The sequence below is a fragment of the Rhizobium sp. N621 genome (genome assembly GCF_001664325.1).
Lineage (GTDB): Bacteria > Pseudomonadota > Alphaproteobacteria > Rhizobiales > Rhizobiaceae > Rhizobium > Rhizobium esperanzae.
In genome coordinates this window covers 4,359,493-4,417,163 of record NZ_CP013495.1, presented here as the reverse complement: position 1 = coordinate 4,417,163, position 57,671 = coordinate 4,359,493, and the positions used below count along the sequence as shown (strand labels likewise).

At 61.5% G+C, this 57,671-nt stretch carries 47 protein-coding genes and 3 pseudogenes (2 of these 50 only partly in view); 24 read left to right on the top strand and 26 right to left on the bottom strand.

All coding sequences use genetic code 11. The annotated features are described in order from the left end of the window. Positions 1-512 carry the 5' portion of an LPS assembly lipoprotein LptE gene (gene lptE / locus AMK00_RS21145; RefSeq protein ID WP_064811603.1) on the bottom strand. Its footprint begins 10 nt before the window's first position, so the window shows 512 of its 522 coding nt (coding positions 1-512); its start codon is at positions 510-512; its stop codon lies off the left edge, out of view. Then, positions 502-3,132: a leucine--tRNA ligase gene (leuS, locus tag AMK00_RS21140; protein WP_064811602.1), complete on the bottom strand. Its 2,631-nt coding sequence runs from the start codon at positions 3,130-3,132 to the stop codon at positions 502-504. The genes lptE and leuS overlap by 11 nt, the downstream gene beginning before the upstream one ends. Before the next feature lie 201 nt (positions 3,133-3,333). On the opposite strand from leuS, the gene AMK00_RS21135 reads away from it, so the two are divergent. Continuing rightward, entirely contained in the window at positions 3,334-3,993 is a 660-nt protein-coding gene (locus AMK00_RS21135; RefSeq protein ID WP_064811601.1) for a YggS family pyridoxal phosphate-dependent enzyme, read from the top strand. An 81-nt stretch (positions 3,994-4,074) separates the two neighbouring features. Further along, positions 4,075-5,974 (top strand): annotated as a pseudogene (locus AMK00_RS21130) (propionyl-CoA synthetase). Between the two features lie 127 nt (positions 5,975-6,101). Here the strand turns inward: AMK00_RS21130 and AMK00_RS21125 are convergent. Beyond that, on the bottom strand, positions 6,102-6,803 hold the full coding sequence (locus AMK00_RS21125) for a DUF1013 domain-containing protein (protein WP_010019544.1): 702 nt from the start codon (positions 6,801-6,803) through the stop codon (positions 6,102-6,104). Between the two features lie 230 nt (positions 6,804-7,033). Here AMK00_RS21125 and acs point away from each other — a divergent pair, with 230 nt between their 5' ends. Continuing rightward, positions 7,034-8,989, top strand: coding sequence for an acetate--CoA ligase (gene acs, locus AMK00_RS21120; RefSeq protein ID WP_064811600.1), 1,956 nt, complete (start codon positions 7,034-7,036; stop codon positions 8,987-8,989). 109 nt (positions 8,990-9,098) lie between these two features. Here the strand turns inward: acs and AMK00_RS21115 are convergent, their stop codons facing one another. Then, positions 9,099-9,323 (bottom strand): DUF1674 domain-containing protein, encoded by a 225-nt coding sequence (locus AMK00_RS21115; protein ID WP_064806418.1) that lies wholly within the window; start codon positions 9,321-9,323, stop codon positions 9,099-9,101. A 110-nt stretch (positions 9,324-9,433) separates the two neighbouring features. Here AMK00_RS21115 and htpX point away from each other — a divergent pair, with 110 nt between their 5' ends. The 4 genes from htpX to purH all read left to right on the top strand — a co-directional run bounded on the left by htpX (position 9,434) and on the right by purH (position 15,462). Next, complete coding sequence (gene htpX / locus AMK00_RS21110) at positions 9,434-10,390, top strand: zinc metalloprotease HtpX (protein WP_064805781.1); 957 nt, start codon at positions 9,434-9,436, stop codon at positions 10,388-10,390. Next, complete coding sequence (locus tag AMK00_RS21105) at positions 10,381-11,769, top strand: RsmB/NOP family class I SAM-dependent RNA methyltransferase (protein WP_064811599.1); 1,389 nt, start codon at positions 10,381-10,383, stop codon at positions 11,767-11,769. The genes htpX and AMK00_RS21105 overlap by 10 nt, the downstream gene beginning before the upstream one ends. Before the next feature lie 200 nt (positions 11,770-11,969). Next, positions 11,970-13,643, top strand: a complete 1,674-nt coding sequence (locus AMK00_RS21100) for a heparinase II/III family protein (protein ID WP_064811598.1) — start codon at positions 11,970-11,972, stop codon at positions 13,641-13,643. A 202-nt stretch (positions 13,644-13,845) separates the two neighbouring features. Next, on the top strand, positions 13,846-15,462 hold the full coding sequence (purH, locus tag AMK00_RS21095) for a bifunctional phosphoribosylaminoimidazolecarboxamide formyltransferase/IMP cyclohydrolase (protein WP_064811597.1): 1,617 nt from the start codon (positions 13,846-13,848) through the stop codon (positions 15,460-15,462). A 17-nt stretch (positions 15,463-15,479) separates the two neighbouring features. On the opposite strand, the gene AMK00_RS21090 is transcribed toward purH, so the two are convergent. The 3 genes from AMK00_RS21090 to AMK00_RS21080 form a co-directional block, all read right to left on the bottom strand. Continuing rightward, a complete protein-coding gene (locus AMK00_RS21090) occupies positions 15,480-16,868 on the bottom strand; it encodes an MFS transporter (protein ID WP_064811596.1) in 1,389 nt (462 codons plus the stop codon). 23 nt (positions 16,869-16,891) lie between these two features. After that, the gene (locus tag AMK00_RS21085; RefSeq protein ID WP_064811595.1) at positions 16,892-21,667 is read right to left on the bottom strand and encodes an NAD-glutamate dehydrogenase; all 4,776 of its coding nucleotides are present in this window, start codon (positions 21,665-21,667) and stop codon (positions 16,892-16,894) included. A 77-nt stretch (positions 21,668-21,744) separates the two neighbouring features. Beyond that, the gene (locus AMK00_RS21080; RefSeq protein WP_064811594.1) at positions 21,745-21,930 is read right to left on the bottom strand and encodes a hypothetical protein; all 186 of its coding nucleotides are present in this window, start codon (positions 21,928-21,930) and stop codon (positions 21,745-21,747) included. Positions 21,931-21,945: 15 nt separating this feature from the next. Here AMK00_RS21080 and pdxY point away from each other — a divergent pair, with 15 nt between their 5' ends. The 3 genes from pdxY to AMK00_RS21065 all read left to right on the top strand — a co-directional run bounded on the left by pdxY (position 21,946) and on the right by AMK00_RS21065 (position 25,244). Then, positions 21,946-22,821 (top strand): pyridoxal kinase PdxY, encoded by an 876-nt coding sequence (gene pdxY, locus AMK00_RS21075; protein ID WP_064805769.1) that lies wholly within the window; start codon positions 21,946-21,948, stop codon positions 22,819-22,821. 71 nt (positions 22,822-22,892) lie between these two features. Next, on the top strand, positions 22,893-23,534 hold the full coding sequence (locus AMK00_RS21070; protein WP_064805767.1) for a carbonic anhydrase: 642 nt from the start codon (positions 22,893-22,895) through the stop codon (positions 23,532-23,534). A gap of 90 nt (positions 23,535-23,624) precedes the next feature. After that, on the top strand, positions 23,625-25,244 hold the full coding sequence (locus AMK00_RS21065; protein ID WP_064811593.1) for a GGDEF domain-containing protein: 1,620 nt from the start codon (positions 23,625-23,627) through the stop codon (positions 25,242-25,244). An 81-nt stretch (positions 25,245-25,325) separates the two neighbouring features. Here AMK00_RS21065 and AMK00_RS21060 read toward each other — a convergent pair whose 3' ends face one another. The 3 genes and pseudogenes from AMK00_RS21060 to AMK00_RS32655 all read right to left on the bottom strand — a co-directional run bounded on the left by AMK00_RS21060 (position 25,326) and on the right by AMK00_RS32655 (position 27,698). Continuing rightward, positions 25,326-26,150, bottom strand: coding sequence for a lytic murein transglycosylase (locus AMK00_RS21060; RefSeq protein ID WP_064811592.1), 825 nt, complete (start codon positions 26,148-26,150; stop codon positions 25,326-25,328). Positions 26,151-26,320: 170 nt separating this feature from the next. Then, positions 26,321-27,355, bottom strand: coding sequence for an aspartate-semialdehyde dehydrogenase (locus AMK00_RS21055; protein WP_020922622.1), 1,035 nt, complete (start codon positions 27,353-27,355; stop codon positions 26,321-26,323). A 111-nt stretch (positions 27,356-27,466) separates the two neighbouring features. Then, positions 27,467-27,698 (bottom strand): annotated as a pseudogene (locus tag AMK00_RS32655) (hypothetical protein). 68 nt (positions 27,699-27,766) lie between these two features. On the opposite strand from AMK00_RS32655, the gene AMK00_RS21045 reads away from it, so the two are divergent. The 5 genes from AMK00_RS21045 (at position 27,767) to AMK00_RS21025 (ending at position 34,184) form a co-directional block, all read left to right on the top strand. Continuing rightward, positions 27,767-29,521 (top strand): alkaline phosphatase, encoded by a 1,755-nt coding sequence (locus AMK00_RS21045; RefSeq protein ID WP_064811591.1) that lies wholly within the window; start codon positions 27,767-27,769, stop codon positions 29,519-29,521. Positions 29,522-29,620: 99 nt separating this feature from the next. After that, positions 29,621-30,082 (top strand): hypothetical protein, encoded by a 462-nt coding sequence (locus AMK00_RS21040; RefSeq protein WP_064811590.1) that lies wholly within the window; start codon positions 29,621-29,623, stop codon positions 30,080-30,082. Positions 30,083-30,088: 6 nt separating this feature from the next. Beyond that, positions 30,089-30,781 (top strand): ABC transporter ATP-binding protein, encoded by a 693-nt coding sequence (locus AMK00_RS21035; RefSeq protein ID WP_064811589.1) that lies wholly within the window; start codon positions 30,089-30,091, stop codon positions 30,779-30,781. Continuing rightward, entirely contained in the window at positions 30,778-32,049 is a 1,272-nt protein-coding gene (locus AMK00_RS21030) for an ABC transporter permease (RefSeq protein ID WP_064811588.1), read from the top strand. Before AMK00_RS21035 ends, AMK00_RS21030 begins: the two co-directional genes overlap by 4 nt. 248 nt (positions 32,050-32,297) lie before the next feature. Continuing rightward, complete coding sequence (locus AMK00_RS21025) at positions 32,298-34,184, top strand: MFS transporter (protein ID WP_064805755.1); 1,887 nt, start codon at positions 32,298-32,300, stop codon at positions 34,182-34,184. A gap of 43 nt (positions 34,185-34,227) precedes the next feature. Here the strand turns inward: AMK00_RS21025 and lpxE are convergent, their stop codons facing one another. Next, positions 34,228-34,980, bottom strand: a complete 753-nt coding sequence (lpxE, locus tag AMK00_RS21020) for a lipid A 1-phosphatase LpxE (protein WP_189637618.1) — start codon at positions 34,978-34,980, stop codon at positions 34,228-34,230. Between the two features lie 178 nt (positions 34,981-35,158). After that, a complete protein-coding gene (leuB, locus tag AMK00_RS21015) occupies positions 35,159-36,271 on the bottom strand; it encodes a 3-isopropylmalate dehydrogenase (RefSeq protein WP_064805753.1) in 1,113 nt (370 codons plus the stop codon). Between the two features lie 168 nt (positions 36,272-36,439). On the opposite strand from leuB, the gene AMK00_RS21010 reads away from it, so the two are divergent. Next, positions 36,440-37,372: a pyridoxal-phosphate dependent enzyme gene (locus tag AMK00_RS21010; RefSeq protein WP_064811587.1), complete on the top strand. Its 933-nt coding sequence runs from the start codon at positions 36,440-36,442 to the stop codon at positions 37,370-37,372. A gap of 100 nt (positions 37,373-37,472) precedes the next feature. Here the strand turns inward: AMK00_RS21010 and leuD are convergent, their stop codons facing one another. From leuD to AMK00_RS20995, 3 genes are all read right to left on the bottom strand, one after another. Next, positions 37,473-38,081: a 3-isopropylmalate dehydratase small subunit gene (gene leuD / locus AMK00_RS21005; protein ID WP_064708129.1), complete on the bottom strand. Its 609-nt coding sequence runs from the start codon at positions 38,079-38,081 to the stop codon at positions 37,473-37,475. 237 nt (positions 38,082-38,318) lie between these two features. Continuing rightward, positions 38,319-38,738: a VOC family protein gene (locus AMK00_RS21000; RefSeq protein WP_064805749.1), complete on the bottom strand. Its 420-nt coding sequence runs from the start codon at positions 38,736-38,738 to the stop codon at positions 38,319-38,321. A 106-nt stretch (positions 38,739-38,844) separates the two neighbouring features. After that, on the bottom strand, positions 38,845-39,078 hold the full coding sequence (locus tag AMK00_RS20995; protein WP_064708240.1) for a hypothetical protein: 234 nt from the start codon (positions 39,076-39,078) through the stop codon (positions 38,845-38,847). Between the two features lie 113 nt (positions 39,079-39,191). On the opposite strand from AMK00_RS20995, the gene AMK00_RS20990 reads away from it, so the two are divergent. Together AMK00_RS20990 and AMK00_RS20985 are read left to right on the top strand one after the other, a co-directional pair. Then, positions 39,192-40,097 (top strand): HpcH/HpaI aldolase/citrate lyase family protein, encoded by a 906-nt coding sequence (locus tag AMK00_RS20990; RefSeq protein WP_064811586.1) that lies wholly within the window; start codon positions 39,192-39,194, stop codon positions 40,095-40,097. After that, positions 40,097-40,303, top strand: coding sequence for a DUF1737 domain-containing protein (locus AMK00_RS20985; protein ID WP_009996762.1), 207 nt, complete (start codon positions 40,097-40,099; stop codon positions 40,301-40,303). Before AMK00_RS20990 ends, AMK00_RS20985 begins: the two co-directional genes overlap by 1 nt. 23 nt (positions 40,304-40,326) lie before the next feature. On the opposite strand, the gene AMK00_RS20980 is transcribed toward AMK00_RS20985, so the two are convergent. Continuing rightward, positions 40,327-40,764 (bottom strand): metallopeptidase family protein, encoded by a 438-nt coding sequence (locus AMK00_RS20980; protein ID WP_064811585.1) that lies wholly within the window; start codon positions 40,762-40,764, stop codon positions 40,327-40,329. 162 nt (positions 40,765-40,926) lie between these two features. Here AMK00_RS20980 and AMK00_RS33085 point away from each other — a divergent pair, with 162 nt between their 5' ends. The 5 genes and pseudogenes from AMK00_RS33085 (at position 40,927) to bfr (ending at position 47,729) form a co-directional block, all read left to right on the top strand. Further along, on the top strand, positions 40,927-41,880 hold the full coding sequence (locus tag AMK00_RS33085) for an ImuA family protein (RefSeq protein ID WP_064805743.1): 954 nt from the start codon (positions 40,927-40,929) through the stop codon (positions 41,878-41,880). Positions 41,881-41,920: 40 nt separating this feature from the next. Then, positions 41,921-43,339 carry a Y-family DNA polymerase gene (locus AMK00_RS20970; protein ID WP_064811584.1) on the top strand — a complete coding sequence of 473 codons (1,419 nt, stop codon included), beginning with the start codon at positions 41,921-41,923 and terminating at the stop codon, positions 43,337-43,339. Continuing rightward, positions 43,336-46,788 carry an error-prone DNA polymerase gene (locus tag AMK00_RS20965; RefSeq protein WP_064811583.1) on the top strand — a complete coding sequence of 1,151 codons (3,453 nt, stop codon included), beginning with the start codon at positions 43,336-43,338 and terminating at the stop codon, positions 46,786-46,788. The genes AMK00_RS20970 and AMK00_RS20965 overlap by 4 nt, the downstream gene beginning before the upstream one ends. A gap of 90 nt (positions 46,789-46,878) precedes the next feature. Further along, positions 46,879-47,278, top strand: a pseudogene (locus AMK00_RS31000) ((2Fe-2S)-binding protein). Further along, positions 47,244-47,729, top strand: a complete 486-nt coding sequence (gene bfr, locus AMK00_RS20955; RefSeq protein WP_064805736.1) for a bacterioferritin — start codon at positions 47,244-47,246, stop codon at positions 47,727-47,729. Before AMK00_RS31000 ends, bfr begins: the two are co-directional and overlap by 35 nt. An 81-nt stretch (positions 47,730-47,810) precedes the next feature. Here bfr and AMK00_RS20950 read toward each other — a convergent pair whose 3' ends face one another. The 6 genes from AMK00_RS20950 to rsfS all read right to left on the bottom strand — a co-directional run bounded on the left by AMK00_RS20950 (position 47,811) and on the right by rsfS (position 53,577). Next, positions 47,811-48,344: an RNA pyrophosphohydrolase gene (locus AMK00_RS20950; protein ID WP_064805734.1), complete on the bottom strand. Its 534-nt coding sequence runs from the start codon at positions 48,342-48,344 to the stop codon at positions 47,811-47,813. 25 nt (positions 48,345-48,369) lie between these two features. Next, entirely contained in the window at positions 48,370-49,566 is a 1,197-nt protein-coding gene (locus AMK00_RS20945) for a divergent polysaccharide deacetylase family protein (protein ID WP_064811581.1), read from the bottom strand. A gap of 76 nt (positions 49,567-49,642) precedes the next feature. Continuing rightward, positions 49,643-50,965, bottom strand: a complete 1,323-nt coding sequence (locus tag AMK00_RS20940) for a S41 family peptidase (RefSeq protein WP_003543943.1) — start codon at positions 50,963-50,965, stop codon at positions 49,643-49,645. Next, positions 50,955-52,355: a murein hydrolase activator EnvC family protein gene (locus AMK00_RS20935; protein ID WP_064811580.1), complete on the bottom strand. Its 1,401-nt coding sequence runs from the start codon at positions 52,353-52,355 to the stop codon at positions 50,955-50,957. Before AMK00_RS20935 ends, AMK00_RS20940 begins: the two co-directional genes overlap by 11 nt. A 179-nt stretch (positions 52,356-52,534) precedes the next feature. Further along, positions 52,535-53,017: a 23S rRNA (pseudouridine(1915)-N(3))-methyltransferase RlmH gene (gene rlmH, locus AMK00_RS20930; RefSeq protein ID WP_064805729.1), complete on the bottom strand. Its 483-nt coding sequence runs from the start codon at positions 53,015-53,017 to the stop codon at positions 52,535-52,537. Between the two features lie 116 nt (positions 53,018-53,133). Next, complete coding sequence (gene rsfS, locus AMK00_RS20925; protein WP_042119120.1) at positions 53,134-53,577, bottom strand: ribosome silencing factor; 444 nt, start codon at positions 53,575-53,577, stop codon at positions 53,134-53,136. A gap of 209 nt (positions 53,578-53,786) precedes the next feature. Between rsfS and AMK00_RS20920 the strand changes: the two genes are divergently transcribed. Then, positions 53,787-54,164 (top strand): winged helix-turn-helix domain-containing protein, encoded by a 378-nt coding sequence (locus AMK00_RS20920; RefSeq protein ID WP_064811579.1) that lies wholly within the window; start codon positions 53,787-53,789, stop codon positions 54,162-54,164. Here AMK00_RS20920 and modC read toward each other — a convergent pair whose 3' ends face one another. The 4 genes from modC to AMK00_RS20900 all read right to left on the bottom strand — a co-directional run. Continuing rightward, on the bottom strand, positions 54,165-55,232 hold the full coding sequence (modC, locus tag AMK00_RS20915; RefSeq protein WP_064811578.1) for a molybdenum ABC transporter ATP-binding protein: 1,068 nt from the start codon (positions 55,230-55,232) through the stop codon (positions 54,165-54,167). Next, positions 55,229-55,930: a molybdate ABC transporter permease subunit gene (modB, locus tag AMK00_RS20910; RefSeq protein ID WP_064811577.1), complete on the bottom strand. Its 702-nt coding sequence runs from the start codon at positions 55,928-55,930 to the stop codon at positions 55,229-55,231. The genes modC and modB overlap by 4 nt, the downstream gene beginning before the upstream one ends. A gap of 310 nt (positions 55,931-56,240) precedes the next feature. Further along, on the bottom strand, positions 56,241-57,032 hold the full coding sequence (gene modA, locus AMK00_RS20905) for a molybdate ABC transporter substrate-binding protein (protein WP_064811576.1): 792 nt from the start codon (positions 57,030-57,032) through the stop codon (positions 56,241-56,243). A 435-nt stretch (positions 57,033-57,467) separates the two neighbouring features. Then, positions 57,468-57,671 carry the end of a nicotinate-nucleotide adenylyltransferase gene (locus AMK00_RS20900; RefSeq protein ID WP_237350484.1) on the bottom strand. It continues 396 nt past the right edge of the window, so the window shows 204 of its 600 coding nt (coding positions 397-600); its start codon lies off the right edge, out of view — the gene reads right to left on this strand; its stop codon occupies positions 57,468-57,470.

The following is a 57,671-nucleotide window of genomic DNA, read 5'->3' as shown; positions in this document are numbered from 1 at the left end:
AGGGCAGCGGCGAGATCCGCTCCTACGAATTCCGCCGCCTGGTCGGCCGCGCGGTTTTCGGCATCGCGGATCGCCCTTTGCTTGGCGAATTCCTGCTCGGAGAAATCCACCAGAGCCGTCGTCTGGCGACTGCCGGCCTTGATCACGTGACCGTCGGCTACGGCGCTCAGCGTATAGGTGACGGTGACGGTGACGCGACCGGCACGCGATGTATCGCCGGATTGCCGCAGCAGCGTATCGGCGACGCTCGAGGCTGCGCGCATTTGGACGTGATATTGTGGATTTGCCGCTTCGCCGGCGCCTCGCGATGCCAGGAAGATCAGGTGATTGCGCACCTGCTGCTCGACGCGACTGGCTGCATCGGAAAAGCCGACCGAGGACAGCTTTTCGACGACACCCGAGTTCTCCGAATAAAGCGGCCGAACCTGGCAGGCCGAAAGAAAGGCCGAGGCAGCAAGGATCATGGCGATGCCGGCATTGCGAGCCAGCCTGCGGGAGATATCAGACGACAATGTTCACAATCCTTTGGGGAACGACGATGATCTTCTTCGGTGCCTGCCCGTTCAGCACGTTCTTCACCGCATCCAGTTCCAGCACGGCGTTGGTGACGGCATTCTGATCTGCATCGCGAGAAATTGTCAATTCACCGCGCTTCTTGCCGTTGATCTGCACGGGCAGAATGACGTCATTTTCCATGACCAGCGCTTCCACGTAACGCGGCCAGTCCGTGCGGGCGAGCAGCCCGGCATTGCCGAGCGTCGCCCAGCATTCCTCGGCAAGATGCGGCGTCATCGGCGCGACGAGCTGGATCAGGATCTCGGCAGCGTCACGCACGGCGGCACGATAGGCGATATCGCCTTCACCCGCAGCAACCCTCGTCAGCGGCGCAGCAAGTGCATTGACGAGCTCATAGATGCGGGCGACGGCCTTGTTGAACCAGAGCTTGTCGTAGTCGTTCTGAACGGCCTTCAGCGTCTTGTGCGCCGCCTGCGAGACTGCCAGAGCCTCCCCTTCGCTTGCCGGTGCGGGTGTGACGGTCGACAGGCCGCCGGCCGCTTCGGAAATCAGCCGCCACAGGCGCTGGGTGAAGCGATGGGCGCCTTCGACGCCGGCTTCCGACCAGATGACGTCGCGTTCCGGCGGCGAATCGGACAGAACGAAGAAGCGGGCGGTATCGGCGCCATAGGAGGCGATGATATCGTCGGGATCGACGACGTTCTTCTTCGATTTCGACATCTTCTCGATCGAGCCGATGGCGACCTCCTCGCCTGTCGTCAGCAGCTGGGCGCGGCGTTTACCGTCGATCTCTTCGATGCGGATATCGGCGGGCGCCACCCATTCCCGGCTGGCGCCGGAGCCGCGGCTGTAGGTCTCATGGACCACCATGCCCTGGGTGAAAAGACCCTTGAAAGGCTCGGTGGCGGCCACATGGCCGGTCTCGCGCATGGCGCGGGTGAAGAAACGGGAATAGAGCAGATGCAGGATCGCATGCTCGATGCCGCCGATATATTGGTCGACCGGCAGCCAGCGATTAGCCGCCTCAGGATCGGTCGGTTTGGCTTCCCATGGAGCGGTAAAGCGGGTGAAATACCAGCTCGAATCGACGAAGGTGTCCATCGTATCCGTCTCGCGGCGAGCGTCCTTGCCGCAGTTCGGGCAGGCGACGTGACGCCAGGTCGGATGGCGGTCGAGCGGATTGCCGGGCTGGTCGAAGGTTACGTCCTCGGGCAGCTTGACCGGCAGATCATTCTTCGGCACCGGCACAACGCCGCAGGCGTCGCAATGGATGACCGGGATCGGGCAGCCCCAATAGCGCTGGCGCGAAATGCCCCAGTCGCGCAGGCGGAAATTGATCATCCGCTCGCCCTGAGGCGCATTGCCGAGGGAAGCCGCCGACAGCCGGTCGGCGACGATATTGAAGGCTTCCTCGGTTGTCTTGCCGTCGAGGAAACGCGAATTGATCATCACGCCATCGCCGTCATAGGCGGTGTCGCCGACGGAAAAACTTGCGGCGTCACCATCCCTCGGCATGACGACCGGCACAACCGGCAGTCCATATTTCCGGGCAAAATCGAGGTCGCGCTGGTCCCCCGACGGGCAGCCGAAGATCGCGCCCGTGCCGTAATCCATCAGCACGAAATTGGCGATGTAGACCGGCAGTTCCCAGGAGGGATCGAGCGGATGCCTGACGCGGATGCCGGTATCCATGCCCTTCTTTTCGGCAGTCTCGAGCGCGGCAAGCGAGGTGCCGGCGCGGCGGCACTCCTCGCAGAAGGCTTCGATCTCAACATTCTTCGCGGCGGCATCCTTGGCCAGCGGATGATCGGCGGCGATCGCCAGGAAGGAGGCGCCGAACAAGGTGTCCGGCCGTGTCGTATAGACCGTGATTTCGGTCTCGCCGGCGGGCGCCGTTTCCGGCACGATCTCCCAGCGGACCGTCAGGCCTTCTGAACGGCCGATCCAGTTCTTCTGCATCAGGCGCACTTTTTCCGGCCACTGGTCGAGCGTATCCAGCGCGTCCAGCAGGTCCTGGCTGAAATCGGTGATCTTGAAGAACCATTGCGTCAGCTCGCGCTGTTCGACCAGTGCACCGGAACGCCAGCCGCGGCCGTCGATCACCTGTTCGTTGGCAAGAACGGTATTGTCGACCGGGTCCCAGTTCACCTTCGACTGCTTGCGGTAGACCAGGCCCTTTTCCAGGAAGTCCAGGAACAGGTGCTGCTGGTGCTGGTAATAGTCGACGTCGCAAGTGGCGAATTCGCGGCTCCAGTCCAGCGACAGCCCCATGGCCTTCAGCTGCGCCTTCATCGAAGCGATGTTCTGGTAGGTCCAGGATGCCGGGTGCACGCCGCGCTCCATAGCGGCGTTTTCCGCCGGCATGCCGAAGGCGTCCCAGCCCATCGGATGCAGCACATTATAGCCGCGGGCACGCTTGTAACGGGCAACCACGTCGCCCATGGCGTAATTGCGGACATGGCCCATATGAATGCGCCCCGAGGGATAGGGGAACATTTCGAGGACATAATATTTTTCGCGCGGATCCGAATTGTCGGTCTCGAAAACCTTGTCTTCGTTCCATTTCTGCTGCCAGCGGGGCTCGGCGTCGCGCGGATTATAACGTTCGGTGGCCATGGTATTCAAAATTCCGGAAAATCAGGGGAGTTGGCCGAGACCTTCACCATGAAACCACCGTAGCGTCAAGTTTTGCAGGCGTTGCAAGCGTCCGATCTTCATGCCGCCGAAGCGATTTCACCAGCGCGGGTCTTGGCAAGCACGGAATGGCTGGCTAGTTCATTGCCAATTCTTTTCACGCTGATATGTCGAGGCAGAACGATGGACCTTCAAGAGCGGTTGAATGACGTGCGGTCGCGGGTCGCGGCTGGGGAGCGCCAGGCAGGCCGTCCGGCTGGTTCCGTTCAGCTCGTCGCCGTATCGAAGACGTTCGAGGCGGATGCGATCCGCCCGGCCATCGAGGCGGGGCAGCGGGTGTTCGGTGAGAACCGGGTACAGGAAAGCCAGGGAAAATGGCCTGATCTGAAGGCCGAGTACCCTGATATCGAACTGCACCTGATCGGACCGCTGCAATCGAACAAGGCGGCGGATGCGGTGGCGCTTTTCGATGTCATCGAGACGGTGGACCGCGAAAAGATCGCCCGTGCTCTTGCCGAAGAGATGAAGCGGCAAGGCAGGACGCCGCGGCTCTACGTCCAGGTCAACACCGGGCTGGAACCGCAGAAGGCCGGCATCGCTCCCGAAGATACGCCTGGTTTCGTGGCCCTCTGCCGCGATGAGCTCAGCCTGGCCATCGACGGGCTGATGTGCATTCCGCCGGCCGGCGAAAACCCGGGGCCGCATTTCGCCTTGCTGGCAAAGCTTGCACTGAAATGCGGCGTCGAGAAACTTTCCATGGGCATGTCGGGCGATTACGAGACGGCGATCGCCTTCGGCGCCACCAGCGTACGGGTGGGATCGGCGATTTTCGGCGCGCGCTAATATCTGCTTTCGTCGGGCTTTCCGTCCTCCCCGGCCCAGCCTAAATTGATATCGAGGCTTGCATGTCCTGGGGAGGAGCAGATGCAAAACGGCTATCGTCAGGTCTATGCGGCCTGGAAACAGGATCCCGAAGGCTTCTGGCGCGAAGCCGCCGCCGATATCGACTGGTTCAAGCCTCCGGAGCGGATCTTTTCACCCGGTGAAGGCGTCTATGGCCGCTGGTTTTCAGAGGCTGAGACCAATACTTGCTACAATTGCCTGGACCGGCATGCCGCGGCTGGACGCGGCGGCGAGATGGCGATCCTCTTCGACAGCGCCATGACCGGCGAGAAACGCCGCTTCACCTATGACGAGGCGCTTGGCGAGGTGAAGGCGATCGCCGCGGCGCTGCTCGAGCTTGGCATCGGCAAAGGCGACCGCGTGATCCTTTATATGCCGATGGTGCCGGAGGCGGTGTTTTCCATGCTCGCCTGCGCTCGCATCGGTGCCGTCCATTCCGTCGTTTTCGGCGGCTTTGCCGCCAGCGAGCTTGCGGCGCGCATCGACGACAGCGGCGCCAAGCTGGTGATCACCGCGAGCTGCGGCCTCGAGCCCGGCCGCACCGTCGCCTATAAGCCGCTGGTCGATCAGGCGATCGAGCTTGCTCGGATGAAGCCGGAGCGCTGCCTGGTGCTGCAGCGGCCGCAGCTTCAGGCAGAACTCGCCGGTGGCCGCGACCAGGATTTCGAGGCGGCGGTGGCGCGCCATCGCGGCGCCGAGGTGGCCTGTGTTCCCGTCAAGTCGACCGATCCGCTCTACATCCTTTACACCTCCGGCACGACAGGCCAGCCGAAGGGCGTGGTGCGCGACAACGGCGGCCATATGGTCGCCCTCAACTGGTCGATGCGCAATATCTACGGGCTGAAGCCGGGCGAGGTCTTTTGGACAGCGTCCGATATCGGCTGGGTCGTCGGTCACTCCTACATCGTTTATGCACCGCTGATCGCAGGCGTGACCACGCTGATCTACGAGGGAAAGCCGGTCGGCACCCCGGATGCCGGCGTCTTCTGGCGGATCGTCTCGGAATATAAGGTGCGTGTGCTTTTTACGGCACCGACCGCATTCCGCGTCATCCGGCGGGAGGATGGCGAGGGCGAACTGCTGCGCCAATATACGATGCCGGATTTCCGGGCACTGTTTCTAGCCGGTGAGAGAGCGGACCAAATGGGCGGAGCGCATGCTCGGCGTGCCGGTCATCGATCACTGGTGGCAGACGGAGACCGGCTGGCCGATCGCCGCCAATCCGCTCGGTCTTGGTGCCCTCCCCGTCAAGCATGGCTCACCGACATTGCCGATGCCCGGTTATGACATCGCGGTGCTCGACGATGCCGGTCACCCGGTCGAGGCGGGAACGCTTGGCAACATTGTCATCAAGCTGCCCTTGCCGCCGGGTTGCCTGCCGACCCTCTGGAACGCCGACGATCGTTTCCGGTCGGTTTATCTCGATGAATTTCCCGGTTACTACAAGACCGCCGATGCCGGCTATGTCGACGAGGACGGTTATCTCTTCATCATGTCGCGCACTGATGACATCATCAACTGCGCCGGTCATCGGCTTTCGACGGGAGCGATGGAGGAGGTCTGCGCACGCCATCCCGATGTCGCAGAGTGCGCGGTCATCGGCGTGACCGATGTACTGATGGGTCAGGCGCCCTGTGGTTTCCTGGTTCTGAAACGCGATGTTTCCCGTGAAACGGCGGCGATCGAATCAGAGGTCGTGGCGATGATCCGCCAGTCGATCGGCCCGGTCGCGGCCTTCAAAACGGCCATCACCGTTAATCGCCTGCCGAAAACGCGCTCCGGCAAAATCCTGCGCGGAACCATGCAGAAAATCGCTGACGGCATACCCTGGAAAATGCCGGCAACCATCGATGATCCGGCGATCCTGGAAGAGATCGAAGAGGCACTGCGCAAACGGGGTTTTGGCTCCCTGCCGATGTGAAATCAGCGGAAAGGCTGCCGGAAACCCGCATATTAGTCGGCCTTGAGCAAGATGCTCTACAGGTGGTCAACGCCAATGAAAAACCCCGCCGGTTTCGGCAGGGTTTTTGCATGAGACGGCTGATATCTCAGTACTGGTCGTCCTCGTCTTCGTCCTTCGGGGCCGAGCGCAGCGAGCTCAGCTTGCGGAAGACGGCGTCGGCGTCGATTTCCTTTTCCTCTTCGCGCTCGTAACTCGGGGTCAGGCGCTCGGTTTCCTGCGCCGATTGCAGCGTTGCGCCCAGCTCGGCGGCGGTCGGCAGCGGACGACCCTTGGAAGCCTTTTCCACTTCCATGTCGAGGTCGATCTGGCTGCAGAGGCCGAGCGTGACCGGATCCATCGGCGCCAGGTTGGCGGAGTTCCAGTGGGTGCGCTCGCGAATCTGCTCGATCGTCGATTTCGTCGTGCCGACGAGGCGGGAAATCTGCGCGTCCTTCAACTCCGGATGATTGCGCACGAGCCAGAGAATGGCGTTCGGGCGGTCCTGACGCTTGGAGACCGGCGTATAACGCGGGCCGCGGCGCTTGGATTCCGGCACGCGCACCTTCGGTTCGGAAAGCTTCAGCTTGTGGTTCGGGTTGGCTTCGGCACGGGCGATCTCGTCGCGGGAGAGCTGTCCCGTGGAGATCGGGTCGAGGCCCTTGATGCCCTGCGCCGCTTCGCCGTCGGCAATCGCTTTGACTTCGAGCGGGTGCAGTTTGCAGAACTGCGCGATCTGATCGAAAGACAGCGCCGTGTTGTCGACAAGCCAGATGGCAGTCGCCTTCGGCATGAGCAATGTTTGAGCCATGGATATAGTCCTTCTATCGTCCGCGCCGGTCGCGGTCCGTGGATTGTCACCACAATGTCCGGGAAATATGCCGCTATATAACCGGACTGTCGCAGAATTGCAATTCTTCCGAAATGAAATGACCTTTGTCTAATTGCCGTAGCGATGCGAACTGCTATGAATTGCCGTGATTTGAAGTTCGGGCCCTGTATAGCTCGCGGTCCGTCGCATGTCCCATGAGGAGGAGTTCCATGTCGGAGAAGATCTATCCGGTCACGAAGCCGGTGAAGGCGCGCGCCCTGATCGATAAGGATAAGTACCTGAAATGGTACGAGGAGAGCATTGAAAATCCGGACAAGTTCTGGGGCAAGCACGGCAAGCGGATCGACTGGTTCAAACCTTATACCAAGGTCAAGAACACCTCCTTTACCGGCAAGGTCTCGATCAAATGGTTCGAAGACGGCCAGACGAACGTCTCCTACAATTGCATCGACCGCCATCTGAAGACGAATGGCGACCAGGTGGCGATCATCTGGGAAGGCGACAACCCCTATATCGATAAGAAGATCACCTATAACGAGCTCTACGACCATGTTTGCCGAACGGCGAACGTGTTGAAGAAGCATGGTGTCAAGAAGGGCGATCGCGTCACCATCTACATGCCGATGATCCCTGAAGCGGCCTATGCGATGCTCGCCTGTGCCCGCATCGGCGCGGTGCATTCGGTCGTCTTCGGCGGCTTCTCGCCGGAGGCGCTGGCAGGGCGCATCGTCGACTGCGAATCCACCTTCGTCATCACCTGCGACGAGGGCGTGCGCGGCGGCAAGCCGGTGCCGCTGAAGGACAATACCGATACGGCGATTCATATCGCCGCCCGCCAGCATGTCACTGTCAGCAAGGTGCTGGTCGTGCGCCGCACCGGTGGCAAGACCGGCTGGGCGCCCGGCCGCGACCTCTGGTATCATCAGGAAATCGCCAGCGTGAAACCGGAATGCCCGCCGGTGAAGATGAAGGCGGAAGATCCGCTGTTCATTCTCTATACGTCAGGCTCCACCGGCAAGCCGAAGGGCGTGCTGCACACGACCGGCGGTTACCTCGTCTATGCGGCGATGACGCATGAATATGTCTTCGACTATCATCACGGTGACGTCTACTGGTGCACGGCCGATGTCGGCTGGGTTACCGGCCATTCCTATATCGTCTATGGGCCGCTGGCGAACTGCGCGACGACGCTGATGTTCGAGGGCGTGCCGAATTTCCCGGATCAGGGCCGTTTCTGGGAAGTGATCGACAAGCATAAGGTCAACATCTTCTATACGGCGCCGACGGCAATCCGCTCGCTGATGGGCGCCGGCGACGAATTCGTCACGCGCTCCTCCCGCTCGTCGCTGCGCCTGCTCGGCACGGTCGGCGAGCCGATCAATCCGGAAGCCTGGGAATGGTATTACAATGTCGTCGGCGACAAGCGCTGCCCGGTCATCGATACCTGGTGGCAGACGGAAACCGGCGGCCATATGATCACGCCGCTGCCGGGCGCGACCGATCTGAAGCCGGGTTCGGCGACGGTGCCGTTCTTCGGCGTCAAGCCGCAGCTGGTCGACAATGAGGGCAAGGTGCTGGAAGGCCCCGCCGACGGCAATCTCTGCATCACTGACAGCTGGCCGGGCCAGATGCGCACCGTCTATGGCGATCACGACCGCTTCATCCAGACTTATTTCTCCACCTACAAGGGCAAGTATTTCACCGGCGACGGCTGCCGGCGCGACGAAGACGGCTATTACTGGATCACCGGCCGTGTCGACGACGTACTCAACGTCTCCGGCCACCGGCTCGGAACGGCGGAGGTGGAGTCCGCCCTCGTCTCGCATAATCTGGTGTCGGAGGCCGCGGTCGTCGGCTATCCGCACTCGATCAAGGGTCAGGGCATCTATTGCTACGTGACGCTGATGGCCGGCCACGAAGGCACCGACACGCTTCGCCAGGAACTGGTGAAACATGTGCGTACCGAAATCGGACCGATCGCCGCGCCCGATAAGATCCAGTTCGCGCCCGGCCTGCCGAAAACCCGCTCCGGCAAGATCATGCGCCGCATCCTGCGCAAGATCGCCGAAGACGATTTCGGCGCTCTCGGCGATACCTCGACGCTCGCCGATCCCGCCGTCGTCGACGATCTGATCGCCAACCGGCAGAACAAGGTGACCGCCTGATATAAAGAGCCGCTCCGGCCATCCGAGTCCCGGGGCGGCTCACTTTGTTTTGGCTGGCTGAATTTGGATGGCCCGCACGAGGCCCGGATTCGGGCCGAACAATCCTTGCCTAAAAATCGATTGCCCGGCCGTTGATCTCGTAATCACCGAAGCGGGCGGGCTCGGCTCCGCCGCGGCCGCCGATCTCAGGCGGAAGCTCCAGCGGCTTCTGGTTCTTCCGTCGTTCCTCAGCCTCGGCAAGCGCACGTTGGGCCGCCGGGGACAGCACTTTGCGCGGCGGCTCCGATCCCTCCACCGTCGGCGTTTGGCTATTGTCGTTATCGGCTTCCTGCATGGCCTTCTCCTGCCGGAAATATTGAAAATGGCGGGTGAATAACCAAATCATAATGCGCGGTCGCCGGGAATGAAAGCTTGCGACGCCGAAATCGGAGTTGGAGATTCGCAATGAACCTCGTTCGCACTGCCATGTTGCTTGCCTTCATGACGGCGCTTTTCATGTTCGTCGGCTTTCTGATCGGCGGTCGGGGCGGCATGATGATCGCCTTTCTCATTGCCGCCGGCATGAATTTCTTCTCCTATTGGAACTCCGATCGCATGGTGCTTTCGGCCTATCGCGCGCATGAGATCGACGAACGCAATGCGCCGGAATTCTTTGCGATCGTGCGCGATCTCGCCCGTAATGCCGGGCTGCCGATGCCGAAGGTCTATCTCTACGACAGCCCGCAGCCGAATGCCTTCGCCACCGGCCGCAATCCCGAAAATGCCGCCGTCGCCGCCTCGACCGGCCTGCTCCAAGCCCTTTCTCCGGAGGAGGTCGCCGGCGTGATGGCGCATGAGCTCGCCCATATTCAGAACCGCGACACGTTGACCATGACGATCACGGCAACGCTTGCCGGCGCGATCTCGATGCTCGGCAACTTCGCCTTCTTCTTCGGCGGCAATCGCGACAACAACAATAATCCCCTCGGTTTCATCGGCGTTCTCGTCGCGATGATCGTCGCACCGCTCGCCGCCATGCTGGTGCAGATGGCGATCAGCCGTACGCGTGAATATTCGGCCGACCGGCGCGGCGCCGAAATCTGCGGCAATCCGCTCTGGCTCGCCTCCGCACTTGGAAAGATCGCCCGTGGCGCGGCCCATGTGCCGAATGAGGATGCCGAGCGCAATCCGGCGACGGCGCATATGTTCATCATCAACCCGCTTTCCGGCGAGCGCATGGACAATCTGTTTTCCACCCATCCGAACACGGAAAACCGCATTGCCGCGCTGCAGGAGATGGCGCAAAGCGGCATGAATGTCTCGACGGGACCGGTGCGTGCTGCTAATCCGTCGCGCAAATCGCGCTCTGTTCCGAATACGGGTCGCGGTGGTTCGCAACCGCCAAAAGGTCCGTGGTCTTGAATTCAGACGGCACGAAAAAGCCATTCCGGAAACAGAAACCTTCCGCCGGTCGATCGGCGCCAGCCAAGCCCGGCCTGCAGGCCCGGGCGGCGGCCGCAAAAATTCTGGCTGCCGTCGTCGACCGCAAGCTGCCGCTCGACGGCGCTCTCGATCATGAACATGGCAATCCGGCCTATAAGGCGCTTGGCGAAAGCGATCGCGCCCTTGTCCGCGCCATTCTGAACACGACGCTGCGCCATCTGCCGCGCATCGACGCCGCCATTGCCTTGCTGCTGGAATCGCCGCTGCCGGAGGGTGCGCGGGCCTTGCACCATGTTCTGGCAATCGCGGCTGCGCAGATCCTCTATCTCGACGTGCCGGATCATTCGGCCGTCGATCTTGCCGTCGAGCAGGCCAACCTCGATCCACGCAATCGCCGCTTCGCCAAGCTGGTCAACGCGGTCCTGCGCCGGCTCGGCCGCGAAAAGGACGAGGTGCTGGAGCAGATCGGCAAGGTTCCGCCGATGCCGGGCTGGTTCCTCACACGGCTGGAGAAGGCCTATGGCCGCGACGCCGCGCTGGCGATCTCGCGATCACAGCTCGAACCTGCGGCGATCGATTTGACCGTCAAATCCGACGCCGAAGCCTGGGCGAAGAAGCTGAACGGCGTTACCCTGCCGACGGGCGGAGTCCGGCTTGCCGCCTTTGACGGCGGAATTCCTTCACTGGAGGGCTTCGACGACGGTGCCTGGTGGGTGCAGGATGCGGCGGCAAGCATTCCGGCCAGGCTTTTCGGTGATCTCTCGGGCAAACGTGCAGCCGATCTCTGTGCGGCACCCGGCGGCAAGACAGCGCAGCTCATCCTCGCCGGCGGCGCGGTGACCGCCCTCGATCAGTCGGAAAGCCGGCTAAGACGGCTGCGGTCGAATCTCGACCGGCTTGGCCTGAAGGCGGAAACGGTCGCGGCAGACCTGACGACGTTCAAGCCGGCAGAAGGTTTCGATGCGATCCTGCTCGACGCCCCCTGCTCTTCCACCGGCACGACGCGCCGGCACCCCGACGTGCTGTGGACCAAGGGGCCGGATGATATCGCGAGGCTGGCGGCGCTGCAGGAGCGGCTGCTGCTTCATGCGCTGACTTTGCTGAAGCCCGGCGGCACGCTGGTGTTTTCGAACTGCTCGCTCGATCCCGCCGAAGGCGAGGAGGTCGTCGCCCGCGTTCTTTCCGATACGGACGCAATCGAGCGCGTGCCGATCAGCGCCGGCGACTGGCCCGGTCTTGAAGCGGCGATCACGCCGCTCGGCGAATTCCGTACGCTTCCGACCATGCTGAAGATGCCCGAAGGCATCGCCTCCGGCCTCGATGGCTTCTACGCGGCGGTGCTGCGGCGAGCGGTCTGATTGAGCTCAAACGCGTCGCCAAATCCGCACCCCTGCGAGGGCAGCACGTCCGTCATCCTTTGCGAAACTCCGGAATGTCCTCGAATGACATGCACTAAGTTTCGTATATTCGAATTTTGTCACGAATTAATTCATTGTGGGCGATGAAATCGGCTGCTTTTCACCTATTCTTAACTACGAGGGTCAATAGACAATAGAATATGCAGTCCGGTCGGCGTTTTGCGAGCATGTATGTTCGGGAAGCTTGGCGGCGCGCCTTGCGCCGCGTCGCATTGCTGCGCCTGAAGCTCATTCGCCATTCGATCAAACCGCCCGAGCGTCTGATCGTCGCTCCGACCGATCTTCGCGGCATCGATTCGCATGTGGCCGACGAAATTCTCAATGGACGTTTCCTTCTGGCCGGGCGCATGCTGGAAACGAACGGCAAATCGCCCTTCATCTTCACCCTGCCCTCGCGGCCTTTTGCGACGCGCCTGCACAGCTTCGGTTGGCTGCGGCACATGCGGGCGCACAAGACGGAACGCAGCGCGGCTGCTGCCCGCGCCATCGTCGACAGCTGGCTTTCCATCCATGCCGGCCGTATGGAAGGAATTGCCTGGGAGATCGACGTCACCGCTCAGCGCGTCATCGCCTGGCTGTCGCATTCGCCTGTTGTGCTGCAGAATGCCGACCGCGGCTTCTATCGCCGTTTCATGAAGTCGCTGGCTTTCCAGGTCAGGTTCCTGCATCGCATGGCACCCTATACGCTCGGCGGCCTGGAGCTGTTCCGGCTGCGCATCGCGCTCGCCATGGCCTCCGTCGCCATGCCGGCCCGCGCCTCCACGCTTCGAAGAGCGGCGCAGGCGCTCGACCGTCAGTTCGATAGCCAGATTCTGCCGGATGGCGGCCATATCTCGCGCAACCCGCGCATCGGCCTGGAACTGCTGCTCGACCTGCTGCCGCTGCGGCAGACTTACGTCAATCTCGGTCATGATCTGCCGCAGAAGCTGATCTCCGGCATCGACCGCATGTATCCGGCTTTGCGGTTCTTCCGGCATCAGGACGGGGACCTGGCGCTTTTCAACGGCGCAACCTCCACACTCGCCAATGAGCTGATGTCGGTGCTCAGATATGACGAGACCGCCGGCCAGCCATTCAAGGCTTTGCCGCAGTCGCGCTATCAGCGGCTTTCCGGGGGCAAGACGGTTATCATCGCCGATACCGGCACGCCGCCTTCGGGCGGCGCAGTGCGGACCGCGCATGCCGGCAGCCTTTCCTTCGAAATGTCGTCCGGCCGCCATCGCTTCATCGTCAATTCCGGCTCGCCGAAATTCGCCGGACACCGCTATGTGCAGATGGCGCGCACGACCGCGGCGCATTCGACCGTCATCCTCAACGACACCTCATCCAGCCGTTTTTCACACTCGCCTTTCCTCGATCACGCGATCACCGAACCGGTGAAAACCGTCACAGTCGAACGTTTGGAAACGGAGGATGGGCGCGACAGCATCAAGCTCAGCCATGACGGTTATCTCAGGACGTTCGGCGTGCTCCACGAGCGTGAGCTGACGCTCAATGCCGCAGGTTCGATGGTGACAGGTCACGACCGGCTCATCCGGCGTGAAGGATATGAAAGTGACGAGGCTCTGAAGGCCGTCGCGCGTTTTCATATTCATCCGTCCATCGTTCTGCAGCAGAGCGATGGAGAATCCGTGCTGCTGACGGCGCCGGACGGCGAAAGCTGGCTGTTTTCCGCGCCCGGCAACGAAGTGCTGATTTCCGAAGACATCTTCTTTGCCGACAGCTCCGGCATTTGCGGCTCTGACCAGATCGAGATCGATTTCGATCTGGCCGAGAAGACGGAGATCCGCTGGTTCCTCTCCCGTAAGGCTTAGACGGGAATGCCGGCTCGCCAAATTCGAATCCGGGACTAAATCGAAAGGCAGAGCATCAGCGCTGTTTGCGTGGCGTCAAAGCTGTGCTAACGCGGCGACAGCAAGAAAACGTCCCTAAGGCAGGATGTCGTCCGAAAGCCGCTCACACTTTTCGGCCTCATGCTCTAGCGGACATCTCCCGAAGCCCGAACGGAGAAGGTTCATGGCCGTCATTTCCAAAAAGATCCCCGCCCCGGACAAGGTCGAAATCAAGACCGCGCTCCTCTCCGTGTTCGACAAGACCGGCATCGTCGAGCTCGCCCGGGCATTGTCCGAAAGAGGCGTGCGTCTGCTGTCGACCGGGGGCACCTATAAGGCGATCGCCGCTGCCGGTCTCGCCGTCACCGATGTCTCCGAGATCACCGGCTTTCCCGAGATCATGGATGGGCGCGTCAAGACGCTGCATCCGACGGTGCATGGCGGCCTGCTGGCGATTCGCGACGATAGCGAGCATCAGGAGGCGATGAAAAAGCACGGCATCGAGGGCATCGATCTTGCCGTCATCAACCTCTACCCATTCGAAGAGGTGCGCGCGGCCGACGGCGATTATCCGACAACCGTCGAAAATATCGACATCGGCGGTCCGGCGATGATCCGTGCATCGGCCAAGAACCATGCCTATGTGACCATCCTGACCGATCCCGAGGATTATGCCGAGTTCAAGGAGCAGCTTTCGGCGGATGACGGCAAGACCGCCTATGCCTTCCGCCAGCGCATGGCGGCCAAGGCCTATGCCCGTACCGCGGCCTATGATGCCATGATTTCCAACTGGTTTGCCGAAGCGCTGGCGATCGACACGCCGCGCCACCGCGTCATCGGCGGCGTGCTGAAGGAAGAGATGCGCTACGGCGAAAATCCGCACCAGAAGGCCGCCTTCTACGCCACGGGCGAGAAGCGCCCGGGTGTTTCGACGGCCGTGCTGCTGCAGGGCAAGCAGCTCTCCTATAACAATATCAACGACACCGATGCCGCCTACGAACTCGTCGCCGAATTCCTGCCGGAAAAGGCGCCCGCCTGCGCGATCATCAAACATGCCAATCCCTGCGGCGTCGCCACCGGCTCGAGCCTCCTGGAAGCCTATCAGCGGGCGCTCGCCTGTGATTCGGTTTCCGCGTTCGGCGGCATTATCGCCCTCAACCGGATATTAGACGCCGAAACGGCCGAGGAGATCGTCAAGCTCTTCACCGAGGTGATCATTGCGCCCGACGTTACGGAGGAGGCCAAGGCGATCGTCGCTCGCAAGCCGAACCTGCGGCTGCTGTCGGCCGGTGGCCTGCCCGATCCGCGCGCCCCGGGACTGACGGCAAAGACCGTTTCCGGCGGTTTGCTCGTTCAGAACCGCGACAACGGCATGGTCGAGGATCTGGAGCTCAAGGTCGTCACCAAGCGCGTGCCGACGGCGCAGGAGCTTGATGATATGAAGTTTGCCTTCAAGGTCGGCAAACATGTCAAATCGAACGCCGTGGTCTATGCCAAGGACGGCCAGACGGCCGGAATCGGCGCCGGCCAGATGAGCCGGGTGGATTCCGCCCGCATCGCGGCGCTGAAGGCCGAAGAGGCCGCCAAGGCACTCGGTCTCCCGGCGCCGATGACGCAGGGCTCGGCGGTTGCTTCCGAAGCCTTCCTGCCATTTGCCGATGGCCTTCTGTCGATGATCGCCGCAGGGGCGACAGCGGTTATCCAGCCGGGCGGTTCGATGCGAGACCAGGAGGTCATCGACGCCGCCAACGAACACGGCGTCGCGATGGTCTTCACCGGCATGCGCCACTTCCGGCACTGACGGGTGCCGGAGAATTGTCAGGCGCGATCGGCCGGATAGGGCGTGCGGATCAGCAGCACCAGCCCGCTGGCGAGGAAGAGGATCAGCGTCGCCATTCCGAGCCGCGGTGAGCCGCTCAGATAGGTCACCAGCGAGAAAAGCAGCGTCGCCATGAAACTCGTGGCACGCCCCGAAAGCGCGTAGATGCCGAAATAGCGGCCGGCTTCCTCGAGGCTGACGCTACGCGCGAGATAGGAGCGCGACGAGGCCTGCACCGGCCCGAAGGCGAGCCCGATCAGCAGGCCATAGAGGATATAGGCCTTTTCCGCGGCGGTGCCGAAGAGGCCGCCGGAATCGGCGGTCGGCAGCGGCATCAGGCCAAACAGGGTGTAACCCGGCCCGGTCGAGATGATGCCGATGGTGGCCAGAAGCAGCATGGTGAGGCTGATGACGACGGTTACCTTGGAACCGACGCCCTTGTCGATCCGGCCGGCGATCAGGCAGCCGAAGATCGCGACGACGTTCAGGATGATGCCGTAGAGGCCGATCTCGATCGTCGCCCAGTCGAACATGCCGGCGGCGAAAACGCCGCCGAGGATCAGCAGGCCGTTGACGCCGTCCTGATAGATCATTCGGGCGATGAGGAATTTCAGGATGCCGCGGCGTTCCTTGAGTTCGCCGAGCGTGTTTCTCAGGTCCCGCAGGCCGGCGCGGATTGCGGTGCCGAAGGGCAGGCCTCTGCCGACATCGGGTGTGAAGAAGAACATCGGCAGGATGAAAATCAGGTACCAGACGGCCGAGATCGGCCCGGTGATGCGTGCGTCCTGACCGGTCTTGGGATCGAGGCCGAAAAGCGGATCGAGGCCGAGAACCGTCTTGCCGCTTTCCGGGCTTGCCGCCAGAAGCGTGACGACGGCAATCAGCACGATCATGCCGCCGAGGTAACCGAGCCCCCAGGCGGTGTTGGAGAGCTTGCCCACCTCATGCTTGCCGACCAGCCGCGGCATCATCGAATCGTTGAAGACGATCGAAAACTCGGCTGAAACCGAGGCGAGGATCATGAAGATCACCGGATAGAGGATCGGCGAACCCGGGGCTGCAAACCACAGGCAGAAGAGGCTGACGATCTTGATGATCGCGAAGAAGCCGATCCAGGGTTTGCGCGCGCCGGACTGGTCGGCGATCGAGCCGAGAACGGGCGAGAGCAGGGCAATGATTACGGACGAGATCGTCGCCATGTTGCTCCATGTCGTCTGCGCCGACACCGGGTCATCGGTTAGGCGGGAGACGAAATAGGGCCCGAAGATAAAGGTGGTGACCACCGTGAAGAAAGGCTGGGCCGCCCAATCGAAGAACATCCACCCCCAGATGCCCTTCTCCGTGGCTTTCGGCGGCTGCGTTCCTGTCCAGTCTATGCGATTCAACATCCGCTCCTTTTTCGCGGACTGTCTCACCTCGCCCGGTCGCGCGCAAGATCGGTCAGGATGCCTGCGGCAACAGTGATGCGCGCAAGATTGGGATCGCCGCTGTCGCTGAGGCTCGAAAGCTCCTCGACGATGCGGTTGATGCGGACGCGATCCTGCGCATGCCACGCCTGGACGGGCAGCTTCTCCTTGCCGTGATCGGAAAGCGCCGAGATGACGATGTCGCGCCGGGCGCTGGCGATCTGGTCGATGCTGCGGGCAAGCGCCAGATTTTCGTAGTGATCGGAGGTGAGAATCCGGCCGCCGGCCGCCAGTAACCGGGCGATCCGAAAGGTTTTCGATACCGCAAAATAATTTTCGGCGGCGCGCACCAGCGGCTCGCCGGTGCGCTCGGCAATCTGCATGATCTCCGGCACCAGCGCGAAGCTCTGGAGGTTGGCGATTTCGGCCGCCAGTTTTTCGGGCACGCCGGCCTCGGCATATTCCGCCTGGCGTGCGGCAGCATCGCCGGCGGCCTGTTCGGCGAAAGCAGGCCTCAACTTCTTCAGGGCAGCCTGAAGCCGGCTAATCACCTCTGCCATATCGGCTTTGGTCATGGCGGTTTTCAACAGCAGGCGCGTGAGAACGACAAAACTGTGGCTGATTTCCTCGTAAATGCGGTTCTGCACTTCGCCGGATATCTTGCCGTCGAGCGCATCGGTCTCGGCCCAGAGCCTGGGGAGGTCGAAACCGTCGCGCGCGACGATCGCGGCGCGCACGACCTCCGGCGCCGAAGCCGCCGTCGCGTCCATCATCGCGACGGTAAAGCTCGGCCCGCCGCGGTTGATCGCTTCATTGGCAAGCACGGTCGCGATGATTTCGCGCCGCAGCCGATGGCCTGATATATCGCCGGCGTTCGACTTCTGCATTTTGACGGGGAAGTAATTCGACAGCGTCGTAGCAAAATAAGGGTCGTCGGGCAGGTCGCTCGCGGTGAGCGCATCGAAGAGCACGATCTTGGCGTAGGACAGCAACACGCCGATTTCCGGCCGCGTCAGCGGCTTGCCGGCCGTGTAACGTTCGGCCAGCGTCTGGTCATCCGGCAAGGTCTCGACCTTGCGGTTCAGCTGGCCGGCGGCTTCGAGCACGCTCATGAAGCGGGCGAGTTCCAGGCCGTTTGCCGTGCCCTTGCGTTCGATGAGCGAGATCGCCAGCGACTGGAGATAATTGTTGCGTAGGACCAGGGCCGCCACTTCGGCGGTCATCGACGACAAAAGCTGGTCGCGTTTTGCCCGCGTCAGCCGCCCGTCGTGCATGGCGGCCGCCAGCGCGATCTTGATGTTGACCTCGACGTCCGAGGTGTTGACGCCGGCCGAATTGTCGATGGCGTCGGAGTTGCAGCGCCCGCCCTTGAGGCCATAGGCGATGCGGCCCTTCTGGGTGACGCCGAGGTTGGCGCCTTCGCCGATCACTTTGGCGCCCACCTCCGCCGCGGTGATGCGGATCGGGTCATTGGCGCGGTCGCCGACTTCGGTATCGGTTTCGGACGCCGCCTTCACATAGGTGCCGATGCCGCCGAACCAGAGCAGGTCGACCGGGCTCTTCAGGATCGCCGTCATGATCTCGAACGGCGTGGCCACGGCTTTGTCGATGCCGATCGCGCCCACCGCTTCCGGCGTCAGCGTCACCGATTTCGCCGCGCGCGAAATGATCATCGCGCCTTTCGAAAGGACGTTCTTATCAAAGTCCTGCCAGCTCGAGCGCGGCAGATTGAAGAGGCGCTGCCGCTCGGCCAGCGTCTTTTCCATATCGGGATCGGGATCGATGATGATGTCGCGGTGATCGAAGGCGGCGACGAGCCGGATCTTCGGGGAGAGCAGCATGCCGTTGCCGAAGACGTCGCCCGACATGTCGCCGACGCCCGCGACGGTAAAGGGCGTCGTCTGGATGTCGATGTCCATTTCGCGGAAATGGCGTTTCACGGTTTCCCAGGCGCCACGGGCGGTGATGCCCATCTTCTTGTGATCATAGCCGGCCGAGCCGCCGGAGGCGAAGGCGTCGTCCAGCCAGAAGCCGGCCTCCTGCGCCAGAGCATTGGCGGTGTCGGAGAAGGTCGCTGTGCCCTTGTCGGCGGCGACGACGAAATAGGGGTCGTCACCATCGAGCCTGATCGTATCCGTCGGCGGCACGATCTCGGCGCCGGAGATGTTGTCGGTAATCGAAAGCAGCGTGCGGATATAGGTTTTGTAAGCCTCGCGGCCGGCATTGAAGATCTCGTCGCGGCTGCCGCCCACCGGCAGCCTTTTCGGATAAAAACCGCCCTTGGCGCCGACCGGCACGATGACGGCGTTTTTCACCTGTTGCGCCTTGACCAGGCCGAGCACCTCGGTGCGATAATCCTCGGCGCGGTCCGACCAGCGCAGGCCGCCGCGCGCCACCTTGCCGAAGCGCAGGTGCACACCTTCGACCTCGACGCCGTAGACGAACATCTCGCGGAAGGGTTTCGGTTGCGGCAGGCCGTCGACCAGGTGCGGATCGAGCTTGAAGGCCAGCATGGCTTTCGGCGACCCGTCCGGGTTCCTCTGGAAATAGTTGGTGCGCAGCGTCGCGTCGACGATGTTGACGTAGCGGCGCAGGATGCGGTCGTCGTCCAGGCTCGGCACGTTGGCAAGATCGGCCTCGATCGCCTGGTGCAGGTCGGCGATCTTCTTGACGCGGGCTTTGTCGGAAAGCTTTGGATCGAGCGTGTCGTGGAACAGCCGGAAGATCGCCGCGGCCACGCCAGGATATTTGTCGAGCGTCGTTGCGATGTAATCCTGCGAATAGGCGATGCCGGCCTGGCGGAGATAACGGGCATAGGCGCGCAACACATTGGCTTCGCGCGCCGAGAGCCCGGCCGAAAGGATCAGCCGGTTGAAGCTGTCATTGTCTATCGTGCCGGCGAAGGCGGCGACGAAGGCTTCCTCGAGGGCGGCACCATACCGGTGCAGATTGATTTCGCCGCCGGTGCGGGTCTCGAGCTCCATGTCGTGCAGCACGACGAGTTGGGTTGCGCCATCAGCGACCTGCACCCCGATGTCGAAGGTGCGTTCGCTGACGACATTGAAGCCGAGGTTCTCGAGAAGCGGCACACGGCGCGACAAGGCCAGCTGACCGCCGGCATGGAAGATTTTCAGCGAGAGGATACCACCCTGTTCTTCCTGGCGATGATAAAACTGGATGCGGAGCGGCTCGCCGGCGGCGCAGGCGCCGATATCGGCAAGGTCGGCCACGGTTTCTTCAGGGGTGAAAGAATCCTGGAAGGCCTGATCGACCGATAGTCTCGGCGACTTTGGCCCGGCGAGCGCCTCGAAACGGTCGTCCCAGCGGGCGGTGATTTCGCGGATCGTCTGCTCGAGCCTTGCCTGCGGAATGCGCGGCGTCTTGCCGCCGGAACGGCCGATGATGAAGTGCACGCGCGCGACGCCGCCTTCGGGAAAAGCCGGGTAATAGGCGGAGACACGGCCGTCATAGACCGTCTTCAGATAGGTGCCGATCCGCTCGCGCACGATCGAGTCATATTCCTCACGCGGAACATAGACGATCACCGAGACGAAGCGGTCGAAATGGTCGATGCGCGGCAGGACGCGCACGCGCGGCCGGTCGGCGAGATCGTTGATCTGCTCGGCAAAGCTTGCAAGCAGCGTCGTGTCGATCTGGAAAAGGTCGTCGCGCGGGTAGGATTCCAGCGTATTGTCGAGCATGCGGCCGGAATGGCTCATCGGGTCGAAGCCGAAATGCTCCTTCACCTTTTCGATCTTCGACCGCAGCAGCGGGATTTCGGAGGCGAGCGAGGTATAGGCCGTCGAGGTGAAAAGACCGACGATGCGGAGTTCCCCGGTCACGTTGCCCTCGGCGTCGAAACGTTTGACGCCGACATAATCCATATAGGCGCGGCGATGGACGATCGATTTTACATTCGCCTTGGTGACGATCAGGAAGTCGGGGCCGTCGAGGAAGGCAAGGATCTCCGGCGTGGTGGTCACGGCGTCCTTACCGGTGCGCAGCACGAGAACGTCTGGGTTGGAGAGGATGCCGAGGCCGGCGCCCTTGTCGCGCTCGACCTTGGCGTCGGCGCCCTTGCCCGAATAAATATATTCACGCATGCCGAGGAAGGTGAAATTCTCGTCGCGCAGCCAGGTCAGGAAGGCCACCGCCTCGGCATGTTCGGCCTTCCTGCGGCCGGCGCCATTGGCCGAAAGCTCGGCGATCACCCCATCGAGCTTGGCAAGCATCGGCTTCCAATCGGAAACCGACAGGCGGACCTGTTCGAGCACGGTCTGGACGCGTTTGACGAGATCGGCTGCCTGGGTGGAGTTCAACGGGGCAATATGGAGCTGGATATGGCTGACGCGCGCGGCGGGATCGCTCGGGTGGTCGGCGGAATAGAGTGCGGGGGCTTTGCCCTTTTCCATGACGAGGATGGGATGCACCGCCATGAACAGATCGCGGTAGGTGCTCGTCACTTCGCCCATGACCGATTCATAAAGGAAAGGCATGTTCCGGTCAGTCACCGACAGCACCGAAACGGCAGTGCCGCCAGGCGTCACCTCGGCAATTGTGTCGATGCTGACGCGGGGCGCCTTGCCGTTCCAGGCGGCAAGTTCCTTTGCCGAATGCACGGCAGAACGTGCCAGCATGTCGGGCGTATAGAGTTCCAGATCGTCATTGCTCGCCCGGCCGAAGAGAATTTCCGGATCGAGATGCGCCTCGCTCATCGCCTTGGCGATCTTGCGCGCCGTTTCGATCTGCTTCTCCCGTTTCGGATTGTTTCTGGCAGCCATGAATCGCCTCCCCGCAATGGACTGATTTTTCGCAAGCTAGCAGAAGATTTCTCGAAGAAATCTCTAAAAGAGAGGACTCAGGCATTGTTTTGATGCTTTTTTGCCGGCGGAAATGGGAAATTGGCAGAGATTTTTTCGCTTTCGAGGCCAAAACGCATTGGCAAGGCCTCTCTTCCGGCTTTGCTTTCGCGGCACATTTCCATGCTCACGTGAAGAATGGTTGACAGCCCGGCGTCAAAAAGATCATCAAACGCCATCATCATTCGGACCTCGATTTCATGTCGGAAAATGCAGCGGGCGCAGTCATCGTTATTTCCAGCCATGTCGTGCGTGGCTCTGTTGGCAACCGGGCGGCGGTGTTTGCGCTGGAGACGCTCGGCCATCCGGTCTGGGCGCTGCCGACCATCGTCCTGCCGTGGCACCCCGGCCATGGCCGTTCGACGCGGCTGACATTTGCGGAAGCCGATTTCGACGCGGCGATCGACGACCTGATCCGTGCGCCCTGGATCGGTGAAGTCAGGGCGGTGCTTTCGGGCTATTTCGGCAATGCTGCCCAGGCACGCTCGGTCGGTCGGCTGATCGCTGCGCTCCGGCAAAACAATCCCGAACTGCTTTATGTCTGCGATCCGGTAATGGGCGATCTCGGCGGCCTCTACGTGCCGGAAGCGACGGCCGAGGCCATTCGTGATCATCTCATTCCGCTGGCCTCGCTCGCAACGCCGAATCGGTACGAGCTCGCCTGGCTGTCGGGAGCAGCGCTCGACGACAACAGTGCGATCATGGAGGCGGCGCTGGCGCTCGGGCCGTCGCGCATGCTCGTCACCTCGGCGGTGCCGATGATGGCGGGTGGCACCGGCAACCTCTACCTTTCCGGCCGTCACGCGCTTCTTGCCGAGCACCGGGTCGTCGACAATCCGCCGAATGGTCTCGGCGACCTGCTGGCCGCCGTTTTTCTGTCGCGCCTGCTGTCCGGCCTCGAGGATGAAAAGGCGTTGCAGCTTGCCACCGCCAGCGTGTTCGAAGTGCTTGCGCGTGCGGTCAAGCGCGGCAGCAACGAGTTGATGCTGGCCAGCGATGCGTCCAGCCTGTCGTCGCCGATGGCCATGGTGCAGATGCGCCGGCTCGTACATCCGGCGCAGCGGCGGAAAAAATGACGCATTTGTCAATGTGCGCATTTTGCGGTGCAGCAGTTGATCTTGTCTTCCGCCCGCGCTAATCCAGAGGCATGCAGCGTTTTCCAAACACCCTTCTGAACGGTTATCGCAACTTTATGAACGGGCGTTATGCCGACGCCCGCGACAGGTATCGGCAACTTGCCGAAAACGGCCAGAATCCGAGCACGCTGGTCATTGCCTGTTCGGACTCGCGTGCGGCTCCCGAGCTGATCTTCGATGCCGGCCCGGGCGAGCTTTTCGTCATCCGCAACGTTGCCAATATGGTGCCGCCCTACGAGCCGGACGGTCATTTCCATTCGACATCGGCCGCTCTTGAATTTGCCGTGCAGGCGCTGAAGGTTTCGGACATCGTGGTGATGGGCCATGGCCGCTGCGGCGGCATTCGGGCGGCACTCGATCCGAATGCCGAGCCGTTATCGCCCGGCGATTTCATCGGCCGGTGGATGTCGCTGGTCAAACCCGCAGCCGAGCAGATCCAGAGCAATGACGTGATGACGGAGGCCGAGCGGCAGACGGCGTTGGAGCGTGTCTCCATTCGCAATTCGCTCAACAATCTCAGAACCTTCCCGGAAATAAAGGCGCTCGAGGACGCAGGAAAAATGCACCTTCATGGCGCCTGGTTCGATATCTCGACCGGCGAGCTCTGGGTCATGGACGCCGAAACACGCGATTTCATCCGTCCCGAAATCTAGGAGCGTACCGGTTTATCACTTTTTTAAGGATTGCTGTTAAGCTTCTAATCGGCTGCACATGACCGGCATTTGACCACGTGGCGATTGGCGATGAAGTTTGAAACCATCAAAAAGGTTATCCTGGCCGCCATCCTGCTGCCCTTCGTCTTCATGCTCATTGAAGGCGTCTTCGTCCTTCGAACTTCGATCCTGCAATACAGAGATCTCGAGAAAGACCGGCAGTTCGCCGACGTACTTGCGCGTGGCGGTTCGATCGCGGCCACGGAAATCCTGAGCGAAATCGATGCCACTCGCCGCCATCTCGCGCATCCCAGCAGGGGGACTGCTGTCGACATGCAGCAAAGCCGACTGACGCTGGATCGAGAACGCCGCGCTTTCTATGCCAGCTTGCCGCCTCGCGATACGCTCGATCAAGGGCTTGCAGGTGAATTGTCGGCCCTCAGCCTTGCCTATAGCCGTATCGTCGCCGCGCGAAGCGCCGTCGACCAGGGCCGTTATTCCGGCAGCAATCCCGGTTCCATCTACTGGTATGCGGCTCTCAAGCAGCTTGCGGTCGTCGACGCACTTTCACCGCTGATCAGCGACCCGGTGCTGCTTGAAAAATCCAACCAGCTGATGGGCATCCTGCTGACCTACTACGGCGAAAGATTGATTACCGGAATCGGCACTCGTTACCTCAATCAAGATGTTTCTGCCAGATTTCCGATCGAATTGTTCATTCAAGGCAAGACCATGCTCGGTGCCGGCATGGATCACATGGTCTTCCATTCGACCGCGCCGATCGTGCGCGACATCGTTGCCTATCTCGGTCGCGGCGACCAACTGAAGGCGAATGCGATCACCGACGCCATTCTCGCCGGGTCGCGGCCGTCGCGCGCAATGGGCGACGCCTGGGCGGCCGCACAGCGCGAACGCATGGCTTTCCTTCAGCAAAAGATGGTCGAGGCTGCGAGTGATATTCACGAGACCGGCGAGCAGTTTTCCACGCTCTCGCACATACACCTGATACAGATTCTGGCGCTGTGCGCAGGCCTGTTGATTCTCGCAACGCTGGTGATGATGCTGGCGGCAAGAGGACTTCGGCTGATCGACAAGCTCGCTCGGGACCGGGAGACGCTGGTGGGTGAGTTGCGCAACGCTGCTCAAACCGATCTTCTGACGGGGCTCTACAACAGGCGCGGCTTCGAGGTCGCCGCCTCCGCGCTTCTTACGCAGGCCGAGCACGGCTCGCACTGGATTTCCGTCGTCCTCTTCGATCTCGATCATTTCAAGAAGATCAACGATATCCACGGCCACGATGCCGGCGATGCCGTGCTGCGGCACGTCGCCGGCGTCGCGCGCCAGAATTTTCGTTCCTTCGATCTCTTGGTGCGGCATGGGGGCGAGGAGTTTCTGGCGCTTTTGCCGGATTCGACGCCCGACGAGGCCGCCATCGTCGCCGAGCGCGTGCGCCAGGCGATCGAGGCGGCGGAAATCCCTCTTGCGAGCGGCGATCTCCTCAAGGTCACGGCGAGCTTCGGATGCGCCGGCCGGGCAAACGACGCCGCCAACCGGAACTTCGAGGATCTGGTCAAACGCGCCGATCTGGCGCTCTACGCCGCCAAGGCTTCCGGCCGCAATTGCGTGGTGTCGGGGCCGGTGGTGCCGGCTCCGCCGCAGGAGGAACGACGCAAGACGGCATCGGGCGGCGGTTTTGATTCCCGCATATGAAAAACGCCGCCTTCGCAGCGGCGTTCCCAGAGCTTTTCCGGATTAGACCGGAAAGCTCCAGGTATCATTGTCAATGAAGGCTTATGTGCCGCCGTCGATCTGCTGGCCGATATAGGCGATCGCCTGCTGATAGACGCTGGCGGCGTTCCAGCCCTGGATCGCGGTGAAATTTGGCTCTCCCGGCTGATAGCCGGCGCCGGCACGCCAGCCGTGGCCCTTGAGGAAATTTGCGGTCGAGGCCAGCGCATCGGCGCGGGAGCCGACCATGTCGACCCGGCCGTCGCCATCGCCGTCGGCGCCGAAGCGCACGACGTTGCGCGGCAGAAACTGCGTCTGGCCGATTTCACCATGGGCGGCACCCTTGGCCTGCGGGCTCAGATAACCCTCGGAGACCAGCTGGAGCGCAGCATAGAGCTGATCGGTGAAATAGTCCGAACGACGGCAGTCATAGGCAAGGGTCGACACAGCCGAGAGCGTATGCTGATTGCCCATATAGCTGCCGAAACCGGTCTCCATACCCCAGATTGCGATCAGCGGACCCGCGGGAACGCCGAAGCGGCGTTCGATCGAGGCAAAAAGGGCCTGGTTGGCCGCTTTCATCGACCGGCCGCGGGAAATGACGGCGGCACCGCCGCGCTTCTGCATGAAGGCGTCGAAGGAGAGCTTGAAGCTTTTCTGGCCGCGGTCGGCGGCGATCGTCGGCTTGTTGTAGTTGACGTTGGCGAAGGCGCGGCTGAGCACCGATTGGCTGACGCCGTTGGCCGCTGCCGTCTGCTTGAAATCGGCGACCCAGGCGTCGAAGCCGGCGCTGGTATTGCCACATTGCGGTCCTTGCGCGAACGCCGGTACCGCTTGGAGGACGCCCATTGCCGCAGCGGCCGCCAGAAACAACTTTGTCATGCGCATTGAGAAACCCCGCTCTCGATCTGCATAGTTTTTAAGCGGGCAAGAGAATGCCAGCCACTCGCGATTTTGTCACGATCATCGTTCAGCGAGCGCTTATACAGTCGTATTTGCCCCGGAAAAAGCCCCGCTCAACGGGCAGGGCTTTAACATCTTACGGTTTACAAATGGTATCAGGCTGCCTGCTTGCGCGGCTTGACCAGGCCGCGATTGACGAGCAGCTCGGCGATTTGGATGGCGTTCAGCGCCGCGCCCTTGCGCAGATTGTCGGAAACAACCCACATATTGAGGCCGTTTTCTACGGTGGCGTCCTCGCGAATGCGCGAGATGTAGGTCGCATCTTCGCCGGCGGATTCATAAGGCGTGATGTAGCCGCCGTTCTCGCGCTTGTCGATGACGAGGCAGCCCGGGGCATCGCGCAAGATATCGCGAGCCTGATCGGCGGTGATCTCGTTTTCGAATTCGATGTTGACCGATTCCGAATGACCGATGAAGACGGGCACACGGACCGCCGTGCAGGTCACCTTGATCTTCGGATCGAGCATCTTCTTCGTCTCGGCCAGCACCTTCCATTCTTCCTTGGTGTAGCCGTCTTCCATGAAGCTATCGATGTGCGGGATGACGTTGAAGGCGATGCGCTTGGTGAACTTCTTGTTCTCGATCGGATCGGCGACAAAGACGGCGCGGGTCTGGTTGAAGAGTTCGTCCATGCCGTCCTTGCCGGCGCCGGAGACCGACTGGTAGGTCGAGACGACGACGCGCTTGATCTTGGCGAAGTCGTGCAGCGGCTTCAGCGCCACCACCAGCTGTGCGGTCGAGCAATTCGGATTGGCAATGATGTTGCGCTTGGTGAACTGCGTGACGGCGTCCGGGTTCACTTCCGGCACGATCAGCGGCACGTCGGCGTCATAGCGCCAGGCCGAGGAATTGTCGATGACGACGCAGCCTTGCTGGCCGATCTTGGGCGAGAACTTCTTGGAGACCTCGCCGCCGGCCGACATCAGGCAGATATCGGTATCGGAGAAATCGTAATTCTCCAGATTGGAAACCTTCAGCGTCCGGTCGCCGTAGGACACTTCGGTGCCCTGCGAACGTGCCGAGGCGAGCGCCACGACCTCATCGGCGGGGAAGCCGCGTTCGGAGAGGATGTTGAGCATCTCCCGGCCAACATTTCCGGTCGCTCCCGCAACTGCTACTTTAAAACCCATTTCTCAAGCTCTCTTTCTCTTCTCTCCTCTTGTCCGGTGAGGGGAAAGGCGCGACGGATCGCGTCTTCCTGTCCCCAGCCGAGCCGGGGAGAGAGCGGCAGGCCAGAGACGTCAGACGGTTTTCGTCGTCGTTTTGGCCTTGGTTTTGGAAGAAACCGGAACGGCAATATCCACCCCGGCAACCCGTGCCCGGTCATCGCGTGCGGCAATGGCGTGTTCGTCGCGAACCATGGAGATTCCTTTTCCGCTGTTGCTCTTAGAAGGTTTTCCACAGGAGTCAAGGTTTTTGCGTGAGCAGACAGCAGGTCAAAAGGGGCGGCCGCAAGCCCGGACGTTTTGTCATGCCGCTGTCATGCCTGGGAGATATCCCAGCCCGGTTGTTAATGTCTGCAACGAAAACGGGGGTTTTCCATGCGTATGCTTCTCGCCGCCTTTGCGGCCACCACCATCCTCGCGGGCGCCGCTCAGGCGACGACAGTCTATCCGCTTGATCGCGCGACGATCCTTGCCGGCTCCCCATTCGATTTCAAGGTCGAGCTCAACAAGCAGGTCAAGCCGGAAGATGTGAAGGTCACGGTCAACGGTCAGGATTACAAGACTGTCCTCGGGGGCGAAGCGCAGTTCATCGAGCTGGAAAAAGGCAAGGAAGACAAGGCCCTCGGTTCCGCTCTTCTGCTCCGCGGCTTGAAGATCTCGGAACCCGGCGCCTACAAGATCGAGGTCTCCGCCGGCGATGAGACGAAGTCGGTCACCTGGGACGTTTACGAAACCGCCGCTCAGCCGAAGGCTAAGAACATTATCTTCCTGCTCGGCGACGGCCTTTCCGTCGCGCATCGCACCGCCGCCCGCATCATGTCCAAGGGCATGACCGAGGGCAAAGCGAACGGCCGCCTGAATATGGACGATCTCGATCATATGGCTTTTATCGGCACGTCAGCGACGAATGCCGTTGCCACGGACTCGGCCAACACCATGTCGGCCTTCATGACTGGGCACAAGACGGCCGTCAACGCGCTCGGCGTCTATGCGGACCGGACACCGGCCGCACTCGACGACCCGCGCGTCGAAACCTTTGGCGAGGCCGTTCGCCGCACGACGAAGAAGTCGATCGGCATTGTCGCGACGTCCGAGATCGAGGATGCGACGCCAGCTGCGGTCGTTTCCCATACCCGCAGCCGCAACGAAAAGGCCGACATCGTCGGCATGCTGCTCGAGGTGAAGCCGGAAGTCATCCTTGGCGGCGGCTCGGCCTATTTCCTCGGCAAGGAAGTCGCCGGCTCCAAGCGCAAGGACAATCAGGATTACATCAAGCTGTTCCAGGATGCCGGCTACAAGCTTGCGACCGACAAGAACGAGTTGGCCGCCAATGCGTCGGCTGAAGGCAACCTGCTCGGCCTCTTCCACACCGGCAATATGGACGTCACGCTCGATCGCGAGTTCCTGAAGAAGGGCACCGTCGACAAATTCCCGAACCAGCCGGGTCTCGTCGAGATGACCAAGGTTGCGCTCGACCGCCTCTCGAAGAATGCTGACGGCTTCTTCCTGATGGTCGAAGGCTCCTCGATCGACAAGATGTCCCATCCGCTGGATTGGGACCGTGCGGTTATCGACACCATCGAATTCGACAAGGCGTTCGGCGTTGCCCGCGAATTCCAGAAGGCCCATCCGGACACTCTGATCGTCGTCACCGGCGACCACACGCACGGCGTATCGATCATCGGCACCGTCGACGACGAGAAGCCCGGCACGGAAATGCGCGAAAAGGTCGGCACCTACGCCGAGGCCGGCTTCCCGAACTACAAGGATGAAAATGGCGACGGTTATCCCGACAAGATCGACGTCAGCCGCCGCCTGTTCCTGAGCGCCAACAACGGCCCCGATCACTACGAGACCTTCCGTCCGAAGCTCGACGGTCCTTTCGTTCCGGCCGTCCAGAACGAGAAGAAGGAATATGTCGCCAACGAACAGTATAAGGATGTTCCCGGCGCCGTCTTCGTACAGGGCAATCTTCCGAAGAGCAGCGAGAGCGGCGTTCACGCCGTCGATGACGTCGTGTTGCAGTCGGCGGGTCCGGGTGCCGAAGGCTTCCATGGTTATATGGAACAGAGCGACGTCTATCGCGTGCTCGCCGACACCTTCGCTCTCGGCGCCAAGCAGACGAACTGATTTTAAGCCGATCTTGCAGGGCCGCTTGCCGGCCTTGCCTCTTTTGTCGATCATGGTCCCGGCCGTTCAGCGGCCGGGATCTGCTTCCTGGAGGTCGCCATGGACATATTCTCTTCGCTGCATCTCAGCCGCCGCCGGCTGATCGGCGCCGCTGTTGTGCTTCCCTTTACCGCCTCCATCGTTCGCGCTGCCGATCCTTCGCTCTCCTTCGGCGAGCTCTATGGTAAGTTCGGCGTGCTCGGCCTCGAATTCTCCGACAAGGTGAAGCGCCTTGCCGGCCAGGAAATCAGCATGAAGGGCTTCATGGCGCCGCCGCTGAAGGCCGAGGCGCAGTTCTTTGTACTCACCGAAGTGCCGATGTCGCTCTGCCCCTTCTGCTCTTCGGATGCGGACTGGCCCGACAATATCGTCGTGGTTTATCTCTCGGAAAAACAGACCTTCGTGCAGCCGCGCCAGACAATCGAAGTGCGCGGCACGCTGGAATACGGCTCCTGGACGGATCCGGAAACCGGCTTCGTCAGCCTGCTGCGGATCCGCCAAGCCGAATATTTCGCTGTTTGAACCTACATGCTCGCACTCGATATCGAAAACCTTGACGTTACCTTTCCGGGCCTCTCCTCGCCGGCGCTGGCGATCGGCCGCCTGTCGATCGTGGCCGGCAGCAGGGTCGCGATTACAGGAGCATCAGGCTCCGGCAAGAGCACCTTCGTCAATGTCGTCACCGGTCTGGAGCGGACGCGGCAGGGCCAGATCCGCTGGAACGGTGAGGATATCGCCGCTTTTTCGGAAAGCCGGCGCGACCGGTTCCGCGCCGTCAATATCGGCCTGGTCATGCAGGAATTCCATCTTTTCCCCGGCCTGTCGGCACTCGAGAACGTGCTTCTGCCTGCCCGGCTTGCCGGCGCCGCGACGGCCGCCGTCATCGAGCGGGCGCATGTGCTTTTGAACACCGTCAACCTGTCCCGGCCCGGCCAGAAGATCGAGACCATGTCGCGCGGCGAGATGCAGCGCGTGGCGATCGCCCGCGCGCTGCTGCGCAAGCCCGGTGTCATCATTGCCGATGAGCCGACCGCGAGCCTTGACGCCGAAAGCGGTGAGGCCGTCGGCGATCTCCTCCTCGAGCTTGCCAATGCCGAAGGCAGCACGCTGATCGTCGTTTCCCACGACCAACGGCTCGCCGGCCGTCTCGACCGGCGCATCACGCTGAGCTCCGGCCGGATCAGCGAGGATGCCATCGCCGTTGCGGGGGAGGCCGCATGATCCGCTTCATTTGCGCCGATCTTCGCCGCCTGTGGGCGGGATCGCTGGTTGTCGTGCTGTTGGTGGCGCTTGCGACCGCGCTCGGCGTCTCCTTGGTCCTGCAGGAGCGGGCGCTTCGCCTCGGCAGCGCGCGCGCCGCCGATAAGTTCGACCTCGTCATCGGCGCCGGCGGCAGCGAGACGCAACTCGTGCTCTCCTCCGTCTTCCTGCAGCCCTCGCCCCTGCCGTTGATGCCGGGCGAGGTGCTGGCGAGACTTGCCGCCGACCCCCGAATCGACTGGGCGGCGCCGATCGGCTTCGGCGATTCCTTCTCCGGCTACCCGATCGTCGGCACGACGGCAAAAATGTCGAACAAGCTGTCCGGTGATTTTGCCGAAGGCAAGGCTTTCACGCACGAAGGAGAGGCAGTGATCGGCTCCGCGGTCAGGCTTTCGCTCGGCGATGAAATCAAGCCGATGCACGGTTCGGCGGAAGAAGGGGGCGAAACCCATACCGAACTCGCCTATCATGTCGTCGGCCGCCTGCGGCCGACGGATACTGCCTGGGACCGGGCGATTCTCGTTCCCATTCAGGCGGTCTGGCACATTCACGGGCTGGACGCCGAGGAGCATGCGGAAGGCGCCGAGGAGGGCGGACACGATCGTGATCATGCCGGCGCCGATCATGACGCGCATGATCATCATGGGAAGCTCGATCCGGAAGCCGTGCTGAAAGAGACCTGGGCCGCAGATGCTCCAGGCCTTCCGGCTATCCTCGTCAAACCGAAAACGATCGCAGATGCCTATAAGCTTCGACAGGACTATCGCAACGGCAATACCATCGCCGTCTTCCCCGGCGAGGTCCTGACCAATCTTTACGCCACGCTCGGCGACGCCAAGCAGATCCTTGTCGCGGTCGCTTCCGGCGCGCAAGCTCTCGTCGCGGCCTCGCTGGTGCTGGTCACGGTCATCCATATCGGCCAGCGCCGTCGTCAGATCGGCGCGCTCAGAGCCTTCGGAGCCCCGCGCGGCGCGATCTTCGGAATCGTCTTCCTGGAATTCTTCTTCCTGGTGGCGGTCGGCATAGCACTTGGATTTGCACTCGGTTTCGCCGCGGCGCTGACCTTGTCCGGCATGCTCTCCCAGACCAGCGGCATCGCCATGCCGGTTGGCTTCGCCCGGGAAGATGCCGGGCTTATGGGAGTGTTGCTTGCCTTTGCCGGCGTTCTCGCCGCGTTGCCGGCGGTGCTTGCCTACCGGCAATCGCCGGCGCAGGCGCTGAGGGCGTAGCAGGTTCCCTTTCGCAAACCGGCTGAAACCGTCCCGCCGCCAAATGTCATCGCCGGGCAGGAGGGCTGAGCAACGCCCCGATGCGCGTGACGGAACGCGGCCTCGTTAGACTAAAGTCATAATCCCAAAGCATCTCTCTTTGCGGCCTGTCTTTTCTGGCACACTCTCGTCAGGCGTGTCGCGGCCAGGGGTATGCTTTGAGGAGAGTAGGCTGCGCGCGTTGCTTATCACTCTGTGGAGGACAGACAATGGCAAATGTCGCAAGCATCGACGGCGCGAAGGCCGGTCCGATGACGGGCGAAGAGAAGAAGGTCATCTTCGCCTCTTCGCTCGGCACCGTTTTCGAATGGTATGATTTCTATCTTTACGGCTCGCTCGCCACCTATATCGGCGCGACCTACTTCACCCAATATCCCGAGGCAACGCGCAATATCTTTACGCTGCTCGCCTTTGCCGCCGGCTTCCTGGTGCGTCCGTTCGGTGCGCTGGTGTTCGGCCGTCTCGGTGATCTCGTCGGCCGCAAATACACCTTCCTGGTGACGATCCTGATCATGGGCATGTCGACTTTTCTCGTCGGTATCCTGCCGGGAGCCGCCAGCATCGGCATCGCTGCTCCGATCATCCTGATCGGGTTGCGCCTGCTGCAGGGCCTGGCGCTCGGCGGTGAATATGGCGGTGCGGCGACCTATGTCGCCGAACATGCGCCGAACGGCCGTCGCGGCTATTTCACCTCATGGATTCAGACGACGGCAACGCTCGGCCTGTTCCTGTCGCTGATCGTCATCATTCTCGTTCAGTCGCTGATGGCTCCGGCTCAATTCGCCGCCTGGGGCTGGCGTATACCGTTCCTGGTCTCGGTCGTCCTGCTCGGCATTTCGGTCTGGATTCGCCTGAAGATGAATGAATCGCCGGCATTCCAGCGCATGAAGGCGGAAGGCAAGGGCTCCAAGGCGCCGCTGACCGAAGCTTTCGGGCAGTGGAAGAACGCCAAGATCGCACTCATCGCGCTTCTCGGCGCCACCATGGGCCAGGCGGTCGTCTGGTATGGCGGCCAGTTCTATGCGCTGTTCTTCCTGCAGAACGTGCTGAAGGTCGACCTCTTCTCGGCCAATGTCATGGTCGCTATTGCGCTCTTCCTCGGCACGCCATTCTTCGTCATCTTCGGCGGCCTTTCCGACAAGATCGGCCGCAAGCCGATCATCATGGCGGGCCTTCTCATCGCGGCGGTGACCTATAATCCGCTGTTCAAGGCGATGACCTGGACGGCAAACCCGGCACTTGCCGAAGCGCAGGCCTCGATCCGTGCAACAGTTACGGCCGATCCGGCGGACTGCAAGTTCCAGTTCAACCCGACGGGCACGGCGAAGTTCACCAGCTCCTGCGACGTGGCGACGGCGTTCCTGACCAAGAACTCGGTGCCTTATGACGTCGTACCCGGCCCCGCCGGACAGCCGGCGACGGTGAAGGTCGGTAACGCGACGGTCCCGAGCTTCGACGCCGCTGCCGCCGGCGACAAGGCGAAGGGCATGACCGCCGCTTTTGAAAAAGGCGTCAACATTGCTCTTCACGATGCCGGCTACCCGCTGAAGCGCGGCGTCGCCAAGGTGCCGGATGCCAAGCTCGATGCCTTTATCGCCGCCAATCCGGAACTTGCGCTCAATGCCGAGGCCGTACGCACCGGCGAGAAGGAAACCATGCCGGCAGCCAAGCTGGTCGAAGGCAAGCTGCTGACGGCGGACGAAGCCAATGGCGTCACCGACATGGCGGTCTACAACATCGCCAATGGCGGCACCTTCGCCATGGTCGCCGACCCGAATCGCGTCAACTGGATCGGCACGATCGCCATCCTGTTCGTCCTCGTGATCTATGTGACGATGGTCTATGGCCCGATCGCGGCACTTCTGGTCGAGCTCTTCCCGACCCGCATCCGCTACACCGGCATGTCGCTGCCCTATCACATCGGCAACGGCTGGTTCGGCGGCCTGCTGCCGGCGACGGCCTTCGCGATGAGCGCTGCCGCAGGCGATATCTATTACGGCCTCTGGTACCCGATCGTCTTTGCGGCGATCACCCTTGTCATCGGCGTGATCTTCCTGCCGGAGACGAAGAACAGGGATATCCACGCATTGGATTGATGACGCGTTCGCGTCTGACATGCTCGAGAAAACGGCCCGGCGCTCACAAGACGCCGGGCTTTTTCACGTCGGGGAACAGGCGCTTGGCGAGCGGCCAGCCATCCGGCGCCAGTTTGAAGAGCAGGCCGCAGCGGGCAAAGACGATTGCCGTCAGTAGCGAGAACCAGCCGCCGAGTGCGAGGCCGGCGATAACGTCGCTTGGATAGTGCGCACCGACCATGACGCGCGTCATGGCAAGCCAGATGGCGCAGGCGATGAAGAGAATGCGGTAGCGCGGAAACAGAAGCGCAAAAGCGGCAAAGAAGGCGCCGACCGTGGTGGAATGGCCGGACGGAAAGCTTTCGAAAGCGGCATGGCCCGAAAAGGGTGTGAAAGAAAACATGCCGTAATCGTGGAAATGGTCGGGACGCGCCCTTCCAATCGCCCGTTTCAGGAGATTGGCGAGAAGTCCGGAGAAGACGACCGTGGTGAAGAGATAGGCGCCGATCCAGCTGACATAAAGCGCCTGCGCCTTGGAGCGCGCGCTCTTCAAAAGCTTGTAACCCGCCCTGCCCTGAAAGAAGAGCAGAATGCTGATGCAGATCAGCCAGGCAGAATCGCCGAAGCCGGTCAGCAGCTGGCCGAGCTGCTTCACCGCCGCAGGGCGTTCGCTGGCGCCGACCGGGGCATCGAAGAGCAGCATGGAAAGAGCCACGGCATTGATGGTGACGAAGAGGCAGGCCTGCCAGCGCAAGGGCGGCATGCCAACGCTGCCGCGGCGCCAGCGCCTATCAAGGGAAGCCCAAAATGCCCGCATCCTGTCGTCCGTTCGATTTTGCCGGGTTAAAATTCGGCGCAAAAATACACGAGATTGTGGCTGAGAATAGTCCGTTTCGGATATTTCGGCCGACCCGGCTGCGGCTGCTCGGCCTCACATGAAAAAGCCCTCCGCATGCGTGATGCGAAGGGCGGGAAACTGTTTCACGTGAAATATATCAGACGGAAAGCGCCTTGAACTCGGCGAGGATCGCATCGCCCATCTCGGCGGTGCCGACTTGCCTTGCGCCATCGGCCATGATGTCGCCGGTGCGGATGCCCTTGTCGAGCACGTTGGCGATCGCCTTTTCCAGATCGTCGGCTTCCTTCACCAGGTTGAAGGAGTAACGCAGGCACATGGCGAAGGAGGCGATCATGGCGATCGGATTGGCAATGCCCTTGCCGGCGATGTCGGGGGCCGAACCGTGCACCGGCTCGTAGAGCGCCTTGCGCTTGCCGGTTTTACCATCCGGCGCGCCGAGCGAAGCCGAGGGCAGCATGCCGAGTGAACCGGTCAACATGGCGGCGACGTCGGAGAGCATGTCGCCGAAAAGATTGTCGGTGACGATGACGTCGAACTGCTTGGGCTGCCGCACGAGCTGCATGCCGCCGGCATCGGCCAGCATATGTTCGAGCTGAACGTCGGAATATTTCGCCTTATGCGTTTCGGTCACGACCTGGTTCCACAGCACGCCCGACTTCATGACGTTGCGCTTTTCCATGGAGCAGACGCGGTTCTGCCTTGTGCGGGCCATTTCGAAAGCGACGCCGGCGATGCGTTCGATCTCGTAGGTATCGTAGACCTGCGTGTCGATGCCGCGCTTCTGGCCGTTGCCGAGGTCGATGATCTCCTTCGGTTCGCCGAAATAGACGCCGCCCGTCAGCTCGCGGATAATCAGAATGTCGAGGCCTTCGACCAGTTCCGGCTTCAGCGACGAGGCCGAGGCAAGAGCCGGATAGCAGATGGCGGGACGCAGGTTCGCGAAGAGCTGCAGGTCCTTGCGCAGGCGAAGCAGGCCGGCTTCCGGACGCACTTCGTAAGGCACGCTATCCCATTTGGGGCCGCCGACCGCGCCGAAGAGAACGGCGTCGGCGGCAAGCGCCTTCTGCATGTCGGCTTCCGAGATCGCCGTACCATGGGCATCGTAGGCAGAGCCGCCGACAAGGCCTTCGTCGGTAACGAAACCGGCATTCATCGCCTCGTTCATATAGGCGATGATCTTGCGGACCTCGCCCATGGCCTCGGGACCGATGCCGTCACCCGGCAGCAGGAAAAGATTGCGCGCTGTCATGGAGCCCTCCTGGAAAAACAAGCTGCGGCTTCTTAGACCCCGGAACTGGGCATTTCAAGCGAGGGAACGGGCGAATCGGTACGCTTCGTTCTCAGCCACGATAGTTGCTCCGACGCCTTCAACTGGAATAGAACGGTAGGCTCCAGCATTTATTTCCGGAATGTTTCCATGCCTTCAGCGCCTCTTCATCTCGACACGCCTCTGGCTCGAACAGCGCCTGATTACAGCGCCAGCGGCAAGCCGCTCTTGCTGAAGCTCGATGCACTGCAGCCCTCCGGCAGCTTCAAGCTGCGCGGCGTCGGCCGGCTTTGCCGGCACGAGGTGGACAATGGCGCGCGCGAGATCTTCTGTGCTTCCGGCGGCAATGCCGGTATTGCCGCGGCCTATGCCGGCCGGGCGCTCGGCGTGCCGGTCACGATCGTCGTGCCGGAGACGACGGCGGCCGATGTCCGGCAGACGATTGCCGCAACCGGCGCCAATGTCCTCGTGCACGGAGCCGTTTTCGACGAAGCCAATGCCCACGCGGTCGAACTCGCCCGCAGCCGCAAGGCAAGTTATGTGCATCCTTTCGACCATCCGCTTCTGTGGGATGGCCATGCGACGCTGATCGACGAAGTGGTGGCGAAGGGTGCAAAATTTGACTGTGTCGTCACCAGCGTCGGCGGCGGCGGGCTGCTTGCCGGCATTGTCGAGGGGCTGAAGCGAAACGGGCTGCCCGACGTGCCTGTGATTGCCGTCGAAACCGAAGGGGCAGCTTCGCTGCATGAGAGCCTCAAGGCAAATGAGCGCATCGCCCTGCCCGCAATCACCTCGATCGCCACATCGCTCGGCGCGCGGCAGGTGGCCCCGCATGTCTTCGAGCTGCCGAAACGGCATCCGATCGAAAGCGTTCTCGTCAGCGACGCCGACGCCGTTGCCGCCTGTCTGAAATTTGCCGATGCGCAGCGCATCCTGGTCGAGCCGGCCTGCGGTGCTGCCCTTGCCGTTGCCGATGTGCATGCCGGGCTGCTTGCCCGCTTCGACAATCCGCTGATCGAAGTCTGCGGCGGCATCGGCGTGTCGCTGGAAAAGCTGAGGCTCTGGAAAGAGAAATTTCTCTGAGCTGCGGCAGTTACAGCGTCCTTTGCGCGCGTGAGATGCGCGCCGCTATAAAGAAAAGCCGGGCGAAAGCCCGGCTTGATCGATCGGCAGTTCGTCAGGGTTAAGCGGCCCAGGGATGCGAAGCGGCGTTCTTCTTTTCGAATTCGTCGATCGCCTTACCTTTTTCCAGGGTCAGGCCGATATCGTCGAGGCCGTTCAGCAGGCAGTGGCGCTTGAACTCGTCGAGATCGAACTTGATCGAGCCGCCATCGGGGCCGGTGATCTCGAGGTTTTCGAGGTCGACTGTCAGGATGGCATTGGAGCCGCGCGAGGCGTCATCCATCAGCTTGTCGAGGTCTTCCTGGCTCACCTTGATCGGCAGGATGCCGTTCTTGAAGCAGTTGTTGTAGAAAATGTCGGCAAAACTGGTGGAGATCACGCAGCGAATGCCGAAATCGAGCAGTGCCCAGGGAGCGTGCTCGCGCGAGGAACCGCAGCCGAAATTATCGCCGGCGACCAGAATCTTGGCATCGCGATAGGCCGGCTTGTTCAGCACGAAATCGGGATTTTCGGAGCCGTCTTCATTGTAGCGGGCTTCGGCGAAAAGGCCCTTGCCGAGACCGGTGCGCTTGATGGTCTTCAGATAGTCCTTCGGAATGATCATGTCGGTGTCGATGTTGACGACCGGCAGGGGGGCTGCCACGCCCGTGAGCTTCACGAATTTATCCATGACCCATGCTCCATTTCAGCAAATGTACTTTCCTGAATGTGCATCTAGTCCAGTTTTTTGCCGAAATGAAGGAGAATCTTTCTAAAGCGTACCGCGATCTTTCAGATTCGCTTGCTACGCTCTAGGTCTGGTCTGCCGCATGTCGTTCTCGCAAAACCGCTGCACACTTTTGCGCGACATGCTTTCAAATGGTGGCCACGCGGCGTTTCGCGTGGCCTGGCAACGGTACGCGCCCCGTTATTTGGCGGGCGCGTTCAAACCCCAGAGGACGCCGAACGGGTCGCGAAGCTGGCCGTAACGGTCACCCCAGAACATCAGTTCGACCGGCATGACGACTTCGGCGCCGGCGGCCACGGCACGATCCCACCAGAAATCGATATCGTCGATGACAAGCTGGATGGCGAAGCCTTCATGACCTTTGAAGGGATGGCCGTATTCGGGATAGGCATCCGCCAGCATGAGGGAGCTGCCATTGATATAGAGATGAATATGCATCGTCCGGCCGCTTTCATCGACCGGCACCCTGTGGGCCTCTTCGGCACCGAAGGCCTTCTTGTAGAAATCCGCGGCCTTCACCGCGCCGTCGACGGTCAGATAGGGCAGCAGGCCATTCTTCACCGGCGGCAACTTGGCCGGCTTGTTTTCCGTCGTATCCATGCTCGTCCTCCATCGTTTTTGAGCGCCGGTAGAATGCCCGGCTGCTTCAAAGACGTATCATGGAAGCATGATGCGACAGTGTCGGCGATTTTTTTTAAAGCAGGCCTCAGAGATCGATGATCGTGCCGCGACCGTCGTTCCAGATGCGCATCTCCGGCTTGCCGTTGTTTGCCTTGGCGCGGACCGGAGCAGGCTTCATCTTCATCGAAAGCGCGCGTCCGACCATGAGCACGGTCAGGATGCCGCCGACGGCAAGCGTCACCGAGAAGGTGAGAAGCAGCATGGCGACAAAAAAGGTGGCGCCGGCCAGCATGAAGAAGATGGAGCGAATGTTCTGCATGGGTTTGAGACCTTTCTACAGAAAGGAATGTGGTCCTTCCTTTTCCTCTCTGCAAGGCAAGCATGGCTTTTTGTTGTCTTGCCGGGCTTTGCGAAGCTTGGCACTAATGGCTGATGAAGCAAACTACACCTCTGCGTTCCTCAAGTCTGCGCCGCTCGGTGCTGAGTGTCCCGGCCATCAATCTCCGGGCGCTCGAAAAGAGCCGTTCCCTTGATTGTGATGCGGTTATTTTTGATCTGGAGGATTCCGTCGCGCCGGAGAACAAGGGTCAGGCGCGGGAAAATCTGCGGGCTTTTTTTGCCGGGCCGCCGCTTGCGGGCAAGGAAAGGATCATCCGCATCAATTCTCTGTCATCCGCATTCGGGGCGGCGGATCTCGATCTGGTCAAAGCGCTTTTGCCCGACGCCGTTCTCCTGCCGAAAGTGGATGGCCCCCAGGATGTCACCGACATCGGCGATCTGCTTGCCGATGCAGATGCGCCGGAGGAGCTGCGCATCTGGGCCATGATCGAGACGCCGCGTGGCGTGCTGAATGTCGGGGCGATCGCCGAAGCCGGCTGCATACCGGGGGCGCGGCTCGATTGCGTCGTCGTCGGCCTCAATGATCTGCGCAAGGAGACCGGCGTCCTGCCGCAGCCCGGGCGAAGCTTTCTCGTGCCTTGGCTGATGCAGGTCATTCTGGCGGTCAAGGCCAATGGGCTCGATGCGCTCGACAGCGTCTTCAACGATTTCCGGGATGGCGAAGGTTTCGACGTCGAATGCGGGCAGGGACGCGCCATGGGTTTTGCCGGCAAGATGCTGATCCACCCCGCGCAGATTGCGGCCGCCAACCGGCATTTCGGCCCGAGCGCGGAGGAGATTGCCGAGGCGCAGGCAATCATATCAGCCTTTGCTGATCCGGCGGCCAGGGGCCTCAACGTCATCAATGCGAACGGGCGGATGATCGAGCGGCTGCATCTTGTCCAGGCCGAAGCTCTGGTTCATAAAGCGCGTCTGATTTCTGCAAGAAAGCACGCCTGATGAAACTCTACCGCTTCCTGACCGGCCCCGACGACGCTTCCTTCTGCCACAAGGTTACCGCCGCCCTCAACAAGGGCTGGTCGCTGGAGGGTTCGCCGACCTATGCCTTCAATGCCGCAACCGGCGCGATGCAGTGCGGACAGGCCGTCGTCAAGACTGTCGAAGGCAAGGATTATGATCCGGAGATGAAGCTCTCCGAGCAATAGGACCTTCTGCCGAACGCACGGTTTCAGCGCTCGGCAGCTTCCTCGGCGCTGGCCTCGATCCGCTCCATATCCTCGTCGCTCAGCCCGAAATGGTGGCCGATCTCGTGGATCAGGACGTGAGTGATAATATCGCCGAGCGTCTCGTCGTTCTCGGCCCAATAATCGAGGATGGGGCGGCGGTAGAGACGGATGCGGTTCGGCATCTCGCCGGTTTCCACGGTGAAACGTTCGGAAATTCCCCTGCCTTCGAAAAGGCCGAGCAGATCGAAAGGGGTTTCCAGCGCCATGTCCTCGAAAACGTCGTCATCGGGGAAATCCTCGATCTCGATCGTGAGATTGGTCGTCAGCTGGCGGAATTCATCCGGTAGATGGCTGTAAGCCTCCATGGCCAGCGACTCGAAGGTGCTGATCGTCGGCGCATGGCGGTCCTGCCAATCATCGCTCTGGTCTATGCGGGCCATGAATATTCCTTCCTTTGCGGGCCCATATAGAACCTTTGCCGCCGATTTTCGAGTGCGGAATCAAAGGCAGGAATAAATTCATAGAAAATGGTTGTTGACTCTTCTTCAGCTCTCTGGAATCCATAAGAACATAACAGGAACAAGACGGACGGAGTAAACGCCATGGCGCAGAACGCCCTGGCGCGCGAGCGGCTTTTTGCGCTCCGCGAAACCATTGCCAAGCTGGAAGGAAAGCCTGCGCCGGCGCTTGCGGCAGCGGAGCGGGAAGCCCTGGCTTCGGGTGAGACCGGGCGGCAGGATGCGGAACGGAATGGGCGCGCACAGCGCCTGCCGTTTGGCGTGGCATCGCTCGACGAAGCGATGGAAGGCGGGCTGCCGCTCGATGCGATAACGGAAATCCGTTCGACGCTTTTCCGGGATGCGGGAGCTGCCAGTGGGTTCGCCCTTGCGGCCGCAGCGCTGCTGCAGCGAGTGGAGGAGGCGAGCGATTGTTCGCCAATACTCTGGATCGGCGATACGGTCTCGACGATGGAAGCCGGTCTTCCCTATGCAGTGGGTCTGCAGGATTTCGGCCTGCGGCCCGAGTGTTTCCTGCAGGCTTTGCCGCGCAAGCTCGACGAGGCGCTCTGGCTTGCGGAAACCGCGGTGGAAAGCGGCGCCTTTTCGGTGGTCATCCTGGAGATCAGGGGCAATCCTGCGCATTTCGGCCTGACCGAGAGCCGGCGGCTCGGTCTTCGCGCCAAGGCGGCCGGCCGGCCCCTCTTCCTGCTTCGGCAGGCTGGAGAGGAGGAGGCGAGCAGCGCCGCCTTCCGGCTGCTTGCCGAACCCGCGCCCTCCGGCATGCGGGCTCTGCCGGATGGATCGAGACTTGCCGGCAGTATCGGCAATCCGGTTTTTCATCTCAGCCTGGAGAAGAGCCGCAACCCGGCTCCGCTCTCCCTTCTTCTGGAGTGGAACCCCCATGAACGTCAGTTTTTCCCCATCGACGAGCCAAGGCGCGCTCTTACTCCAGACGAACGGTCAGCGCATCCTGGCGCTCAGCTTTCCGCATCTTTCGACGGACAGGATCGCCCGCAGAAAATGGGGTCTTTCCTGGCGTTCGAAAGGGCGTCCTGAGGCTGCGCCGATCGTCTGCGCCGGAAAGCACGAAAATGCCATGCGGCTGACGGCGCTGGACGAGGCCGCGGAGGCGCTTGGCCTGAAGAAGGGTCAGGGTGTCGCGGAAGCGCGCGCCATGCATCCGAAACTCGATATCGTTGAGGAGGATTCGGCCGCCGATGCGCGGCTGCTCGAAGCCATCGCCGACTGGTGCGACCGCTATACGCCGCTGGTGGCGATCGACGGACGGGACGGGCTGTTTCTCGACATTAGCGGCTGTGCCCATCTTTTCGGCGGCGAAAGAGCGTTGCTGAAGGATATTCTCCTCAGGCTTTTCCATATGGGGCTCGACGTCCAGGGTTCGATCTCCTCTTCGCCCGGCCTTTCCTCGGCCATCGCTCGTTTCGGCAATGGCGGCGTCATCGAAGACGAGGAAATGGAGGATGTGCTGGCGCCGCTGCCGGTCGCCGCGCTTCGATTGAACGAAGACACCGTGGCATCGCTGAAGAAGCTCGGGCTGAAATATATCGGCGATGTCATGAATGCGCCGCGGGCGCCGTTGACCCGCCGTTTTGGAGCGAGCCTGCTTTTGCGGCTCGATCAGGCGCTCGGACATGACGAGGAACCGGTTTCGCCGCGCCTGCCGGTTGCGAGCCTTTCGGCCGAGCGGCGGCTGGCCGAGCCGATCGGCACCGAAGAGGATATTCTTGCCCTTGCCGGCCAGATCGCCGTGTCGCTGAAACCCTCCCTGGAGGCTCGCGGCGCCGGTGGCCGCGTCTTCGAACTCGTGCTGTTTCGGGTCGATGGCCGGGTTTTCCGGATTTCGGTCGGCGCTTCACGGCCGCTCAGAGAGCCGAAGCGGATCGCGGATCTTTTTTCCCAGCGTCTGCAGGCAATTCATGATGATCTCGATGCCGGATATGGTTTCGAGATCCTGCGGTTGAATGTCGTGCGCCATGAGCCCTTCGAAGGCACACAGGGTGACTTCGACGGCGGCCGGCAAAGAGAGGTCTCGCTTGCAGCTTTCGTCGACCGCGTCGCGGCCCGCCTTGGCGCGGACTGTCTCCAAAGCTTTCAGCTCCGCGAAAGCCACGTGCCGGAGCGTGCCGCTATTGCAAGCCCGTTCATGGAAAGTTTTCCGGCGCATCGCAGGAGCGAGGGATGCCGTCTTTCCCCAGCTCGCAGCGAGCGGCCCCTGAGGCTTTTTGCCAGACCGGAACCGGTGGAGGCCTTGCTTGCCGAAGTTCCGGAAGGGCCGCCGCAAAGTTTCCGGTGGCGCCGTATGCAGCATCAGGTTCTGCGCAGCGAAGGCCCGGAACGGCTTGCCATGGAGTGGTGGATCGATGGCGCCGACGCCAAAACGCGTGACTATTTCCGTGTCGAGGATAATGCCGGGCATCGTTTCTGGATTTATCGCGAAGGCTTTTACGGTGAAGAGCCGCCGCCGCGCTGGTTCATGCACGGGATTTTCGCATGAGTGCGGCACCTGCATTTTTCGAGATCGGCGCCCGCACCAATTTCTCCTTTCTGGAGGGTGCTTCGAAGCCCGAGGAAATGGTGGTGCAGGCCGCTGCGCTGAAACTTTCCGGTCTTGGAATCGCCGACCGGAATTCGGTAGCCGGCGTCGTTCGGGCGTATGCGCAGGCGCAGGAGATCGAAGAGAAATTCAGAAGAAGGCACGAGAAGAACCTCGACGGCAGAGAGGAAGAGAAGGTTCTCGATCCGATCCGGATTCAACCGGGCGCCCGTCTCGTTTTTTCGGACGGAACGCCTGATATCCTTGCTTATCCTGAGAACAGGCGAGGGTGGGCGCATCTCTGCCGTTTGCTGAGTGCGGGAAATTTGAGAGCGGAAAAGGGATCCTGCCTGCTTTACGAGGCGGATATCATGGAATGGGGAGACAAGATGATGCTTGCCCTCGTTCCCGGCCAGGCGGCTGCCATCGAGCCTGTCGCCCAGCAGGAATTGGAAGCCTGTCTCGCCCGGTTCCGGAACCGTTTCGGCAAGGCGTTTCACGTGGCGCTGGCGCCTGCCTATGATGGCCGCGACAGGCAGGTTTTCGCGGCACTTTCCGTGATCGCCGCCCGCCACCGCATTCCTGTCATCGCGACCAACCAGCCGCTCTATCACCATACGGATCGCCGCCCCCTTTCCGATATCGTCATCTCGATCCGGGAGCATGTGCCGATCGCCGAGGCAGGATTTCTTCTTGCTCCGAATGCCGAGCGTTATCTCAAGGACCCACGTGAAATGGCCCGGCTGTTTCGCGACTATCCGGAGGCGATTGCCAATACCGGGACATTTTTCGGCAGGCTTTCGTTTTCGCTCGATGAGCTGAAACACAATTACCCGCCGGAAAACGATCCCGGCGAGACGCCTTATGAAACCCTCGAGCGTCTGACGAAGGAGGGCGCTGTGAAGCGCTATCCGGATGGCGTTCCTGCTCAAATCCAGACCCAGATCGACTATGAACTCAATCTCATCCGGGAGAAGAAATACGAGCCCTATTTCCTGACGGTCCACAAGCTCATCCAGCATGCGCGTTATGAATTGAAGATCCTGTGCCAGGGCCGCGGTTCTGCAGCCAACTCGGTCATCTGCTATTGCCTCGAGATCACGGAAGTCGATCCGACCAAAAGCACGTTGCTTTTCGACCGCTTCATCTCGATGGATCGTGACGAGCCGCCTGACATCGATGTGGATTTCGAGCACGACCGACGCGAAGACGTCATCCAGCACATCTACAGAAAATATACCAAGGAGCATGCCGGGCTGACGGCCGGTGTCACCACCTATCGCACCCGTTCCGCCGGCCGCGAGGTCTCCAAGGCCTTCGGGCTTTCGGAGGACGTCCAAGCGGCGATCAGCAGCCTGGTCTGGGGCTGGTCGGAGGATAATCTGTCGGAGCGGGATGCCAAGGCGGCGGGGCTCGATATTTCGGACCCGGTGACATTAAACGTTCTGCGCTATGCGTCCGAGCTCCTCGGATTTCCGCGTCACCTGACCCAGCATGTCGGCGGCTTCGTCATCACCCGGGACCGGCTCGATGAAGTCGTGCCGATCATGAAGACGGCGATGCCGGATCGCTACATGATCGAATGGGACAAGGACGATCTCGACAATGTCAAGATCCTGAAGGTCGATGTTCTGGCGCTCGGAATGCTGACCTGTCTCAGGAAAGCTTTCTCGCTGCTCGAACTGCATTACGACGTGAAGAAAACCCTTGCCGATCTCGGCAATAGGGAACACGGAGACGAGGGCGTACCGGTTTATGACATGATGTGCCGGGCCGACACGCTGGGCGTCTTTCAGATCGAAAGCAGGGCGCAGATGAGCATGCTGCCCCGGCTGAAGCCGCGACGATTCTACGATCTCGTGATCGAAGTGGCGATCGTCCGTCCGGGACCAATTCAGGGCAATATGGTCCATCCCTACCTGACGCGACGGGAGCAGTCGCATTCTCCCGGTTTCAAGATCGACTATCCGAAAGACGAGATGATCCCGATCCTCAAGCGGACGCTTGGCGTCCCGCTGTTTCAGGAACAGGCGATGCAGATCGCGATTACGGCGGCGGGATTCTCGCCTGCCAAGGCCGACCGCCTGCGCCGCTCGATGGCGACCTTCAAGCGGTTGGGAAAGGTCAACGCGTTCAAGGATGATCTGATCAATGGCATGACCAGCAGAGGCTATCCGAGGGATTTCGCCGAACGCTGCTTCAGCCAGATCGAAGGCTTCGGCGAATATGGCTTTCCGGAAAGCCATGCGGCTTCCTTCGCCCTGCTGGTCTATGCCTCGTCCTGGATCAAGGCCTATTATCCCGACGTCTTTTGCGCTGCCATGCTCAATTCGCAGCCGATGGGCTTTTACGCGCCGGCGCAGCTTGTTCGTGATGCCAGGGAACACGGGGTCGAGGTCCGACCCGTCGACATCAACAGATCCAATTGGGATTGCCATCTCGAAGAGGCGGTATTCGACAGAACTGCCGTCGATAGGCGGCATGCCGATATGCGAGCCATCATCAAGGCAAAGCGAGCCGTTCGCCTCGGCTTTCGGCAGGTCAAGGGTCTGTCCGAGAAAGCGCTGGAGAGCCTTCTCGCCAACAGGGGCGATGGTTATGGCTCGGTTCGTGATCTCTGGCTGCGGTCCGGTCTCGACAAAGCCGATATCGAAAGGCTGGCGGATGCCGATGCCTTCGGCTCGATCGGCCTGTCGAGACGTGAGGCGCTTTGGGCTGCAAGGGCATTGGATACGAAATACGCTCCTGAAAAATTGCCTCTGTTCGATCGGGTGAACCATATCGATCTGCAGGTCGAACCGAAGACCAGTCTGCCTGATATGCCGCCGGGCGAGCAGGTGATCGAGGACTATCGTTATCTGTCATTGTCGCTGAAGGCGCATCCGGTGTCTTTCCTGCGGGAGGAATTCCGAAAGATGGGCATCACGCGCAATGTCGATCTCCTGACGGTGCCGAACGGAAAGAGGGTGACCATCGCCGGTCTGGTGCTGGTGCGCCAGCGCCCGGGTTCGGCCAAGGGCGTAATCTTCATGACGCTGGAGGATGAGACCGGCGTTGCCAACGCTATTGTCTGGAGCAAGATATTCGACAAATACCGGGCGGTCGTCATGGGCGCCCGGCTCGTGAAAATCCGAGGCAGGCTGCAAAGCCATAGCGGCGTAATCCATACGGTCGTCGAGCATATCGAGGATATGACGCCGGCACTTGGCATCCTACAACGCGAGGCCCGACGCTTCGGCGCCTGCGAGCGCGCCGACGAGGTGCTGAGGCCAGGGGTCGATCCACGACAGAGAAGGCTTGCGAATGCGCAGGAAAGTGTGGAATTGGAAAGGCAGGCGGGTGCCGCGGACCGCCATGCCGGTGCGGCGGAAACCGCCGGGGTCATGCCGCGCGGGCGGAACTTTCATTGAGCAGTCGGATCGACCGGGGCATGCCTTATCGTGCGATCGCCGCACAGTTTCAGTCAATCTGCAACAGGCCGCGCCCATCGCTTCCAATCGATGCCGTCGGATTCGAATTTTTTCTTGACAGCCGCCATCTTCTTTAGCAGAAAACACGATAGTCAGTGTCATGTTTGGAAATGAAGACGTGCTTGTCTGCAGCTGCAATTACATAACCGACAAGGAAATCCGGGAGGTTATCATCAACCTTCTCGACGAAGATTGTTGGCAGCTTATCGTGCCTGCGAAGGTCTATCATGCGATGGAAAAGCGAGGCCGTTGCTGCGGCTGCTTCCCAAATGTGGTCGACATCATTATCCGTACAACCGAGGATTATCACGCCCGCCGCCACTCGACGGAAGCTGAAATATTTGATTTCATGTCGCGCTTGAAGCAATTCCATGAGGAAAACAGGAGAGCGGACATTGAAAGGCGACAAAAAGGTCATCGAGCGGCTTAACGAGGCACTGTTCCTCGAACTCGGGGCGGTCAACCAATATTGGGTTCACTATCGTCTTCTCGAGGATTGGGGCTACACCAAGCTCGCCAAGAAGGAACGCGCCGAATCCATCGAAGAGATGCATCATGCCGACCGGCTCGTCGCCCGCATCATCTTCCTCGAAGGCCATCCCAATTTGCAGACTCTGGCCCCTCTGCGCATCGGCCAGAACGTCAAGGAGGTCCTCGAAGCCGATCTCGCCGGCGAGTACGACGCCCGCACGGCCTACAAGAAGTCGCGCGATATCTGTTATGACGCCGGCGATTACGTCTCGATGAAGCTGTTCGAAGAGCTGCTGGCCGATGAAGAAGGCCATATCGACTTCCTCGAAACGCAGCTCGATCTGCTCGAAAAAATCGGTGAAAGCAAATACGGCCAGCTCAACGCCGATTCCGCTGACGAAGCCGAATAAGCTCCTATTGGATGTCGGCCGCTTCAGAGCGGCCGGCACTCCCGCGCTCGCCGCGCACAAAACGGAAGCATCCCGGCATGATCAGCCTTCCGATTGCAACGCCGCCAGATGCTGGAACTCGGCAATCACCTGGTCGTAGACAGCGCGTTTGAAAGGAACGATCAGGCCTGGAAGTGCCTGCATCGGCTTCCATTCCCAGGCATCGAATTCGGGATCGTGGCCGCCGGGCGGCGGATTGATGGCGATCTCGCTCTCGTCACCCTCGAAGCGGAAGGCGAACCAGCGCTGCGTCTGGCCGCGAAACTTCCCTTTCAGCCCGATGCCGATCAGCGCCGGCGGCAGATCGTAATTGATCCAATTGCTTGCTTCGGCGAGCAGCGTCACCGTCCTGATGCCGGTTTCCTCATAGAGCTCGCGATAGGCGGCGTCCAACGGATCCTCGCCCTTGTCGATGCCTCCCTGTGGCATCTGCCAGAGCTGCGGCGAGCCGTCATATTCGGAATTGCCGTCAGGGATACGCCGGCCGGCCCAGACCAGGCCATCGCGGTTCAGGATCATCACGCCGACGCATGGGCGATAGGGCAGATCCTCGGCTTTCACGGTCGCCTGGCTCATCTTCTTCTCCGTTGAGGACATCATCTCAGGGGTTTCTGGGGTCGTTGGAAAGCGACGCGACGCCGACGATCTCGATGCCGCGCATCGAAGCCTCTTCGCTCCACTTGGCAATGGCGTCGACGCTTTCGTCAAAAGCCGAGGCAATGCCGATCGCCTGGCCGTTCTTGCGAGCGATGCGTTCGAGATCGTCGAGTTTCTTCACGATGGCGTTGACGTCAAGCTGGCCGTCGAGCTGCAGATCGGCAAAGGCATAGGGCAGTTCGGTCCCCTTGGCGACATCAGCCGTTTTCGACTGCGCCGACGTCCCGTCATCGAGGAAGAGCAGGCCACGCTTGCCGATATCGCGCATCACGGGTTCCATGGCGGCAGGGTCGGAAAGGAAACGGCCGCCGAGATAGTTCATGATGCCGGTGTAGTTGGTGATCTCGCCCATCGCCTTGTGCAGGTTCTCGATGTTGCGGGCGACCGGCTTGGAGGTGAGCAGGGTCTCCGGTCCTGGATCGTTGGCCGGGTAATCAAAGGGTTCCAGCGGCACCTGCAGGAGGATTTCATGGCCGCCGCGGCGAGCCTCCTGCATCCAGCGCTGGAGGCTGTTGCCACTTGCGGCAAAGGCCAGCGTGATCTCCTCGGGCAATTCGGCGATGGCGCGCTGCGTTCCCGTCTGGCTGAGCCCAAGGCCGCTGACGACAATGGCAACGCGCACACCGCGGGCGCCGGACGAGGGACGGGCATACTGATCCATCGGCCGTCGGCCGTCGGGGCCGACGATCGGCAGCCTGCCATAGGCCGAATCCTCAAGCAGTGTTTCGTTCGGCAGCGCCGCCATGCGCGGATCCTGGCCGATCTGCATTGCATCGACCAATACCGGCCCACTGCCGTCGCGGGGACGGGGGCTGTACTTGGTAACGACGGAGCCGTCACCGGTGACCATCTGCTCGACATTGGCGCCCGAACGCGGTTCGGCGCGCGGTATGCCATCCGCCGCCTGGCCGGCCGGCGTCTGTGCCGGTTGAGACGTGCTGGAAGAGGGCGCTGCCGCTTGCTCGGTTGTCGGCGGTTTTTTGCGTTCGAGCCCGTCGCCGCGAAACGCCGTATAGAGAGAGAAGCCGCCTATCGCGAAAAGGCACAGACTGGCGGCGATGCGGCCAAGGCGCAGCACTCCCGGCCGCCGGCTGCCGGTTTTGCGGTTGCGCCCCAAAGGCGCATGCAGGTCCGTTCCCAATTTTCTCGCCCGCTCCAAACCGGGAAACAGCAGAAAGGGTCAAGGCCGGGCGAGTGCCCGGCCTTGCAATGATCGATTACTTGGCGACGACGGCCTTGTCCGGATTCGGCGGGAAGGCCGGATCGGTCTTCTTGCCGCGCAGCAGGTCGAGCGCGTAGTTCAGCTGAACGTCATCCTTCGGGTCCGGCGGCACATAGGCGACGGAGCCCGAACCTTCGTCGGTTTCGCTCTGGCCCTTGATGTGGCCGCGCAGGCTGGATTCACCTTCGGTCACCATCTTGCCCTGAAGTTCCTCCGGCAGCGGCTCCTCGACCTTGATGTCGGGGGTGATGCCGGTGCCCTGGATCGAGCGGCCCGACGGCGTGTAATAGAGCGCCGTGGTCAGGCGCAGCGCGCCGTTTTCGCCGAGCGGGATGATCGTCTGGACGGAACCCTTGCCGAAGGAGCGGGTGCCGAGAACGGTGGCACGGCGCAGATCCTGAAGGGCGCCGGCGACGATTTCCGATGCGGACGCCGAACCGCCGTTGATCAGCACGATGACCGGCTTGCCATCGGTCAGATCGCCCGGACCGGCATTGAATCGGCGGGTTTCATCGGGATTGCGGCCGCGGGTCGAAACGACCTCGCCACGCTGCAGCAGCGCGTCGGAGACGTTGATCGCCTGGTCGAGCAGACCGCCCGGGTTGAGGCGCAGGTCAAGGACATAACCCTTCAGTTTGTCGGCCGGAACGGTGTCCTTGATCTTCTTGATCGCCTTCTCCATGTCGGGATAGGTCTTTTCGGTGAAGGAGATGATGCGGAGGTAACCGACATCGTCCTCGACGCGCGACTTGACGGCCTGGACGGCGACCACATCACGGACGATCGTCAGTTCGATCGGCTTGTCGGCGCCCTTGCGGATCAGCGTCAGCTTGATCGGCGTGTTGACGGCGCCGCGCATCTTCTCGACGGCGTCTTCCAGCTTCAGGCCGCGAACGGACTGGCCGTCGATCTCGGAGATGTAGTCGCCGGCGAGAACGCCGGCCTTGGCGGCGGGCGTGTCATCGATCGGGGTGATGACCTTGACGAGCTCGTCCTCCATCGTGACTTCGATGCCGAGACCGCCGAACTCACCCTTCGTCTGGGTGCGCATGTCTTCGGCGTCCTTCGCATTCATGTAGCTCGAATGCGGATCGAGCGAGGACAGCATGCCGTTGATGGCATTCTCGATCAGCTTGTCTTCGGCCGGCGGCGTGACGTACTGCGCACGCACGCGTTCGAAGACGTCGCCAAATACCGAGAGTTCCTTGTATGTCGAGGATCCGGCTGCTTCTGCCGGCACACCTGCCGAGTAAATGACGCTCATCGCGGTCGCACCCATCAATGCGCCGACCAGAACAAGAGAAGCCCTACGAATCATTGCGTGCCTTTCCAGTGTCCTTGGCGGTCCACCACGGTCGGGAATCGACCGGTTTACCGTCTTTTCGAAATTCAATGTAAAGCGTTGGCCGGTCCGTTTCCAGCGCCAATGCAGTTGCGCTCGCCACTCTTTTCGCTCCCATCACGGCGAGCGGTTCGCCGGAGAAAACGAATTTTCCCTGACGGGTATTGATCGCATCCATTCCAGAGAGAACCAGGTGATATCCGTCGCCCGCGTCGAGAATGATCATCTGACCGTAACTTCGGAAAGCGCCGGCAAAAACCACCAGGCCATCGGCAGGCGCCGTCACCACTGTCTCCGGATTGGTGGCGACCGTCATTCCCATGGCTTCATGCCCGGTGCCATCGGCATCGCCGAACTGGCGCAGGATATCGCCGGCCACCGGCAGTTCCAATTTCGCCCTCAATTCTGCGAAGGGATATGCGGGCGCAATGCGGTTTTTATCGGGCACGCCGCTCTCGGCCAGCGCCTTCGCCTGAGCCCGCTGCTCGTCGGTCAAGAGCTTGCGGTTTTCCTCGGCCTGGCGGGCGGCGGCGGCCGCTTCGCGTACCGAGGCGATCTCGGATTCCATCGAGGCGACGAGGCCTTCGAGGCTGGTCGCCTTGCCCGCGAGTTCCTGCGAGCGTTTCCTTTCGGCCTCCAGTTCGGCGGCGTTGCTGCGGCTGAGCTTATCGTTTTCGGCAAGCAGCAGGTCCATGCGCCGCTCTTCCTCGATGCTGTCGGTCATCGTCGCCGTAAGCTGCGTCTTCTCGGCGGCGCTTGCCGTCTGCAGCGCAGCCAGGCTTGCGAGATCGGCGGCGAGCTTGTCGGTTTCCTTGCGGATACCGGGCACGACGGCGCCGAGCAGTATGGCGCTGCGCACGGAAGCAAGCGCGTCGTCGGGCGTGACGAGCAAAGCCGGCGGCGGATTGCGGCCCATGCGCTGGAGTGCCGCCAGCACCTCGGCCAGCAGGCCGCGGCGCTCATGCAGGGAACGGCGAATGCCATCCTGCTTGACGCCGAGATCGGCAAGCTTCTTCTCGCTCTCGAGAATATGCTTTTCCAGGCCTTTGCGGCGGGCGGCGGAATCGATCAGCGCCTGGCGAATGCTCTGCGTGCTCTTTTCCAGATTGCTGATGCTTTGCTGGAGTTCGCTCACTTTGTCCGAGGACAGGCTGATGGTCTTCGAGAGGGTTTGGAGTTCGGCGCGGGTCTGATCGCGTTTGGCGGCAAGTTCGGCGGCCGGATCGGGCGGCGGCGCCTCGGCGGGCGGCGGGTCTGAAGATTGCGCCGCTTCCGGGGCGGCATCCTGGGCCCGGACCGAAAACGGGCTTGTCGAGACGAGTATGACCGCAACACCCAAACCGGCCGCAAGTGCCGGCAGAATCATGCGGTGTCGCCTGGTTGAAATCGTCGTCATGCGTGTCCGGGCACTCTCTCAAATCGCGCGGAGACTAAGCTGATTTGGCACGCTTTGCCAGAAAGTTTGCAGGAGAAAGCCTGCCTGCGCAAAACACGGCTGCGTGACAATGCGACGCATCGCCAAAGCCATGGACAGAGCCGGAATGGTCAGACGCGGTGATAGGGGTGGCCGGACAAGATGGTGACGGCGCGGTAGAGCTGCTCGGCGATCAGCGTGCGCACGAGTTGGTGCGGCCAGGTCATTTTGCCGAGGCACAGTGTGGCGTCGGCCCGGTCGTAAAGGGCGGGATCGAGGCCGTCGGCTCCGCCGATCGCAATCGTCAGCTCGCGTTTTCCCTGGTCACGATAGGTGCCGAGCAGGTTTGCGAAGGCTTCGCTGTCGAGCGCCTTGCCGCGTTCATCGAGAAGAATGAGAACACTGCCCTCGGCCAGCGATTTCAAAAGCATCGCCGCCTCTTCGCGCTTGCGGGTCTCCGCATTGGAGGCCCGGCTTTCGCCGACTTCGGCAACACGGGTGAATTCGAGACCGACAGCAGAGCCGGCCTTGGCGAAGCGATCGAGGTAACGGGCCACAAGATCCTTTTCGGGGCCGGACTTCAGCCGTCCCACCGCAAAAAGGCCAATTCGCATTTCCCCGCTCCTGCTCGTGACGGCATTTCAGGCGCACGATGCACCGCAGCCGGCTTCTTATCTTCCCGGCCAGTCAAATGCCGCATCTCAGACGCCGGACGATGCCGGTTCGCCTGTCAGTGCCGTGTTTCTTCATCCATATCCGGAGCCGCCCACATCTTTTCGATGTTGTAGAACTCGCGGATTTCGGGGCGGAACACATGCACGATGATGTCACCGGTGTCGATCAGGATCCAGTCGCCGCCTTCCTGACCTTCGACGCGGGCTGAACCGAAGCCTTCGTCCTTGAGATCGGTGAGCAGGTGATCCGAGATCGCCAGGACATGCCTGTTCGAGCGACCGGAGACGACGATCATGTAGTCTCCAAGCGCCGATTTTCCGGCAATGTCGATGGTGACGATATCTTCAGCTTTGGAGTCCTCAAGGCTGGTGAGGACGGCTTCTAAGGCGCGGGCAGCGGCATCGGCGCCACGTTCCGCACTCTTCGGGACAACGGCGAGCGTTTTTCCCTTGGCGTGTACTGTTGTCAGTTTTTTCCCTTTCCTGGAATGACAAACCATGCACAACACGAGATCCGATCACGACCGGATCATGGTTAAGATAGGCATCAAACCACTAATGTTTCAAGACGTGCTAAGGTACAGAGCGGCCGAAAATCCGATCTGGCGCCCGAATTGAAGAATATTGCCGCCCAGGCTGCTTGTGCGGTCGGTGTACAGTTTCCGTATCGCGGCGTAAAGTGCCGCAAATTCCTCGATTTTTCGATTCGATGACCGATCCAGCCGCAAAAGCACCTGTTCCCGTCCTGCGAATCAGCTTCCCGAATGAGCACCGCCTCGGTCACGGCAAGATGGAACTGCTGGAGCATATCCGCGCGACCGGATCGATCTCGGCGGCCGGACGGGCGATGGACATGTCCTATCGCCGAGCCTGGCTGCTCGTCAGCGAGATGAACCGGATGTTCTCAGAACAGGTGGTGGAGCCACAACGCGGCGGACAGAAGGGCGGCGGTGCGGCATTGACGCCATTCGGCGAAGAATTGCTCGCGCGTTTTCGCCGGATGGAAAAGACGGTGCGGGAGAGCCTTGCCGAGGATCTCGCCTGGCTCGAAGCCAAGCGAAATCTGCCGCCTGGCGAGCGCGGCTGATCAGCCTTCCAGGGCAACGGTCTTGATGATGGCGAAGACGGTCTTGCCTGGCCGAAGATTAAGGCGCTCGCAGGAGAGTGCGGTGATACGCGAAAGAATGGCGTCGCCGGCGCAATCGATCCGGATTTCGACCGTTCCGTCCTCGCCCGACGATATCGCTTCGATCCTGCCTTCGAGAATGTTTAGCGCGCTGAGGCCCTCGGGCCTGGCGGTCGCCAGCATGACGTCGCGCGACGGGATGCGGATGCGCACTGGTCTGCCGGGCGTAAGCACTGCGCTCGGAATATGCAGTTGAGAGGATTTCAGAGTGACGGTCGACAAGCGGTGACGCGCATCGAAGCTTTCGACGGTGCCTTCGAGCAACGCGCCGGCCTCTTTCCGGTCGGCGGCCGCAGACGGGCGGCTCAATATGTCGACGGCCGGGCCGGTCGCTTGCACCTTGCCGTCGTGCATGACGACGACCTGGTTTGCCAGCCGCGCCACCTCGGCAATCGCATGGCTGACATAGACGATCGGGATTTCGGTCTCATCGCGCAACCGCTCGAGATAGGGCAGGATCTCGGCCTTGCGCGCCTCGTCGAGGGCGGCAAGCGGCTCGTCCATCAAAAGCAGCCGGGGCGAGGAGAGAAGGGCGCGGCCGATCGCGACCCGCTGCTTTTCGCCGCCGGAAAGTTTTGCCGGGCTGCGTTCCAGCAGCGGCTCGATGCCGAGCAGGTCGATGATATGATCGAAATTCTCGCGGCGCGCCGCCTTTGGGGCAAACCAGCGGCCGTAGGAAAGATTGGCGCGGACGCTCAAATGCGGAAACAGCCGTGCCTCCTGAAAGACATAACCGAAACGGCGGCGGTGTTTCGGGACGACGATGCCAGCTGTCGTTTCGGTGAGGCGCTCGCCGTCAAGCACGACGCGACCTTCATCCGGCCGGGCGAGACCGGCGATGATGCGGATCAGTGAGGTCTTGCCGGAGCCGGAGCGGCCGAACAATGCAGTCACACCGCCTTCGGAGGTGAAGGCGGCGTCGAGCGAAAAGGCGCCGAGTCTCTGTTTTGCCTGGACGATCAGGGTCATTCCGGATCGATCCTTCGGCCGGCGAGACGAGTGAGCAATTCGGAGGCGAGCACGGCAGCCATGGAAATGACGATGGCGACCAGGGTCAGCCGCAGCGCGCCGGCATCGCCGCCCGGCACCTGGGTAAAGGTGTAGATCGCGGACGACAAGGTCTGGGTCTCGCCGGGAATATTGGAGACGAAGGTGATTGTCGCGCCGAATTCCCCCATCGCCTTGGCGAAGGAGAGGATCATGCCGGCGATGATGCCGGGCAGGGTCAGCGGCAGGGTGATCGTCAGGAAAATCCAGACAGGGCCGGCGCCGAGCGTTCCGGCCGCCTCCTCCAGCTTGCGGTCGACTGCCTCGATCGACAGGCGGATGCTGCGAACCATCAGCGGAAAGGCCATGACGGCGCAGGCAAGTGCGGCGCCCGTCCAGCGGAAGGAGAAGACGATGCCGAAATGCTGGTCGAGCAGGCTGCCGATCGGACCGCGGCGGCCGAAGAGGATGAGAAGAAGAAAACCGGTGACGACGGGAGGCAGGATCAACGGCAGGTGAACGGCGCCGTTCAGCACCGACTTGCCCCAGAAGCGGCCGCGGGCCAAGAGCAGGGCAACGAGGATGCCGAAGGGCAGGCTCGCCAGCATCGCGACGATCGAGACGCGCAGGCTGAGCAGGATCGCCGTCCATTCTTCGTTGCTCAGGCCGAATATGTTCAACTGCGATTGTCTCCCTTGAAAATCCGGCATCACCCGACGCCTGTCCCTCATCCGCCTGCCGGCGCCGCCGGGGGTCGAGCCACGGGCCTCGACCCGTCCTTCGGACCCCCGCTCGCGGGGCGAAGGGGGATCGCCGCAACCTCTCCGTCCCTCACTAACGTCTCGCAGGGCACGTCCCCTCTCCCCGCGGGCGGGGAGAGGGTTAGGGTGAGGGGCAACCATCCGCACGAAGTGGGCAGCCAGAATAGTAGGTCAGCAGCCTTGACGCTAAGCTGTCGCCCCTGATTCCGCAATCGTCTCAGCTTCTCAATCACTTCAGGATAGTGAAGCCCTGCGCCGTGAAGAAAGCGGCTGCCTTGTCCGATTTCAGGAAATCGAGATAGGCTGCTGCATCCGGGTTCTTGCTGTCGGCAAGAATTGCCACCGGATAGATGATCGGTGGGTGGGAGTCGGCCGGGAAGGTGCCGACGATCGCGACACCCCTATCGGCCGCCGCGTCGGTCTGGTAGACGATGCCGTAAGGCGCTTCGCCGCGGGAGACCAGGGCGAGGGCGGCGCGCACGCTTTCGGCGCCGGCGACCTTGCTTTCAACCGATGTCCAGACGCCGAGTTTTTCCAGTGCGGCCATGCCGTATTTGCCTGCGGGAACCGATTTCGGCTCACCCATGGCAAGCCTGCCGTCACCGAGCAAATCGGCGAGATTGAAACCCTGTTTGATCTCTACCGGCTTTGCCTTGTCCTTTCCGGCCACGAGTACGATTCGGTTTCCGAGCAGGTCCGAACGGGTGCCGGCTTTGATCAGCTTCTTCTCGGCGAGATAATCCATCCAATCGCCATCGGCCGAAATGAAGATATCGGCCGGGGCGGCGTTTTCAATCTGCTTGGCGAGCGCCCCGCTCGCCGCATAGGAGGCGACGGTTTCCTTGCCGCTCTCCCTGGTCCAGGCGGCATTGGCGGCGTCGAGCGCATTCTTGAGGCTCGCCGCGGCAAAGACGGTCAGTTTTTCGGCGGCTGCGGCCGGCGCCGGCAGCGCTGCCGCGCCTAACCAGAGAGCCGCGATCGCGGCGGTTGCCAGGTTCATCCATCGGCCGCGGTTCTGCATGCATTCACTCACCAGGATTCGAAATATTTTAAGGAATATAACGACTCTCACGGTTTGGCTAGGGATGTATCCAAGAAAATATAACCGTATCGATGGACAATCGGCCTTACCTTTTCATGAGGTGCATTGCTTTCGCGATCGGTCCGCCAGAGGACCGCAAGGGCGCTCTTTAGGGTTTGCCGATTAAAACGGCAGCGTGCCAGGACTCGCAGCCGCAGTATTGCATCGTCCGCATTGCTGCATTGCACAAAATGACATTCACCTTCCCGCGGAATATGGTACAACACATCCATCGAAACGGCTTTCTCCTCCTCCCATAGCCGTTCGACAGGATCGGCAACACTCCTCCTCCCAGTTGTCGGTCGAGTTTATAAGCCCGACGGATCTCCTCCCCCGTCGGGCTTTCTCGTTTCCGGGAGTTTTCCTGAAATTCAGCTATTCGACCGTGCCCGGCAAAGCGTCGTTGCGGATGGCCGTCGAGCTCAAGCCGGAGCGCGGGCCGTGAATGAAGGTCCAGGCCGGCGCCGGCTTCTTCCAGAGAACCCGCGCGTCGTCCTCGTCGATGCGGGCGAAATCGAAGGTCCTCGTCATTTTCGAAGAGAGATAGGAGAGTGTGGCGCCCGGTCGGTCGATCACGGC

Bases quoted from the DNA above. Each gene is read 5' to 3' on its own strand.
- AMK00_RS20985 (WP_009996762.1), top strand. From the start codon at position 40,097: ATGAAACTCTACCGCTTCCTGACCGGCCCCGACGACGCTTCCTTCTGC.
- purH (WP_064811597.1), top strand. From the start codon at position 13,846: ATGGCCGTCATTTCCAAAAAGATCCCCGCCCCGGACAAGGTCGAAATC.
- AMK00_RS21040 (WP_064811590.1), top strand. From the start codon at position 29,621: ATGGACATATTCTCTTCGCTGCATCTCAGCCGCCGCCGGCTGATCGGC.
- AMK00_RS21045 (WP_064811591.1), top strand. From the start codon at position 27,767: ATGCGTATGCTTCTCGCCGCCTTTGCGGCCACCACCATCCTCGCGGGC.
- AMK00_RS20970 (WP_064811584.1), top strand. From the start codon at position 41,921: ATGCGGCTGACGGCGCTGGACGAGGCCGCGGAGGCGCTTGGCCTGAAG.
- AMK00_RS21010 (WP_064811587.1), top strand. From the start codon at position 36,440: ATGCCTTCAGCGCCTCTTCATCTCGACACGCCTCTGGCTCGAACAGCG.
- AMK00_RS21125 (WP_010019544.1), bottom strand. From the start codon at position 6,803: ATGGCTCAAACATTGCTCATGCCGAAGGCGACTGCCATCTGGCTTGTC.
- rsfS (WP_042119120.1), bottom strand. From the start codon at position 53,577: ATGGTTTGTCATTCCAGGAAAGGGAAAAAACTGACAACAGTACACGCC.
- AMK00_RS20950 (WP_064805734.1), bottom strand. From the start codon at position 48,344: ATGAGCCAGGCGACCGTGAAAGCCGAGGATCTGCCCTATCGCCCATGC.
- lpxE (WP_189637618.1), bottom strand. From the start codon at position 34,980: ATGCGGGCATTTTGGGCTTCCCTTGATAGGCGCTGGCGCCGCGGCAGC.
- AMK00_RS21035 (WP_064811589.1), top strand. From the start codon at position 30,089: ATGCTCGCACTCGATATCGAAAACCTTGACGTTACCTTTCCGGGCCTC.
- AMK00_RS20980 (WP_064811585.1), bottom strand. From the start codon at position 40,764: ATGGCCCGCATAGACCAGAGCGATGATTGGCAGGACCGCCATGCGCCG.
- leuD (WP_064708129.1), bottom strand. From the start codon at position 38,081: ATGGATAAATTCGTGAAGCTCACGGGCGTGGCAGCCCCCCTGCCGGTC.
- AMK00_RS20995 (WP_064708240.1), bottom strand. From the start codon at position 39,078: ATGCAGAACATTCGCTCCATCTTCTTCATGCTGGCCGGCGCCACCTTT.
- AMK00_RS21025 (WP_064805755.1), top strand. From the start codon at position 32,298: ATGGCAAATGTCGCAAGCATCGACGGCGCGAAGGCCGGTCCGATGACG.
- AMK00_RS21065 (WP_064811593.1), top strand. From the start codon at position 23,625: ATGAAGTTTGAAACCATCAAAAAGGTTATCCTGGCCGCCATCCTGCTG.
- AMK00_RS21085 (WP_064811595.1), bottom strand. From the start codon at position 21,667: ATGGCTGCCAGAAACAATCCGAAACGGGAGAAGCAGATCGAAACGGCG.
- AMK00_RS21060 (WP_064811592.1), bottom strand. From the start codon at position 26,150: ATGCGCATGACAAAGTTGTTTCTGGCGGCCGCTGCGGCAATGGGCGTC.
- modC (WP_064811578.1), bottom strand. From the start codon at position 55,232: ATGACCCTGATCGTCCAGGCAAAACAGAGACTCGGCGCCTTTTCGCTC.
- AMK00_RS21115 (WP_064806418.1), bottom strand. From the start codon at position 9,323: ATGCAGGAAGCCGATAACGACAATAGCCAAACGCCGACGGTGGAGGGA.
- AMK00_RS20940 (WP_003543943.1), bottom strand. From the start codon at position 50,965: ATGATTCGTAGGGCTTCTCTTGTTCTGGTCGGCGCATTGATGGGTGCG.
- AMK00_RS21070 (WP_064805767.1), top strand. From the start codon at position 22,893: ATGCAGCGTTTTCCAAACACCCTTCTGAACGGTTATCGCAACTTTATG.
- AMK00_RS21100 (WP_064811598.1), top strand. From the start codon at position 11,970: ATGCAGTCCGGTCGGCGTTTTGCGAGCATGTATGTTCGGGAAGCTTGG.
- AMK00_RS21000 (WP_064805749.1), bottom strand. From the start codon at position 38,738: ATGGATACGACGGAAAACAAGCCGGCCAAGTTGCCGCCGGTGAAGAAT.
- AMK00_RS21030 (WP_064811588.1), top strand. From the start codon at position 30,778: ATGATCCGCTTCATTTGCGCCGATCTTCGCCGCCTGTGGGCGGGATCG.
- AMK00_RS21080 (WP_064811594.1), bottom strand. From the start codon at position 21,930: ATGATGATGGCGTTTGATGATCTTTTTGACGCCGGGCTGTCAACCATT.
- leuS (WP_064811602.1), bottom strand. From the start codon at position 3,132: ATGGCCACCGAACGTTATAATCCGCGCGACGCCGAGCCCCGCTGGCAG.
- AMK00_RS20965 (WP_064811583.1), top strand. From the start codon at position 43,336: ATGAGTGCGGCACCTGCATTTTTCGAGATCGGCGCCCGCACCAATTTC.
- pdxY (WP_064805769.1), top strand. From the start codon at position 21,946: ATGTCGGAAAATGCAGCGGGCGCAGTCATCGTTATTTCCAGCCATGTC.
- modA (WP_064811576.1), bottom strand. From the start codon at position 57,032: ATGCAGAACCGCGGCCGATGGATGAACCTGGCAACCGCCGCGATCGCG.
- AMK00_RS21055 (WP_020922622.1), bottom strand. From the start codon at position 27,355: ATGGGTTTTAAAGTAGCAGTTGCGGGAGCGACCGGAAATGTTGGCCGG.
- AMK00_RS20920 (WP_064811579.1), top strand. From the start codon at position 53,787: ATGACCGATCCAGCCGCAAAAGCACCTGTTCCCGTCCTGCGAATCAGC.
- htpX (WP_064805781.1), top strand. From the start codon at position 9,434: ATGAACCTCGTTCGCACTGCCATGTTGCTTGCCTTCATGACGGCGCTT.
- AMK00_RS20935 (WP_064811580.1), bottom strand. From the start codon at position 52,355: ATGATTCTGCCGGCACTTGCGGCCGGTTTGGGTGTTGCGGTCATACTC.
- AMK00_RS21135 (WP_064811601.1), top strand. From the start codon at position 3,334: ATGGACCTTCAAGAGCGGTTGAATGACGTGCGGTCGCGGGTCGCGGCT.
- acs (WP_064811600.1), top strand. From the start codon at position 7,034: ATGTCGGAGAAGATCTATCCGGTCACGAAGCCGGTGAAGGCGCGCGCC.
- AMK00_RS21090 (WP_064811596.1), bottom strand. From the start codon at position 16,868: ATGTTGAATCGCATAGACTGGACAGGAACGCAGCCGCCGAAAGCCACG.
- leuB (WP_064805753.1), bottom strand. From the start codon at position 36,271: ATGACAGCGCGCAATCTTTTCCTGCTGCCGGGTGACGGCATCGGTCCC.
- AMK00_RS33085 (WP_064805743.1), top strand. From the start codon at position 40,927: ATGGCGCAGAACGCCCTGGCGCGCGAGCGGCTTTTTGCGCTCCGCGAA.
- AMK00_RS20990 (WP_064811586.1), top strand. From the start codon at position 39,192: ATGAAGCAAACTACACCTCTGCGTTCCTCAAGTCTGCGCCGCTCGGTG.
- rlmH (WP_064805729.1), bottom strand. From the start codon at position 53,017: ATGCGAATTGGCCTTTTTGCGGTGGGACGGCTGAAGTCCGGCCCCGAA.